Genomic DNA, 57,671 nt, shown 5'->3' on the forward strand with positions numbered 1-57,671 from the left:
TCAGATGCAGGGCTTGCTTCGCAAAATCGAAGTCTTGATGTCCGCTTATAAACAGCGTTTTGAGCTCAGGCTGCAATGCTATGGAGAGCCGGGCCAGTTCAATTCCCGACATGAGTGGCATTTTAATATCGGTTACTAGCAGATCAATCTTATGATTTTGGATATAGCGCAGTGCAGCCATTGATTTGTTTGTGCTAAATACGATTTCGATGCCCAGCGATGGCCACGGCACCAGTTGCTGCATACCGATCAGATCGTACGTTTCATCATCTACAAGAACGGCTTTATACATCCGCCAACACGCCCTTCCCGTTATTAGCTTGATATTCGATTAACTTAATAGGCATATATTCTAAGTGGTAACGATTCCGAAGCTGCTTGTGATAGCGCTTTCATTCCTTATGATCCTCCTTTCTTTATCCATCAGATGTACGGCAATTGACCGCTTTCAATGTATTGGTAAAATGCCTTTATTGTCGCTCACCATCTCCTTTTCCGCCCGACCTGAAATATGTTCAAGTCGTTTGCGTTTTGACGCTTCTATTCAAGAGGCCTCTTCTACTTTATCGAGGAAAGGGCGTTCGAAATGAATATGATTCACAAATAATTAATGCAGTTAATTTATAATAATTAACATGGCTAAGTATCTGATGTATGCTTGATGCAATTATGGTAGAACAACCCATATAACTGTTGTTAAACATAATATATATTATGTTGACTTAATTGAGAATAACCATCTTGGTAATCAGTGGAAAAGGGTTAGATTGATCCATTAATTACTAATCAGCGCTTGACAGCCAAGCTAACAATCGATGGTGCTTAAATGCTAAGAAAATGCAGCTTTATAGCGGTTGTCAGAGGGCAACAGGTGCCCTGATGGTCACCGTTGTCCGTAAGAAGCGAAAATGCAGCGAAATGAGATGGTAACGGTCGCGGATGTCCCTTACAGGTTGAAAAAGGGACGATTGAGAGGAAAAAGCCTTCTAGTGGTCGCGGATGACCATTAGAATCGGAAATTTGTAAAAATCAACCTCTAAAGGTCAGTGGTGACTGTTAGAGGCTAGTCCTTCCGTATTTGGAAGACATCAGCCTTGGCTTATATCGTCAAGCACTGATTTCTGTTTTGAACCTCTTTAATACTTGGCATAAAAACCACCGAGCAAGGAGGTGCCTTCCCATGAGCGACGACTTTGTCTAACTATGACCCTCAAGAGTTGCCCTGTTCTCCCCCATTCGCACAACAAAACAGCCTACCCGCAGGGGAAGGCTGAAAGAGAAAAGTGAACTAGGGATTTAATCCAATGATTCAATCCCTAGTTCAAAATTCGATTTCCTTATAGCTGCTCTTGCCAGCTCTTGCGAATTTCCTCGACGGCTGCCAGCGCGGCGTTATCCTGCAAAATGTCGCCCGGACGATTGGCTTTTCCTAAAATATAGCCTTCAAACGATGTGCCCGTATATTCGAAAATATACTGGAATTGCTGTACAAGCGGAATCCCTTTCAAATGCGGCACATCATCGCCAACCCCGATCACCCAAGCGGATTTGGCAGCTAATCGGGCTAGGAAATCTGTTTTATTTTCCCTAAGCGATTGGGACCATCGGTCAATAAATGTCTTGGTCAGTCCCGATGGCCCATACCAGTAGATTGGCGTAGCAAATATAAGTTTGTCTTGATCCAGCACCCGGCCAATCACGTGATGATAGTCGTCATCGGGATAGGGCTCCTTCTCGCTGTGCCGATAGTCTTGAATCGGATGGATAGCATATTCGGACAAATAGATATGATCGGCGTCGAAGCCGTCAACCAAGCGCTTGGCCAATTGCTCTGAATTGCCGTTGCGGCGCGAGCTCCCGTAGATTACCGCGATTCCCATTGCAAGCCACCCTTTCCTAAGGAGAACGTGTATTCAAAGTGATTCATTAATGACATTAACTATGCGATGCCTGCTTCCTGTTGCCGGTACACCACCTGCAAATTGCTCAACAGCTGCAAGGCAAGCTGCTTCGCTTCCTGTGGCGTCTCGGCTGTAGTAATGAAGTAACCAAGTCGATCGTCAGAGCTCTTGGCAACGGCTACAGCATCGCCGGGCTGTGCAATGAGATGTGTGCGAACGACTTGAGGATGTGCTTGAAGCGCAGCGAATCCATCAATGCTTTCGAACAAGCCCTCTTGATCAGCTGTTACGTATGCAATCGCTGCTGCTCGTTCATGCTTCTTCCCGATTTCGATTGGACGGTTCAGGTAGTAGTTGACCGTCGCTTCGAAGATGTCGATTCCGAACGCTTGGACGAGCAAGTCTGATGAAATATTGTCGCCGCCCGGTCTCCCATTTACCTCGATGATACGAGGGCCGCTCGGAGTGAGCTTCACTTCGACATGGCTAGGTCCGTTCACGATGCCGATCGCATGAAGCGCGTCGACGGCTGCGCGAATCAAGTCTTCCTCTTGCTCTGTATATGAGGGCGTCGGAAGCGTGTGCACAAGCTCTACGAAATAAGGCAGCGGCGAGGTAAGCTTCTCCGTGACCGTTTGGAACAATGGCACTCCTTCACTCAGAAATAACTCTACGCTGAATTCAGGTCCTTCCAAATATTCTTCGATCAAATATTCGTCACGCACCTTAAAGTCCATATATGTCACTTTGAACTCTACAATGATGTCGAACGCGGCTTTCAAATCCGTCTCACTATGAATGAAATAGACGTTTTGGCTGCTTGCCGCATTAGTGGGCTTCAGTACAACGGGAAAGCCAATCTCCTCGGAAGCGGCTAGCGCTTCTTCATAGGTTTTCACCTTTTTGAATTTAGCACCTGGTACGCCATGTTCTGCATAGGCTTGGCGAGCCAGATCCTTATTGCGCGCTTTAAGCGCTGCCTCGTAGGGAATGCCCCGCAAGCCCAGCCGCTCGGCCACTCTAGCCGTCAAGTGAGAGGCATAGTCGGTCGCCGGGATGAGCGCATCCAGTTTACCAGCATAGGGCGAAGCTTGAATCGCTTGATAAAGCGCTTCTTCGTCCCTGATGTCGGTTACGATTAGGTCATGGTAGATGCCCTCGTAACCGTATTTCTGCGGATTTTCCGTTGACGAGACGATAGAAATGACGTTATGCCCCTGCTCATAAGCAACTCTGGCGAAGCTGACCCCATAAAAGCTGGGTTCCACAAAAGCTACTGTTTTTATTGACATGTTATATCCTCCTAAAAGGTTTGCGGAGCAAACCAACTTCGTAAGCATGAGCTACAATTTCTGAAAAAAACCTGTATCGAAAGCATAGACTAAGCTTTGCATTGCAGACCTACATCGAATGCATAAACTCAGAATTCACAGCATCTGTATCCATAAGAAATTACTTCTCAAGCCAGAAAGAAGCGGCTTACACAGACATAAACTATACTGGACAAGCCGCTTCCCCCCGCTTTAGCTCAAATTCGCTTCTGCTTCCACCGGTTTCTTTTGCGTGGATCTGCTGTTCAGAACGTAGTAGATGACAAAGCCGAAAAACATCATGCCGCTCATGCACAGGAAGCCGATGCCTGGCGAATAGCGGTCGATAATAACGCCAAGGCCAGTCGCCGATACCGTCTGGAACAGCAGTGAGATCGCCATCCATACCGAAGTGGCTCGGCCCATATATGACTTCGATACAGTCTCCATCAGCGTTGTTGTTATCAAGATCCGAAGCGATGAGTTCGTCAGTCCGATCAAGACGCTGCCAGCGTACAGCAGCAGGATCGTGCTGTTCACCGCTACAGCAATCAGATTCAGCACAGCAACAAGGAAGAATAGCACTATGGCGCCATGCGAAGATAGTTTCTTCGCGAGCGGAGCTGCGAGGAATCCCGACAAGAGTCCCCCGATCCCGTAGAACATATCCGATAACCCGAATACGACAGAATCGCCTCGAACGACCTGGCTGACATAACCCGGCAGCACGACGTTGAACACCATTGTCGAGACCAGCGGGATGACCGATACGATGCCGAGCAGGAAGATAAACTTCCTGTCAGCCAGATAACGGATGCCGTTTTTGAACGCCTCGAGGAAACGCTCGCCCTCCTGCTCCGCTTGAATAGGGGTATAGCGGATTCGGCTCAGGAAGCCGCTGCTCACGATAAAAGCGGCGGCATTCAAGAGCAAGATGACCTCAAACCCGATATATTTGTACAAAATGCCCGAAAGAGCACCCGCCATAAACATGCCAACCTGCAAGCTGATCTCGATCAGCGAGTTGCCATGGATCAGATCCTTATCCGGCAGGATTTCCTGGACGAGACTTCGCGAAGCGGACATATAGAGCGCCCAACCCATCCCGTTAATGGCAGCGAAAGCATACAAATATTCAATGCGGAAACCTGTGGTGAAAAAAGCGGCAGCAATCAGCAGCAAAGCAGCGGCGCGGACGATATTAGCCCACTGAATAATCGACTTACGATTCCACTTGTCAATCAGCGTACCGGCGAAGGAGGATATCAGGAAGCCCGCAATGACGTTAAGCGACAGCATAAGGCCGACGGAAGTCAGTGACCCGGTCGCATCCATCAGATACCAGTTGGCACCAATCGTGCTCATACCCACTCCGAAACCCGACACAATATCTGCAATGAAGTAATGCCGAAAGTTCCTCGGCTTCAATACGCTAAAGATCATGCGCTACACCTGCTTCTTCCAATTGGCTGATTTGCTCTCGCAGCGGCTCAAGGCCAAAGCCCAAATCATCTAATACCTCTGAATGACTGCCGCCATAGATCGGCCACTGCTCGCCGCAAGAATGCGAATGGATTTCATGCTGCGGGAGAAGCAGCGCCAAGTAGGAAGCAGTGCCACCTGTAGCGCGATGCTCCTCTACGACGAGGAAACGGTCGGCTATGGAGGTCAGCATCGTACGGTATGACTTCAAGCTGTCAATATCGACATAGCAGAGATGGGCGTGCGCAATCGATGGATTCTCCTCCACGATAGTTTTGCAAAGCTCCGTTGCTTGCTCTCCCACCGAAATAAGACATAACCGCGAGCGTGTACCTCCTTCATCTGCTCTACTTTGCAGCAGAAGCTCACGACAGCTTGCTTCGGCCGGTCGGTAGAGACTGTCGAACGCATCGTTGCGGGATAGCCGGATATAGTAAGGCTCCGGCGATGCGGCCGCTTCTCTAATGACCCGTCTTGTTTCTTCCTCCCCATGGGGACAAGCGATTCGGATATTTTGGAAGGATTGGATGACGGCGATATCCTCCAGCGCATGATGGGTCGTACCGAACCAACCGCCCGATACGCCGCCGTAAGCGGCGACAACCTTCATGTTTTTGCCCATATAGCCCATCGCCAGCTTGATGCTTTCGGAAGCCCGCAGCGCGGCAAAGGCGGCGAAGGTCGAGAAAAACGGCACATACCCTGCCTCCGCCAAGCCGGCAGCAATATCGATGCCGGCCAATTCTGCGATGCCAACATTATAGAAGCGTTCAGGATGCTGCTTCTGGAACGGGTGATTTTTTCCGCCAAGATCGGCTTCCATGCATAGGATTCTCTCATCCCCATAAGCGAGCTTTGAAAGTTCGTCCTTGTAGGCGTCACGGCCTGATAGCGTCATGGCAGGCTCACCTTCCATCTTCGGGCCAGCTTCTCCGGTATTTTCACATAATGCGCTTCCGGATTGCCCTCAATGGCGGGCACGCCTTTTCCTTTAACAGTCTGGGCCAGAACCGCGACCGGACGGATGGGATCTGGCTCCAGCGCCGTCCATATGTCTTCGAAGTCATGGCCGTCAATCTCTCTGACGGTAAAGCCGAACGCTTCGAAGCGCTCCTTCAAGTTGCGGATAGGCGAGATATCCTGCACATACCCGTCATTTTGTCCGCCATTGCAATCCACGACATAGATGAAATTGGCGAGCGACTGAGCTTGCACGATTTGCGCCGTCTCCCAGCACAGTCCCTCCTGCAGCTCCCCGTCTCCGCCGATGACGATGCTGATGCCGTCCGTGCCCTTCAGCTTCTGGGCGATCGCCCATCCCGCTCCATAGGATATCCCGTGTCCAAGGCTTCCCGTGGCGAACGGGATGCCGGGCAGCTTGTGATTGGGATGCCCCGTGAACAGCGAGCCTGCTCGACCATATCCAGCTGCCGGATTATCCGTGATGGTTCCGTTCACATATAGCGCGGCATATAGCGCTGCCGCCGCATGACCCTTGCTTAACAGGACAAGTGACTCGGGATCATGGCCTCTCTTCGCAAAAGCTCCGATCAGCAGATCGATGACCGACAGACTTCCGCCGATATGGCAGCCAGTCGGTGTCGCTGCCATATCGATAATTAGCTCTCTGGCTTCCTTTGCTTTTCTCAGCAGCTCAGGAATAGCTTCCTTGCTTCGAACCGATATCGCTTGCTCCATTCCGTACCTCCGTTCGCAGCCGGAACCATTCGCTCACGGCTTCTCTCAAAATGGATCGCGCGCCCTGTGCCTCTGCATGATGCAAGTATTCCTCATTCGTATGGTCCAGACTGGAATCGCCAGGACCATAAGCAACCATCGGAACATGCTCCCAGGTGGTCGCGAGCGTGTTCATATCGCTTGTACCACGCTTCTTAAGATAGCGAATCGACTTGCCATGCTTGGCGAAGCCACGGACGAATGACTTCACGAGCGTATCCGAGCGCGGATTGGCAAAGCCCGGCGTCGCGCGCAGCACCTCTACAGTGATTCCTTCATCCAAGTTTAGGTCTATGCGATCCCTGTAGCTTTTTCCCGCCGCCGGAGAGATGCGAAAGTTCAGTGTTCCGGCAACGGTAGAGTAGCCTTGCTCCTGGCGATGCTCGATATCAATCAGCGAGGATAAACCTTCAGGATCGATCTCCCGGACTCGCTGGCGTATTTCGGATACTGCGCCATACAGCTCGTCGATGACGCTGATGCTGTCCTTGGCTGCGGTATGCTCTTGCGCTCTGCGTATGGTAATGAGCAGCTTGAACAGACCGTAATAGCCCAGCGTCAAGCTGTCTTCCCCGCTCGGCTCCCCGATAATAACCGCGTCAGCTGTATAATGGTCCCGAATGAAGAAAGCCCCCTTGGAGGAAGAAATCTCCTCCTCCACTGCTCCAATGACAAGCAGGGAGCCATGCTCCGGCACTTCTACATCCTCCAGCATGTGCAGGAAGTTGACGAAGCTGCCCTTTGCATCTACGACTCCCCTTCCGCTGACGCCTATCGCATCGGCATGCACCGGCCATACATGCGGCACCGTATCGATATGTCCCAGCAGGAGCAAGGTATTCGGACCAAGGCCTTTCCGAAAAACGATATTTCCCGCGCCATCAATCTCGCCGGACACGCCTCGTTGCGTTACTTCAGTCAGCAGAAAACGGGCAAGCTCATGCTCATCGCGTGAGACGGATGGAATAGCTATCGTCCAATGAAGCAAATTACGTTCCGCTGCATCGCGGTTGAACGGCCAAAACCAGGTGCGGCCGCCTTCCAGCGTATGTGGGCCCGCTATGCTCACATCACTGACACCGCCTACTACAGCAATTCGTGCGGCGCGTACTTTCTGCTTCATCCGGCCTTGAGCCGCATCGACCTCATCGTCAGCATAGATATGCCGGATGGTAGAACGCGGATCTTCCATATTACGCAGCAAGCCGGGCGTGCCGGTGACGAAGCGCAAATGGTGGGCGTCCAGCTCATTGGCTAGATGGGCAGCGAGCACATCCGCGTCGATATTAATATAAGAGGACAGCTCCGGGTCCCAGATCGGCGGTGTCAGCACGACCACATCGAAGGCCTCAAGTGAAGACAACAGGAACGGCTTCAAACTATCGGTGAATGTGCCGAACAAAGAGTCGCGGACAATAAGGGTTCGTCCGTCGCGAATGGCCTTGATCGGCTTCGCTTTTCGCCCGCGAACAAGTCCTTGCTCCCCGCCGAGCTGGGCATAGACGGTCAGCCCTAACGCCGCTAGCTGGTCCCGAATGACCGACAAGATGTTTTCATGATAGGCTTCACGGATATAAGGCATTTCCTCCGGCGAGCAATATCTGGCTTCATCGCCAGACGGCAGCGTCAAGAAAGGCATCGGACGGCCAATAGCCGCATATTTCTGCCGAATAGCTTCCGCGCCTCCAGCGACTAGCAGCAGCCGGTTGCCCCGCTTCACGATTTCATGGATTTCAGCAAAAATGTCTGGATGGTTTACAATTGTACTGCTGCCGAGCTTAATAACGTACAGGCTTTCTTTTCCCATTAAGGCCACGCTCCTTCTCCGTCGAACCGAAGCCCTGTCTCTTCAGGAAATCCGAAGTACAGATTAGCCGCTTGCACGGCTTGCCCTGCTGCGCCCTTCAGCAAATTGTCGATCGTAGCGATCGAGACGCAGCTGCGTCCATCGACGTAAGCGCCAACCTCGGCGATGTTCGTGCCGACGACGGTTTTGATCATAGGCGTACCGTTGCCGGAGCTGAAATAATGCAGGAATGGCTTGCTGGCGTACGCGCTGAAAAACGCTTTTTTCACATCGGCTGCCGATACTTCCTCCTTCAGATAAGAGTAAGACGTTGCCATAATGCCTCGCGGCAAATCCAGGCTAAAGACGGAAAACTGCAAGTCAACAGTCTGCTGTAGATGAAGGGACAGCGCATGCTCGATCTCCGGGCGATGCCGGTGGCCGTGCAGTTTGTGTACACGAAAGTTTTGGGAACGCTCCGCGTGATGCTCTGTCGTTGACTTCCCGCCGCCGCTGGAGCCGGTCTTGGCGTCGGTAATGACGCGCTGCTCGATCAGCCCTGCGGCAACGAGCGGATACAGGGTGTAGATGGTCGCTATCGCCATGCACCCCGGCAGATTGACGATCTTAGCGGAACGGTCAACTTCGCTGAATTCGGGAATAAAGTAATGAGCGCTTCCGTCCAACCCATGCTGAAGCGTCTCCGGGTAATACTTTTGCAGCAGATCGGAATCGGACAACCGGTAATCGCCGCTGACATTGAAAATGTAATCGGTATGCTGCGCTACGCGCTGAGCGATCTTCGGCAATTGTCCCGTGGGCAGGCAGGAGAAGATAGCGTCGTAATGCCCGTCCAGATCGGCTGCCTTACTGAATTTCAGGGAACTCGGCTTCTTCTTGTGAATGGAGCCGATAAAATATTTGTCCACGGGGAAGCCTGCCTTCGACTCCGATGAGACGAAGGCGACTTCGAATTCGGGATGTCTGCCGAGCAGCCGATACAGCTCAGCGCCAGTAAAACCGCTGCCGCCGAGGATGGCTACCCGTTTTTTGCTAGTAGTGGTATCCGTCATCCCAGCCGCGCGTCCCTTTCATAAAGCACGGTCAAATCGCTGCTTCGCGTGGCCAGTTCCCTGATGGCCTCCGGATTGGCGTCGATTTTTTTGAAAGCAAGCGCATAGGCCTGAATTCGTTCAAATTCAATCGGCGTACGCAGCTCGCGGCAAATCGTAAGCGTGTTGCGCAGCATCTTCAGCGTCTCGGGGAAATGGTGAAGCTCGTATCCGAAATCCTGGCGGTCCGATAACGAGAATGGATAGCCGTTGCCGAAGCCCTTGCGGTTCTTGAACGGCAGATGTCCCGGAATCGGTACGTTCTGCCACTCTCTAGCGTATACGCCCTCCTGATTAATGAGCTGCTGTACCGCATCCTTCACCCGATAATCCTCCAGATCATCCAGCCCGAGCCGCTCAGGAGACAGCTTCACTCGATACATATTGTAGCTGTGATTGTAGCCTTCGGGGACGAAGGGGCCGCTGAATAGCTTTGTTCCTTCCAGCTCCTTTGTCAAATACGCGGCGTTGCGCGCACGTATGGCGTCATAATAGGGGAGCCGATCCAACTGGCTAAGACCAAAAGCAGCGGCAATCCACGACATCCGGTAATCGATACCCGACGAGCGGAGGAAGCTTAACGCCCGATCATAATCAGCCCTTTCTCGGAAAAAGGCAATGCCGCCTTCTCCACCAACGGGGAAGTTTTTATCCGCCATCAGACTTTGGCCGGCTCCGTCTCCGATAGACCCTGCGATCTGACCGTTAATGGATGCCGAATGCGCATGTGAGGCATCCTCGAGGAGCCGGAGCGAATAACGATCGGCTATGGTGCGCAGCGCATGCAGGTCTGCCGGCAAGCCGTGTACATGCACGGGCATAATTGCTTTCGTCTTGCTCGTAATGGCGCGCTCGACCTTCGTTGGATCAAGGCAATACGTAACGGGATCGATATCGACGAATATCGGTATCGCTTTGGCTGCGACGACCGCCTGCGCAGTAGCAATGAACGTAAAGGCCGGGACGATGACTTCGTCGCCGGGCTGCACGCCAACGCCCACGAGCGCAAGATGCAGACTGGACGTACCGCTGGCTGTCGCTATGGCATAGTTGGCGCCGACGTACTTCCGATAAGCCTCCTGAAATTCCTCGACGACTTGCTCGCCGTCCTGCTGAATCGATATGAACATTTGGATCAGGTCTTCCTTCGCAATGATCGGGAAATTCGTCTTCCGGACATCCTCCGGTATAATAGACGGCCCGCCAAGAAAGGCGAGCGGATCGCTTACCCACTCTTCCTTCGGCAGAGCCAGCGGCTTACGTATGAAATCGGTCTTCATGAGGCGTTGTTCCTCCTTAGCAGCGTCAGCTTCACGCATGCGGCTACGAGTGGACTAAGCCGGTAATTGAACTGAACCGCCGGCTGCAGCTCAGGCTCGCTCTCTTCTTGGGTCCACATCGTTTGCAGATCGAAGGCGCCGAATATTTTGAGCCGTTCCGCCTTCTTCCATACCAGCTCGTCGGAAGCGGCGATTGCTGCGACTGGTCCGAAGCCTAGCGCCGTAAAGTCCAGCACCAGTACGGAGGCCGAAGCACGCGCTTGCTTGATTGCTGGCTCCAACTGGTCTAGATTGTCCCAGCTCACATGAACAGTTGCATAGGCGATCGGAACTTGCGAGTCTTGCACAAGGGTAATGCCGAGCCACTGCAGGAAATTCCTTTCTTGCTCGCTCGGTTGGCCCAGCCGAGCCACCGAGCCATGAACGATATCCTGGCCCCATAGCGCGCCGTGCAGCGCGCCAGTATACGTATTGAATAAGGAAACATAACGGGTCTGAGTCAGCTTGGCTATGCTTTTCTCCAGTCCTTTAAGCTCTTGATCATTCCTTTCTATACTCATAATGACGCCTGAATTGAGTACCCGCGATAACACAAACGATAATGAAAAGTAATGCTCCTTCTGAATGACCGTCTTTGGTTTGGTCAGCGTCTCTCCCATGAATCTAGCTCCTCTCTCTATCAGGTATGAATCGTAACGTTAGCGTGCTGCCCGCTATTGACTTGATGATCAATCGTTTCTTTCACGTATTGGGCGATATGATAAGCGACATCCACCCCATGCACCTTCCATGACTTGGCGAATTCCGGATTCTGATTCACTTCGCATACGACGTAACGCAGATTTTTGTAATCAAAAAACAGATCTGCGCCGTATATGCCCTCTCCGAGCACTTCGACTAGCTTGTTGCTGATGGAGGCAATCTCGTCGTTGATCTCAATCGGCTCAATCTCTGCGCCTAGATGGGTATTCGTCTTCCAATTCTCCGCAGAAACACGCCGGAACGCCGCAATCGGCTTGCGGCCGACGATCACGACTCGTATGTCATAATCCCCCTTCTCTACATACTCCTGTACCAGTACCGGGAACGATTGGTGGCTGGGATCCACCGATTCTCTCGCTGCAATCCAGCTGTCCAGACATTCTCTTCCCGTTATTCTTGCAATTCCCCTCCCCCATGACGACGTCGCCGGTTTAATCACATACAGGCCGTCGAACTCATTCAACGCGTCATACAGCTTGGGGGGTGTAAATAGCACTTTGAACCTTGGCTGCGGAACGCCGTGCTTCTCGAATACAATTGCCTGATGAATCTTGTTCGTGCAAATCGTAATGGCGTTGACCGAGTTTAAAGTTGGCAGACCCGATAACTCTAGCAGCCGCGACCGATGCAGTGCGCTCCTCTGTGACAGGCACCGTATCAGGGCGATGGCGAAGGAGGATTCTTCTCCCGTGCCAAGCGGCAGCTCCATGGAATCCAGATTGACATGAACACGCACACCCAGCTCGCCTAGATAGCCGGCGATGCGCTGTTCCTCTTCCCTGAGCTTCGTCACGCATAATAGCACCGCATGTGATGGCGTCATAGTCGTCTCTTACTCCCCCCAGGTTTCTTCAATTTCTGGTGCCAGGGCGATCGAGACTAAGAGGGATTCGACTTGCACTTCATGCTCTTGTCCGCAAGAAGCGCATTCCACAATCTCGCCTGTAGATGCTTGCTCTTCCACCTCAATATCCGACCTGCATACCAAACAATTCAAATTTGCCATGTTTCTTGCACCTCCTAAAGGATTGGTTAAAGCGATATATTATAAAGGAAAAGATCCTTTACAACCGTAAGTTGGTACGCATGCGCGAGCTAGATAAGCTTGCGCGCATGCGCAGGACTAGCTTATGAGTAAGTCTGGTCAAGCAGAAACCCAATTGCTGATGATGCTGGCCCTGTTATTTTGCGACGATATCCCACTGGTTCACGTTGTTGAACGTACCGAGGTTAAGCGGTTTGCCGACAAGCACATCCTTGGATACCACTTGAAGTCGTTTCTCCGAGTAAACGGCCAGTGTCGGTACATCTTCATGAAGCACTTCTTGCAATTGGTTGTAGATGTCATGACGCTTCGCCTCGTCGATCTCCTGCTCGCCCTTCTGGATCAGCTCGTCAACGAGCGGATTATTGTAGCGAATAACGCTGTCGGGTTTGTCGCCTTTGTATGTCGTGAAATACAAGCTAGGCTCAATATAGTAATCTCTGGTGAAGATCGTAATATGGTGCTCGCCCTTCTCAACCTTGTCTATAAGCGTTGGGAAATCGAACTTCTGTACATCGATTTTCAAACCGACGGCCTCCAGATTTTGCACCAGTATGTCAGCCGCTTGCTCCCTTACCTTATTGCCTACCGGGATGAGGAATGTAAGCTTCTGATTCGTATCCCAATTTGCTTCCTTCAGGAGCTGCTTGGATTTCTCAGGATCGTAATCATAGTTTTTGATAGTGGCGTTGAAGTAGGGATGTTTGCTCGGAATGCCGCCGTCTATAATTTCGGCTTGCCCCTTCAAGAGCTTCTCAACAATCTGAGGACGATTGAGCGCATGGGCGATTGCCTGTCTAACCTTCTTATCCGACAGCTTCTCGATATTGAAGAACAGCTCGGCTGGCTCGGAGGCAGGCGCCGAGGTGACGTTCACATTGTCGAAGCCGGTCACTTTATCGTAATCCGTAATCGGGACAAGACCGACTGGCAGGGAATTCATCTGGATCTCTCCGGTCTGCAGCTGCGCAACCAGGTTGGCCGCCGGCAGTACCTTAATGAAGATACTGTCAATCTTCGGCACATCGAGATAATAATTTTCGTTTTTGGTCACCTCGACATATTGGCCCTGTACATAATTGGCGAACTTGTAGGGTCCAATCGTAACGGTAGGTTTTTGGAAATAATCATGTGTAGCAACCTGCTCCGGATTGACATCTTTCAAAATATGTTGAGGCAAGAAGTTGACCTTGACGCCAAAGCGTTCATTGAATACGAGCGGGTCAATCGGCGTCTTGGTCTTGATCTCGAACGTTGTTGCGTCGATGATCGTAAGTCCCGAGATGTCAGCTACACCCTCATCGAGTTTGCCGCTGTCATTCAAACCTTCGATAAAGTTAAGCTGGAACGAAGTATCCACCTTAGGATGAAGCGCTAGCTTTAGGGTGAAAGCGACGTCAGCAGTTGTAAACGGCGTTCCGTCGTTCCACTTGGCGATTTCTTTCAGCTTGATGCGATAAGTTTGTTTGTCCTGCGTCTCAATCGATTCCGCCAGCTTCGGTATAAATTCCGCTTCATCAGTAACATCCAACAGCGCATCATTCAGGAGATTGATAGGCGCCAGCGATGCAGAGCTGCCTTGCGTGTTAATTTGATTAAGAGTGACTGGCGCGTTAACGATGCCGATAGTCAATACTTTACGGGCTGCATCCGGCGGCGCAGGGGTCTCAGAAGCTGGCACATCTGTTTTCTCGTTCGCTGCTTGCTTGACAGGTGTAGTGACATCGGTTTTAGTCGCTTTGCTGCAAGCCGACAGCAGCAGGGCTACTAGGACAAACAGGATAACGATCGATTTTCTTTTCAACATTGGTTCTCTCCCCTTATCTTTGTTTCATAAATTTGACCATTTCGATTATCTGCCGTCGAGTGCGTCTCTTAAGCCGTCACCGACAAAATTAAAGGCAAGTACGGTAAGCAGAATGATGAAGCCAGCCGGCAGCCAAAGCCATTGCTGTTCGGTCAATACGGTTAATGATTGTGCGTCATGCAGCATATTGCCGAGGCTGGCTTGCGGAGACTTCACCCCCATACCGAGAAAGCTAAGACCGGCTTCGCTGAGTATGGTGCTTGCTACCCCGAAGGTTGCGTTGACGATAATGGCGCCCGAAGCGCCCGGCAAGATATGGCGAAGCAGAATACGCGGCGTCCGATAACCCAAGGCGACTCCTGCGCGTACATAATCCGCTTTTTTGAGCGACAAGACCATTCCTCTGACCAGCATCGCAATGCCAGGCCATTTGAACAACGCCAGTACGATAATAATCGTCCATAGGCTCGCGCCCAGTACGCTGACGATAACGAGTGCGACCAGCATGTACGGAAAGCTTAAAAAAATGTCGGTAATGCGCATTAGGAGCATATCGATCCACTTGCCATAGTAGCCCGCGATCATGCCGACGAATGTGCCGAAGAGGACGTATAGAGCAACCGTCGTGAAGCCGATCAGCAACGACACTCTTGTTCCATAAAGCAAGCGGCTTAGCACATCGCGTCCGACCTGGTCCGTGCCGAGCCAATATTGTGCGGACGGACTGGCCGAGAAATCATCGGTAATTTCATTGGGATGATAGGGCGCAAGCCAAGGCGCCAACAATCCGATGGCAATTAGCAGCACAGTTGTTGCCAGTCCCCACACGGCCAGCTTGTGCCGCATGAACTTTCGTCTTACTTGGCGAGCATAGCTCTCGTAGTTCGTTGCCGGAACCTCGCTCACGGTTTCTCGCTCCGAGTCCAGCGCTTCTTGTCTCAAAGCAAGCTCTGTCGCGTTCATCGTCCTCCCTCCTCTCAGTTGAATTCGATTCTTGGGTCGGCCGTCGCATACAAGACATCTATGATCAGATTGGTCAACAGCACAACGCATGCGGCTACCAAATTAATCCCCATCAGCGTCGGGTAGTCCCGCGACAGAATAGCCTCCATAGTAAGCTGACCGAGGCCTGGCCACTGGAACACTTGCTCGATAATGATGCTTCCCCCAAGCAGCAACGGAATCTCAGCGCCGATAACGGCAATGATAGGAATGAGCGCGTTGCGCAGCGCATGCCTATTCGTAACCGACCATTCGGTCAGCCCCTTGGCACGGGCTGTGCGCAAATAATCCTGTTTCAGCACATCCAGCATGCTTGCGCGCACATAACGAACCTTTTTGCCGGCTATCGTAATGCCAAGCACCAACACAGGCAAAATGAGATGAATCGCCACATCGCCTATGCCTCCGTCGCCGCCAAGAGTGGTCATTCCGCCTGTAGGCAGCCATTTCAGCTCTATTCCAACGATATAGATAAGGCCGAGACCGAGAAAAAACGGCGGAATGGACGTTCCCAAAAACGATAACCCGGTCATGAGATAATCCAGTTTGGAATTTTGTTTAACGGCACTAACAATTCCAAGCGGAATCGCGATGAGCAATCCGACTGCCAATGAAGATGAGGCTAGCAGCAATGTCGGCCCTATGCGCTCGGCAATTAATTGAGTGACGGGCGCGTATGTGCTGAAGGAGTAGCCAAGCTCTCCTTTCAGCAATTCCCCAAGCCACTTTATGTATTGCACATAGATCGGATCGTTTAATCCAAGCAGCTCCTTCCTCAGTTCCCGCATCTCTGGCGGAATGTTCGGATTGATCAGCATGTCTACGGGATTGCCCGGAGCCAGGTTCATCATCAGAAAGCTGAGCACGGTAATGCCCCAGAAGACGGGTATGGCAATGAGCAGCCTTCGAACAAGATATGCTCCCACCGATAGCCTCCTTTCTGCTTTATCTCATTCAAGCGGGTAGTGACACGCTACGGCATGCCGGTTCTCTGTCAACAACGGCTCTTCGATCCGACAGCGCTGTTCGGCGTACGGACAGCGCGTATGGAAGCGGCAGCCCGAAGGCGGGTTGGCTGGGCTTGGCACATCGCCATGAAGAATGACGCGAGCCCGCTCACGTCTTAATGCTGGATCGGGTGGCGGATACGCATTCAGCAGCAATTGGGTATAGGGGTGTCTCGGCTTGCGGAATAGCTCCTCCGTATCGGCCAGCTCCACGATCTTCCCCAAATACATCACGGCGACGCGTGTGCTGATCTGCTTGACAGCTCCTATTCCGTGAGCGATGAACAGGTAAGTCAGTTTAAGCTCCTGCTGCAAATCTTGCAGCAGGTTCAAAATTTGCGCTTGTATCGACACATCCAGCGCAGAGACCGGCTCGTCGCATACGAGAAGCTTGGGCCGGAACGATAAGGCTCTGGCAATGCCGATCCGCTGCCGCTGACCACCCGAAAACTCATGCGGATATCGGTTCCCGGCCGAAGCTGGCAAACCTACCAAACCGAGCAGTCTATCTACTTCGCGGCGCACATCCTTGCGACTTGCCAATCGATGGACAAGCAGCGGCTCGGCTAGCATGTCACCGATGCGCATCCTTGGATTGAGTGACCCATACGGGTCCTGAAAGATCATCTGCATGCGCATCCGCGCAGGAATGAGCTGCTTGGGCGTATAATGCGTGATGTCATCGCCTTCGAACCGGATACGTCCGCTGTGCGCTGGCTCCAGTCGAATAATCGTTCGGCCTAGCGTAGATTTGCCGCAGCCGGACTCCCCCACCAGCCCGACAGTCTCACCTTCGTACAACGTCAGACTGACATCGTCTACTGCTTTGACCGATCCTGCCCGTCTGGAGAAGAGGGCGCTTCGCAGGGGATAATGTGTGCTTAACCGTTCAATCTGCATAAGCGGCTTGTGTTCAATTGCTGGTTCTCGATCCAGAAAGGAAACAGTCTCGTTCATAAAGCCACCTTTTGCCGAGTATCGCGATGAACGGCAATTTGATCCGCTTCGGAAGTTTCCGTCAGCCAGCATCTGACGCGATGTCTATCGCCCGTCTCCATTAATTCTGGTTGAAGCTCTCTGCAGCTCGCTTCCGCATAAGGACATCTCGGATGAAAGCGGCAGCCCGTCGGCATCTCGTGGAGTGAAGGAACCTGACCCGGAATAGCAGGGGCTCGCCCTCCGCTAATCGCATCCAGCCGTGGAATGGAGTTCATCAGGCCTTGCGTGTAAGGATGCCGAGGCGAGCGAAACAACGTGTATACATCTGCTGCTTCCACAATTTGTCCGGCGTACATCACGGCCACATGATCAGCCATTGCGGCGACGACTCCGAGATCATGCGTAACGAGCAGAATAGCGGTCCCATTCTCTGCCTGCAGCGTCTGCATGAGCTCAATGATCTGCGCTTGAATCGTTACATCAAGCGCCGTAGTTGGCTCGTCGGCGATAAGCAGCTTGGGCTGACAGATGAGCGCAATGGCAATCATAACCCGTTGGCGCATGCCGCCGGACAGCATATGCGGATAAGCCTTTGCGATCGTTTCAGGTCTAGGGATTCCGACCTTTCGCAGCATATCGATGGCTGATTGTCTCGCTTCCTTGCGTGAGCTCTTCAGATGCAGTCTGAGCGCTTCTTCAATCTGCCGACCGATAGGCATGACCGGATTGAGTGATGTCATCGGCTCCTGGAAGATCATTGAAACCTGACTTCCCCTCATCTTGCGGAGCTGCTGCTCCGATGCCGCTGTCAAGTTCGTATCCAGAAAGGAAATATAGCCTCGCTTGATCGAGCCGCTTGCTCCCAACAAACCCATTATGGCAAGTGAAGTCACACTTTTCCCGCAGCCTGATTCACCTACAATAGCCATAGTCTCACCGGGCTGAATCGCGAAGCTGACATCCTCTACGGAGATCGTCTCACCTTGATCGCCTCGGAACGCGATTTGCAGCCGCTCTACCTTCAACAGCTCCCCCATTTTGTCTCACCTGCTTTCTCAAGGGGAATGTCCTGTTTACTAATTCATATAATTCCTATGAGATTAATAAACTTTATCTTTACTCAGCATACCTTAGCCAATAAGGTTTGGATAATAGAATAAATCTATCTATGAATAGAAAAGTTTTCCTAATGCAATGGAAGCGCAACCTGCTAATTTACAGCAAAAAGCCGCTATTCACCGATCCCGTTCATGCGGACATCGAATCGGTGAATAACGGCTGACTTCGCCATTACGTATTGAATGAAAGGGCTGCTGTATACCGGTTGACCGGGACACGAAGCCCTAGATTGCCGCGCAGTGTGTCGGATTCGTATTCCGTGCGGAACAGGCCTCTAGCCTGCAGGATCGGAACGACAAGCTCGACGAAATCCTTTAAGAATCCCGGCAACGGCGGTGAAATAATAAATCCGTCGGCCGCCTCCTCTTCATACCACTGCTGGATCAGATCCGCTATCGCTTCCGGCGTACCGATAAACGGCGTGCGCGGCGTTGCGGAACGGAGTGCTGCCTGGCGTAGCGTCAGACCATGTTCTTGCGCATATCGTTTAATCTTGTCCGTACCGCTACGGAAGCTGTTGGCCCCGATTTCTCCCAACTCCGGGAACGGTTCGTCCAGCGGGTATTGTCTGAAGTCGTGATGATCGAAGAAACGCCCTAAGTAATCCAGCGCTTTGTCGATACTGACAAGACTGGCCAGCTCCTCGTATTTCCGATCTGCTTCCTCCTGGGTGCGCCCAATGATGGGGCCGATGCCCGGAAGGATGACGAGATCATCCTGCGATCGTCCCGCTTTGACCGTCCTGTCCTTCACATCCCTGTAGAAGGCTTTGGCTTCTTCAATGGTGTCATGTCCGGTGAAGACGGCATCGGCGCTTATGGCGGCGAGATGCTTGCCGCTTTCGGAGGAACCGGCCTGGAAGACGACGGGATGTCCCTGCCGGGAACGCGCGATGTTGAGCGGTCCTTCTACTGAAAAGTACGTTCCTTTATGATTCAGGCGATGCAGCTTCTCGGGATCGAAGAAGACGCCGCTTTCCTTGTCGCGGATGAATGCGTCATCCTCCCAGGAGTCCCATAAGCCGCGGACAACCTCCAAATATTCTTCGGCAATCTGGTAACGCTCATCATGGGACGGATGCTCCGCTTTGCTATAGTTGCGTGCGGAACCTTCCAACGGCGAAGTAACGACATTCCATCCGGCTCGGCCGCCGCTAATATGATCAATGGAGCCGAATTGCCTCGCAACCGTGAATGGCTCGCTATAGGAGCTGGACAACGTTCCAACCAATCCGATAGTTGACGTCGCAGCTGCGAGAGCGGATAAGATCGTAATGGGTTCGAAGCGATTGAGAAAGTGCGGGATCGATTGTTCATTAATGTACAATCCGTCGGCGATAAACAAAAGATCGAACTTGCCTGCCTCGGCGATCAGAGCCTGCTGCTTGTAGAACGGGAAGCTTACGCTGGCATCCACCGGCACATCGGGATGCCGCCATCCCGTAATATTGCCGCCAACGCCGTGAATAAGCGCGCCTAGCTTCAGTAACTTGCGGTTACCCATGAATACTCACTCCTTAAGAGAAGCCGGTAGCTCTTCACTACGGAATCCCCTTTAATGATGTCCTTGTCATACGCCCGTTCAAAGCCCAGCCGCTCATATAACTTAATAGCCGAGCCCATCATGTCATTGGTATGCAGATGCAGCGTCTCGGCGCCCCACTGCAGGGAACGGTTGACGCTGGCGCGTATTAATGCAGTTGCGATTCCGTGACCGCGGGCTTTCGTCGCTACGGCAAGCAAGCGCAAAATCGGCGAATGAATATGAAGCTCCGGCAGTCCATAGGCAGCCTCGGACGAATCGTATAGAAATACGCTGCCTACCAGCTCTCCGTCCAGTTCGGCCACGATTCTAGCTTTTACCTTCTCATTCACAACAGCATTTTTCATATCCTCCTGGTATTGCTCCCAGCGGTCTTGCGGCAGATGCTGCTCGTATTGGCTATAAGCATCCAATAATATGGTTCGAATGAATTCAGCATCGGTCTGCTCCGCCTCGCGTATGACGATTCGGGTCATGACGTTCACCTGCCTTTCCAAGTATGGAGGAGACGTTGGCTCCTAAGATGTTGAGTGTTTTGTAGAGTAATGGGTCGTTATTTCGCCGTTGCTGCTTCAAACGCGCTCTTGATTCTAGCAATCTGTCCCAGATGATTCTGAACATGAGCGGTAAAGGATTGAACAATAGCAGGCAAGGTGACGGTATCTCCCTTGGCATTCACCCCGGTCTTCTCCCAATCCTCAGGCGTTAATCGGCGGAATATCCCGCTGTTGTATTCCAGCAGCGACTGGAATAGCTTCAAGTAATCATCGAGGTTTCCGTTATTGGCCCGTTGTCCGGCCACCCAGGCGTCTTGGCTGAATGCGGGCAAGCGCACTTGTGAGCCGGATAATATTTCTCGCAATCGAAAAGAGATCACGACACTATGATCGACGAGATGGGCGATCACTTCCGTCACGCTCCATTGATTTTCTCCGGCCTTCCATGTTAATGCTGCATCCGTCCATTCCTCAACGGCTTGGCGAAGCTGCGTATGCGTATGAAGATAAGCTTCGATATCGACTATATCAACTGGCAATTGGCTCATCGCGTTTCCTCTACTTTCGTACTGGATTAGTTTGTTTCCCTATTCGGTTCAAAGCGTCCACGGCAAGCTCGGCAAAAAAAGCAGCGCCCAGCGGCAAAGCCCGTTCATCTACATCGAAAGCGGGATGATGCCACTCCTGCGGACCATCTGTGCCAAGAAAGACGAATAATCCCGGCACCTTTCTCAAATAAAACGCAAAATCCTCTCCGGCCGGGGACGGGAGCGGCGTAATCGGAGTCAGTCCGACCGCTGTTGCCGCTGCTCGCGCAGCTTCAGCCCATGCACCGTCATTCACTACGGCAGGCGGCCCTTCGAGCCAGTGAACGCTAGCCTTTCCGCCGAAGGCTTCGGCCACCCCCCTGGCAATCTGCTCGAAACGCTCACGAACGGCAAAGCGCACATGTTCGTCAAAGGTGCGCAGCGTGCCATCGAACACGGCTTTGTCGGGAATGATATTCCATGCCGTGCCGCTGTTCAAGCGAGTGACGCTGACAACGGCGCTCTCCAGCGCGCCCACATTGCGGCTGACGATGGTTTGCAAGGCCGTAATGATATGGGCAGAAATGACAATAGGATCTATTGATGCCTCCGGCACGGCTGCATGGCTTCCTCGCCCCTCCACCTCTACGACGAAGCCGTCGGCGGCAGCCATGATCGGACCTTCTTTAATGCCAATCGTGCCTACCGGCAAGTCAGGCTTGTTATGAAGGCCGAAGACGGCTTGAACCCCGTCAAGCGCTCCGCTTGCAATGACTTCAAGCGCGCCCCTAGCCTTCTCCTCCGCCGGCTGGAACAGAAAGCGAACCGTGCCCGGCAACGTCTGCTCCTGTTCCTTGAGCAAGAATGCAGTACCGATCACAGCTGCCGTATGGAAGTCATGACCGCACGCATGCATACGGCCGGCAACTTGGGAAGCGTAAGGCAACCCGGACTCCTCCTGAATAGGCAGTGCATCGATGTCCGCACGAATTGCGATCACGGGCCCCTCCTTATATCCGCCTACCTCCGCGACAACGCCCGTTCGCAGCGGATATGGAACAATACGTATATCCGCTTCCTCCAATTGCTGGCGAATAAAGGCGGTCGTCTCTACTTCCTCATGCGACAGCTCCGGATAGGCATGTAATTGTCGTCTGATGGCAATGAGTTGTTCTTGAATAGATTGTGCTGTAGATGTGCTCACGTTGTATGCCTCCTTGTGCGGCGTTCGGTCATCATTAGACAACTTGTTCCGCCAATGCTTCCTTCAGTAGCGTGAATGAATGGACACGTTGCTCGAACTCGCTGACTACGGATGTAATTATGAATTCATCGATGCCGTACGTTTGGCTGTATTCCAGTATTCGGCTCCGTACCGTGTCCTTGGTCCCTTTCGTAATATCGGCGTCGCGGACCTCCGTTGAATAGGACTCGCCCGCTTGACGCGCGAATTCCTGCGCCTGTTCCTCGGTACTGACGTTTACGGTCTTGCCGCTTGCCAGCGTAACACGGACACTCTTCAGCTCGCCCGCCAGCTCCGCAGCTGCTTCATCTGAATCCGCTGCAATGACTGACAACGCGAGAATGGGACGAGGCGTTGAACCTTCCGTACTAGCAAACTGGCTTCGATACGTATGGAAGGCCTCTTTGGCGGCAGCCGGATCATTATTGATGAACAAGGCGAATACGTATGGCAAGCCGCGCTCGGCGGCCAACTCTGCACTGGCGACACTGGTACCCAGAATGTAGACGTCCGCCGGTTGTTCCGGAATCGGGCTGGCTTGCAAGCCTTCAAGGGAATGAGATTCGGGTGCGGGCCCGCTAATATACGTCTGTACTTCAGCCAGCTTTTCGCTTAATGTTCTGGAATCTTCCGTCCATTGCAACGCTTTGGTCGAGCGCGGCAAGCCTCCCGGCGCACGCCCTATACCCAGCTCTACGCGCCCCGGGGCAAGCGAAGCCAGTACATTGAAGTTCTCAGCTACCTTATAGGGGCTGTAGTGCTGGAGCATGACGCCGCCCGATCCGATTCGGATTCGTTCTGTGCTAGCAAGCAGATACCCGATCAACACTTCTGGAGAGGAGCCGGCTAAGTGAGCCGAATCGTGATGCTCCGACACCCAGAAACGCTCATAACCAAGCTTCTCCGCCAATTGGGCTAGTTTCACAGTATGGGCGAGCGCCTCAGCCGGCGTCTGACCGGCATAGGTGATGCTTTGATCCAAGATGCCGAGCTTAAGTGTCATATCCATTCCCTCCTCTTAGATCGAATAGACCCCGTCAGGCGTGTACCGTTTCAGAAATTGCCTGGTCCGCTCTTCCTTCGGGGAATTGAATAGCTCTACCGGGCTTCCTTGCTCAACCACAACGCCATCATCCATAAAGATAATATGGCTGGCTACATCTTGAGCAAAGGCCATCTCGTGGGTGACGATGATCATCGTAATGCCTTCTTTGGCAATTTTGCGAATAACCGACAATACCTCGCCGACAAGCTCCGGATCCAGCGATGAAGTCGGCTCATCAAGCAGAATGACCTTCGGATTCAGGGCAAGCGCCCTTGCAATGCCAACCCGCTGCTGTTGTCCGCCGGACAGTTGGCTGGGATAAGCGTCAAGCTTATTCTCCAGACCTACCTTCTTGAGCAGGGCGATACTGCGTTCGCGCGCCTCCTCCTTGGGAATCTTTTGCACAACAACAAGCCCCTCCATCACATTCTCCAGAGCCGTCTTATGACGGAACAAGTTATATTGCTGGAACACCATAGCGGACTGCTTGCGAAGCGTATGAATGTCCGACTTGCTTGGCCGTTTGCACTGTACGGTGATGCCGCCAATCTCGATCTCTCCGTCGCTCGGCCGCTCCAAAAAGTTGATGCACCTCAGAAGTGTTGTTTTGCCCGATCCGCTGGGGCCTAATATGGCGACAACCTGCCCTTTCTCAACCTGTAGATCAATGCCCTTGAGCACTTGATGGCGACCGAACGACTTTTTGATTTGTTTCAGCTGGATCATGCTACTCCACCCCGATTATATAGATTGATTCGTTTTTCAATAATGGCAGTTAATCGCTCGATCAAAATCGTAAGCCCCCAATAGATAATCGCCGCTGCGATATAGGCCTCGAAGAACTTCCAGTTCGACGAAGCAATTATTTGCGACTTGGCGTTAATGTCGACCACCGATACGGTGAAAGCAAGCGTCGTACCGTGCAGCATACTGATCGTGCTGTTAGACAAGCTGGGCAACAGGATCGCGAAGGCTTGGGGGAACACGATTCGCTTCATCGCTTGCTTCGTCGTCATGCCGATGGAATAAGCAGCCTCCAGCTGTCCTTTGTTAACTGCAAGCAAGCCGGAGCGGATTACTTCCGACAAGTAAGCGCCGGCTGTTATCGAGAATGAGATATAGGCAAAGCCGATCAAGGGAATGGATACCGCTCGGAACGACCAACCCAGCTGAATGGCAAGGCTGTCGACCAGATACGGCAAACCAAAGTAAATGAGCAGCAGATGCGTCAGCATCGGCGTTCCACGAATGAACGTCACGTAGGCGGCAGCCAGTTGATGCAGAACAGGCACGCGATAGATGCGGATCAACGCAACGGTCGTGCCGATGAGGATTCCGCAGCCCATCGCTACCGCAGTAATGATCAGCGTCGTCGGAATGGCGGACAACAGCAGCGTGAACGCCGTCCAGATGAAGGAAGGATCGAGTCTCATAATCTGGCCTCCTTATTGCGAAGCTTGGCTGCGCTGGTTGCTCTGCCGAAAATAGATCCTTCCACGCGCCGCAGTCTCTGCTCCGCCTCTGCCGATTGCTCAAAGCGCAGAAGCCTTCGCTCCAGACGGAAGAACAGCCGCTCCAGCACAAAGCAAATGATAAAGTACAGAAGCGCGAGTGACAGATAGATTTCGATAAATCGTTGTGACAACGCGCCAATCGTCTGCGCTCTGCCGGTAATCTCCAGAATGCCCAGCGTAAAGGCCAGCGACGTATCCTTCAGATTGCCGAGCACGACATTAGCAAACACCGGTATTGAAATCGCCAGCGCTTGCGGCATGACAATGCGGATAAAGGCCTGGTATCCGTTCATCCCCATCGCATAGGCAGCCTCCACCTGTCCCCGATCGACCGCTGTAACAGCGCCCCGTATGACCTCAGAGATATAGGCCCCGCTATGAAGCGAATACGTGAGAATGACGAAAAATAAGGTCGGCGTCTTGCTGACATCGATATGAATCAGCTTCAGCAGCTCAGGCAAGCCGTAATAGAACAGAAAAAGCTGAATCAGTATCGGCGTTCCCCGGAAAAAAGAGATGTAGATTCGCGCTAAGCGTTGCAACACCGGTACTCGGTACAGCTGCGGCAGCGCGACGAGCAGTCCGACAATTAGGCCAAAAGCGATCGAGCTGCCTACAATATAAAGGGTAATGCGCAAGGACGGCAGTAATCTGATGAAATATTCGAATACATAGGAGATATCAAAGGGATGTTGCCCCATCTATCGTCCTCACCCCACTTTCGGCAGCCCGAATGGCGGACTGCAAGGCGCATTATTTCGAAAAGTCCTGACGAAGCCACTCCTCGCTCAGTTTTTTGAGCGTACCGTCCGCCTTGAGCTCTTTGATCGCTCCATCTACCGCATCGGAGAGCTTCTTGGAATCGGGGTCATCCTTGCGGAAGACGTACAGGATGTTGCCTTCATTCAACGAATCGCCTACCGTCTTCAGCTTGCCTTGCGGGTCCTTGAGCGGCAGCAGGAAGTCAGCGCCAAGCGTCGCATAGGCGCGGCCGGATGTAATCTGGGATACCTCGTCATTGGCATCGTTTTGCTGATACACGATCTCAATGCCATCCTTGTGCTCTTTATTGTAATTTTCCAAAATTTGAGCCTGGGCGCTGGTTGGTCCGACAAGCACTTTCTTTCCTACCAGATCGTCTAGTGTTTGAACCGGATCGTTATTGTCTGAGGCTACAATGATCTTGTTTCTCCAGTAAGCGTAAGGCTCTTCATTAAAGAGGTACTTTTCGAGACGCTCCGGATTTTTTTCGAAGAGATGAGCGGCCAGATCCACCTTCTTCGTCTCCAGGCTAAGCAAAATGTTGGAGAAATCCATCGTTTTGAATTCAAATTCGTAGTCGTCCAGCCGCTTGTCGATTTCGCGCAGAAGCTCGACGTCGAAGCCGGTCAAATTGTTTTTCTCATCCAGAAATGCGATTTGCACAAAATCGTTGCCCGTGCCAATTATAATCTTCTGTGCTCCATTCGAAGATTTAGAGCTGGTTGTAGATGAACACGCGGATATTGCAAGTGTGAAGACGAGCGCTAAAGTCAAAACGGAAATTTTTCTCATAACTGCTTCCCCCATCGCCTCTTTAAACTCATAATCCCTACAGGTTAAGTGCGGATTATGGCTGACCTAACTTTAGCACCCGCCTTTCCAGGCAGTCAATCCGTTCCATAATAGAGAAAATCTATACATGGATCTAATCATTCGATAAGAAGATTTCGGAAGAAGGGGTCATCATTGGCATTTATTAAATTAACCAATAGAAGCGACAAGCGTTTCCTTGCGTGCATTCAGCTCTTTGCCGAATTCGCTAATGGCTGTAAAGAATAAGGAATGTTTGCCATGGCATGAGATCAGATTGGTCTGCAGGGAAATCCCCTCCGTATCTGGCAGCCGAATAGGAATCAGCTTGCCCTCGCGGGTTTCTTCTTTGACGCTTTGGCTGGGGAGGAAGCTGATGCCGGCCTTCTGCATGACAAGCTTCTTCGCCGTCTCCGAATTATCAACCAGAAATTGAATATTGGGCGGCCTGTCCAGGTTGCCGAATATACGGTGAATTCGCAGCCAATCGAGCGCCCCGCATTCGAAGAAGACGAGCGGCTGAGCCGCGATTTCTTCGATGGTCAGTCTTGTTTCAGATAGAAACGGATGGCCTTCATAGACATACAAGCGAATCGGATCCTCAAAAAACTTCACGGATTGAAGATTGGGATGACTGACATTGCGGATGAAGCCGATGTCTGCTTCTTTATTTATGACTTTATGAATAATCTCGTCCGTTGTGCCAGTAATGAGTTTGAAGTGTGTATTGGGAAATCGGTCCTTGAGCCTCGGGAGCAGATCGGGAATGATATAGTTCGATACTGATAATGTACTGCCGATCCGCAGCTCTTCGGGCAATGATTTCTTTTGATTGGTGTGCAGCTTTCCCTTCTGGTAGGTCATGAGAATTTGCTGCGCATAAGGCAGGAATCTTCTGCCTTCTTCCGTAATTTGAATTTGTTTGCCCAATCTGTCGAATACCTTGCAATTCAACTCCCGCTCAAGGGATTGGATACGCGCAGTTACGGAAGGCTGCGACAAGTATAGAACTTCTGCAGCTTTATTGAAGCTTCCGTAATGATTGATGAATACGAACGCTTCGATATTTTCCAGATTCATGGCGGATACCTCCTGTTTTTTCATTTGTAGGGATAATCCCGTTGGCTTCCCTCTCAGAAATCAAAAAAAGAGACTTCTTATGGCGGCTGCATAAGAAGTCTCCGGTCATCCGGTAGACGCGAATATAAGTGGTATCGCATCTGTACGTGGCTCGTGAATGAGTGATCATTTCTTTTTCCTATAATTCCAATGCAATTACTAAGCTTTAATCGATTATAGTCCCGCTACCCATTTTCTGTCAACGGAATTATTAATGATTGGGCGGTACTACAAGGTTAGGAAATAATGAAGGAATTCTTCATCGCGCTTGTAGCCATTTTTCTCGTATAGGGCTTGTGCGCGCAAGTTATCGGGAGCTGTCGACAGCTCGATGCCTTTTGCCTTTGTGAGCCCTCCAAAACGTTTCACTTGATCCAGCAACAGCTGGGCTGCTCCGCGCCCGCGGAATGATTCATCGACATACAGATCATTTAATATCCAAGAACGTTTCATCGAGATGGATGAGAAGACGGGAAACAATTGAGTGTACCCGACAGCTTGACCGCTTACTTGATCGATAGCGAGGAAGATCACGGATTCGCTATGCTCAAACCGGTCGAACAGAAATGATCTGGCACCTTCTGGGTCGGAAGGCTGTCCATAAAACACTCGCCAGGCATCGAACAACTGAACGACCTCTTCTAATTGCTCCAAAGTAGCTTGTTTTACGATTATCGTTGAGGATTGTGACATAGGCATAAGCTCCCTGCTTTCTTTAAGTAATGCCTTAAGCATACCCTTCTCGCAGAGAGCTGCCTATGAAGTTCATGTCTATTTATTTGCATTCTTTCCTAATTGCCTCATCAGTGAGGAACATGTGCGTCCGGCGCTTTGTCTGCAATCAGATGGAGGAGGATACCATGCTCCAAATAAGCCTTCAAGCCGCATAATACCATCGTATAGCCGCCCATTGAATCAACCGCTTGTTGTAGGATTTCATCTCCTTTGCCGGAAAAGCCAGAATTCGCAATCGTAACGAACGTCCCGTCTTCATCTCTTGCATTAAATACCCACTCCGTAAGCGTGCCGTCCGATGATTCGATCAGTAGATATTCATTCTTGCGAATGTCTTTCACTTGGATGACATCGGAAACGCCGTACATCTCCCACTCCCAGCGGATATGACTGCCCGCTTCGAGTCTTCCGCTGCTCTTGGTAAACCAGAACTTTGTCGTGATCGCAGGGTTCACGAACGCCTCAAACACTTCGTAGGCAGGCCTGCGAATCAGCATTTCTGCCCTTACAACCGGAAATTCATGAGCAATCGTCATATCCCTCTTCCTTTCGGCAATGGATTGGTATGAGCGTGTTCAAGCGACATGAATGGAAATGAACTAATAATGATTAATAGTATTAATAATTAATGCCTCTAATGGCTTAGTGTTATGAGATAAGTATACCATTTACAGACATGTATGCACAAAAAAAGACGCTAATTGATAGACAAGCTGAGAAAAGATTGAAAAGAGATTGGTCCTTGCTTCTTAACCTGCTGTTAGCATCATGCGAAAAAGTGAATCCCCGCACCCAGCTCTCTCAGCCGGCTGAAGTAATCGGGACAAGTCTTCGATATGCAGCCAGGATCGAGAATCGTTATGCCTTCTGCTTTCAATCCGATTAGCGATAAAGCCATCGCCATCCGGTGATCGTCATACGTATCCAGCAGGGCCGGTTCGGGATGCCCGGGATAGACGGTTAATCCATCAGCATGTTCCTCCACCCTAATCGACAGCTTGCGCAGCTCTGTGCAGATGGCCGAGATGCGATCGCATTCATGATGACGGATATGGGCAGCATCCTTCATTGTAATTGGCGCATCAGCGAAAGGCGCCATCGCCGCTATTGTCAGCGTCTGATCAGACCAGCGTGCCATGCTCAGCTCGAAACCTCCGCGTAATTGACTCGTGCCATGAACCTCGACAGCTCCATCCTCCCCCCGCACAACGGTACAACCCATTCGCTCCAGAACCTCCAGCATCTCGATATCAGGCTGACGTGTCCGGTCAGCATAAATCCCTTCTGTTCTGATGTATCCTTCTGTTAAAGCCGCCATGGCCCAGAAGTAGCAGCAAGTTGAGATGTCCGGCTCTAGCTTGATCGTACATGCGGAGTACTTTCCCGACGGGATATGGTAAATATTTTGTTCAAGGTCTTCCGCTGCTTCAACCCCAAATGATCTCATCATGTCTATCGTCATATTCACATATTCCCTCTGAACGGTGACGCCCTGCATGTGAATCGTCATTGGTTGATTCGCATAAGGAGCAGCTACGAGCAAGCCGCTAACGAATTGACTGGACAGATTACCCGCTAATTGAACGTTCCCTCCGTTCAGACCATTGCCCTGAAGCACGAAAGGATAGGCATGCTCCTGATTCAAATATTGCAACCCGGCACCTTGATCGGTTAATGCCATTAACAATTGTTCGATCGGCCTCTCGCTCATTCGTTTGCTGCCCGTTAACGTCCACTCCCCTTGTCCTGCAGCAAGTGCTGCCGGCAAGAAACGCGCGACAGTTCCAGCCGCTCCAACATACAGCTGCCCTCTCGGGGCAGGCCACTTGCCCCCGCAACCCGTTACGATTGCCGTATCCCCTTCGATAGCCAGATCAATGCCCAGCTCCCGCAAGCTCTCGATACACCAATACGCATCATCGCTCCTCAGAATGCCCTCAATACGAGATATGCCTTCTGCCATAGCCGCAATGATTAATGCGCGATTCGTGAGGCTTTTACTCCCCGAGACGCGAATTACACTGTTCACCTTCAACCGCGGTGGACTGATTTTCACTTGATGGATGCCTTGATGCACTGACCATGGGGAACGAGCTTCCAGATCGGGCATGTTTAAGGGATGTGTCATATCCTCTCACCTCTACTCATTGATTGACTGTCATGAGTTGATTATAATGAGAGGTGTGAAATAGATAAAATACCGGTTTTCTATCCTTGTTATAAAGGTGGACTATATCATGATCAATCTGGAATGGTATCGTATTTTTCTGCAAACCGCCAAATATGGCAATCTGACCAAAGCTGCGCAGCAGCTTCATATTACACAGCCATCTGTTAGCTATGCGATCAAACAAATGGAACAAGCGCTGGGGCTCAAGCTGTTTCATCGCCAATCGAAAGGGGTATCGCTTACGGAGGAAGGCAAAGCGCTGCTTGCTTATGTAGAGCAATCCTTTTCTCTATTGGATGCCGGGCAGCATTATATCAGAGAGATGAAGCAACTGAATGAAGGCGAGCTTCGAATCGGAGCAAGCGATTCATTAATCAAGCATGTATTGCTTCCCTATTTAAACCAATACCATCAACAGTATCCTGGCATTCGTATCAGGCTGTCACATGGCAAATCGCCTGATATCGCGAGCCGGTTGAAGGACGGCCTGCTGGATTGCGGGATCGTGCATATGCCGCTCTCGGACCCCATGCTTCACATACAGGAGCTGGCCTCCTTCGAGCATTGCTTTGTCGTTGGAGATGCGTTGAAGGAGTGGTCGGATCGAATGTTGGCATCGAAAGAGCTGGTGAATTTGCCGTTATTGATGTTGTCGCCAGGAAGCAGTACGAGAAACTCAATTGATCAATGGCTCATGAGCAGAGGGCTGGAAATCAAGCCCGACTTTGAACTGGGAAGCGTTGATTTGTTAATGGAGTTTGCGATGCTGGGGTATGGTGCGGCTTTCATCAATCGATCCGTTATTCAGGAGGAAGTAAGGGCAGGCAAGCTCTTCGAACTTCGACTGGAAGAAGCTCTTCCTTCCCGAAGCATCGGACTTGCCGTGCGGCGTGACATGAATCCCTCGGTTGCGGCTGATCGCTTTATCCACATGCTTAGAGATCATCGCTAAGAAGCATTTTTGCTCAGATAGATAAGGATGAGATTATCGTTAATGATAATTTGCTTGAATGTTGCATAGCCGAGCCGTGCATACAGCGCAAGATTCTTCGCGCTCTTATGACCAGTGAACAATTCGAATCGGCGAGCTTCGGGAGACCAGCCTTCAATAGCCTCCATAAGCTTGGTTCCGATGCCTTGGTTCTGATGAGAGGGCGCCACAATCAGCTTGCCGATCGACAGGGTACCGTCTTGCAATCTCCCCCTCACTGAACCAACCAGTTGGCCTCCTGCTACTGCCTTTAACAGTATGCCCTCGGCATACTCCTGTTCCAGCTCCTCCTCAGTTTGTATGAGCGGCTGGATGTCGTAATCCTCATAAAGGATAGCTTCGCTTTGATAAGCTTCTCTTTGCAAAACCAGAATCGTCTTCAAATCCGTCCATTCAGCTCTGCCTATTATCAAACTGAACTCCCCCATAGCTTTTCTAGCAACACATGCGTGCCATATCCCAGCAAAAAGGATATCCCCATCACAATGAGATAAATCACTCTGCCGATAAGGGAAACCATTCCAAGCCAGCTAAGCTCTAGCAGTTTCTTTTCAGAGAGAAATGCTGCAAACTTGCGAAACAGATAAAAAGTATAGAGCTTAAAAGGCAAAGTGATCGTAATGATGAGTAAGATTTCATGAACGGCATCATCCATTTGATAACTAATAACGCGACACATAATGGCATTACCGGCAAAAAGGAGAAACAGCAGCAACCGATTGGCGCTTTCTTTCGGTTTGCCATCGATAAATCCATCGAGCCATAATACAAGTATCACGGTAATAATCAGATACATACTAATACCGCTTGTTCTCATAAAATCCGCCACTTGAGGACTTAGGTAGACACTAAGCCAAAAGAGTAAAAAGAATAAGAGCAAACCATTACTGATGAGTCGAATCAAGGTCTGAAAGGTGATCATTTTGTCATTCACGTAAAAACTTCTCTCCCTGTCTGTATGCTGTCAGCCTATCTCCATTGTACATGCTACAGGAAAATACATCCAGGAAAACTTGCGGGATACACCATTATAGCTCCTTCATAAACCATGCATCGCAAGCATAATGCTCAGATCCCGCCAGTGGTCCCTCCAATGAGTAGAAACCGTGCTTGGCATAAAAGCGATTAGCGGCTTCCATCGTCTGAAGCGTCTCTAAGTAACAGTGCTTATAATGCAATCGGGCAAACTCCAGCGCCGTCTGGATTAACGGACCAGCTACACCCGTTCCTCGGATCTGAGGAAGCAGATACATCTTCTGCAACTCGCAGATGGTATCCGATTGAGCGAAAGAAGCAATACCGCAGCCCCCGACAACTCGGCCCTCCTGCTCCGCTACCCAATACGCCTCTCCTTCATTTTGCTCATAAAAATGATACAGATTGGATAAACTGGCATCTTCCCAGGCCAGTCCGGAGCGATTGCCGCCAAATTCGATCAGGCAGCTGCGAATGACAAGCTCGATTGCTGTATTATCGTTTTCACATAATTTACGTATGATCATCATGATGTCTCCCTATCTGCTAATCGGCAGCTGGATAATGTATGAATTCAGGCATACAGCCGCATAATCTATTAATGGATACCCATCTATTCATAATAATAAGGAGGACATGACAATGTCAAAACTGAATATCGGTATTATTCTCGGAAGTACTCGCCAAGGGCGTGTAAGTCCTCAAGTAGGCGAATGGGTTAAAGAGGTTGCAGATAAGCGCGGCGATGCGAATTACGAAATCGTTGACATTGCGGACTATAAGCTGCCATTGCTCGGCGAAGCTGATGCGACTGAACAAGCGACGAAGTGGAATTCGAAGCTGGCTAGTCTGGATGGCTTTGTATTTATCGTACAAGAATATAACCACAGTATTACTGGCGCGCTTAAAAATGCGATTGATTACGCTCGTGATGCCTGGAACAACAAAGCTGCCGGCTTCGTCAGCTATGGCTCTGTCGGCGGTGCTCGCGCCGTTGAGCATTTGAGAGGCATTCTGGGCGAAGTATCCGTCGCAGACGTTCGCATCCATGCTGCATTGTCCCTGTATACCGATTTCGAGAACGGTAACGTATTCAAGCCTGCCGATCTGCATCTGACCAATGTGAATGGCATGCTGGATCAAGTCATAGCTTGGAGCGGTGCCTTGAAGACAATCCGTTCCTGATCTCCTCATTCGGCCAATATGGATATGCATGATCATTAAACTGAAATGGCGGTGCCCAGGATTTTAATCCTCGCACCGCCATTTCGTATTTTCGGCCAGACGCCGTCTTATTCAGATTAAACAGGCTAAAGGTGTCCATCCCAGTTCACGGATAGATGAACGAGTCTTATAGTCGCAATTCCTCCAACATCCTCTAATCAATAGCCGTGTAATCTGCCAACTTTCCTTCAGTTGAATCCCACACAACCACTTGCCCCTTCTTCGTCCACGAAATAACTGGACCTGAACCCAGATAACGAGACTGGCGCTCCTTCCGATCAATCAACCAGCTACCACTGCCAGATAAGGTGACCGCGACATATCGATTCTCTGGATCGTCCGGTTTGACCAACACTCGAAGTAAATTAAAATCGTCCCAGCCATCGATCGAAGCCCTCAATATGGAATCGTCATCTTCGGACAGAGTCTCATTCTCCTCTTTCTTTTGCAGTCCTTTCTTATAGTGAATGAATGCTTTGCCTCTGAGAAACTCTTCACCTGAACTTCCGATCATTGGAACTTTAATCGTCTCGTTATCGGACCAGGTTACGGAATAGATGAAATGCCAGCCGTCACTGTGGCCGCTGTAAGCTGCTCCCTTGAATTCCGATACGAGCTTGCCGTCAGCATCGATCACCAGGACATCTGCATCTGGACCAAGACTGCCGCTCGAATCCAGCAGAATAGCCACATGTTTCCCGTCGGGGGAAGCAGACATCCCATAGATAGGCCGATCCGATGAGTAGAGTGGCCCCGTGCTGACGCCATTAGATTCTACCCGATAGATATGCTCCAATCCTCTTGCTACAAATAGAAGATCCCTTTGCGGTACATATGAATAAATGAGATTTACGCCATTATCAGCCATATAACGTACAGGATCGTCCCCCCATTCCTTCAAGGTTATATCCTTAATCTCATCTGTCTCAATATTCAACCGGAAGGCAGTCCTATCCATGTTGTAGACGACAAACTCAGGATCGTGAGTTGTTGAGCTAGAAGGCATGACTAACACTGCAGAGTCGAAACCATGCTCGCTCACCCGTTTGCCTGTCGTGTCAATCCAGTACAGTCCGCTCCAAGCAATTCCTTGCCTGATCGTAATGAGCCTGCTGTCTAGCGGCGAATGGATGTTGAATGAATTCCCGTCCGCAGTTAACACTTCATCCAGGATGAATTCTGCCCTTGCGTTTTTCGGCAGATTAGGAAATCCGATCACAACCCGGCGATCATCCGTCCAATCCATCGTATATTCGGCAGAAGCGTCTCCATGAATAGATTTAACATATAGCGTTGATTGGAGCGCATTGGTGAGAGACAACCTGTCTATATTGCGGTTCGCCACTAAAGTGGCCGTGTCGCTATCCTCATCAAGGGATACGATCAGTCTAGGCTCCATCTTGTCGGTATCTGGTTGCAGCAACAATTGAATCCAGGCTGTAGGAAGCGACCATGCTTTTGCCCCCTCCTCGCCATGCTGCGTTGTGTACAGTTTCACACTCACATCAGGAGCATTGGACTCTGACAAGTCCTGGAGAGAGAATGAAGCCCTTTCATCACTGTTGGATAAAACAAGTGTATAAGCCTTGCCGGAATGCTCAGGATCATCGATGTGTGAGGAGTGTGCTTCCTTCATGCCTTGGAGCAACTGTTGAATGAGGGCCGGTTCTTGATGTTCAGTTACGATTGAATTAGAGCTGTCCAGCAACTGGATGGATTGTACATCTTGAAGGATCGGTATGCCCACAACTGTATCGTCTTGCGTTAATTTTGACTCGTTGCCGCTGCAAGCTTGCAGTATGCTTACTGTAATTAGGATGATGACAAGCCAGTACCGCAACTGTAATCGATTCTGCATCATTAAGTTTGCCTCCCTGAACGATATACAATATCTTCTTGTAATGCCTAATTATATAACGAGGAGGCTTGATTAAAAGTTGCTCGCAGCCCAAAAAGCAGCCAATCCCCCACAGAACAGTGAACCTCATACGGGTCACTATTCATCATTAGGATGGCTGCTTCTATTCCAAATGGATGTTTATCGCGATCCTTTGGCGGACCAGAACATAATGGGAATAAGCAACAGAGACAACAAACCGCCGGCAAGTGCAAGCGTCGCATAGTTGGACGCAGCAACAATCATCCCGGACAGCGCGCCGCCCGACGCTCCAGCGAGAGCGATGAGTACGTCTACCGTACCTTGTGTCTTCGCTCTTGTCGCTTGACTTGTAGAGTCGACTATAAGGGCCGTTCCGCTAATCAAGCCCATATTCCAGCCCAAGCCTAACAAGGCTAGTGCAGTAACTAGCGATAACATGGAATCGGCAGAGCCGAAGGCTGCCAGAAGTCCCGCAGATAACAGGACGACACCCGATGCGCATGCCATCTTGATTCTTCCGAACTTGTCGATCAGTAGTCCAGTGAATAGCGAGGGCAAGTACATGGCGCCTACGTGAATGCCAATAACAACGCCAACGTCGCTCAGACCATGTCCATGATGCATCATATGAATGGGCGTCATCGTCATAATGGATACCATCACAATCTGTGTCATGATCATAATGGCAGCACCCATCCGAATTCCCTTCTTCCGATTGGAGGCTGACATGCTGCTTTGTTGATTCTTTGCGGTCGATTGATTGGCTGTGATCGAAGCGACAAGGAATGGATCCGGTCGCATAAGTAGAAGAATAATGAGACCAGCCACAGTAAAGGCAGCAGCAGCTAACAGAAACGGGCCAGCCAGCCTTGGAATGCCCAGCGATTCGGCAATGTCCCCCATCACCTCAACCAGGTTCGGCCCTGCCACAGCTCCAAATGTCGTGGCGACCATTGCAATGCTGATCGCTGTTGCCCGTTGTTTTGGCTTAGCCAAGTCGGTGCCTGCATAACGAGCCTGCAAGTTGGTGGCCGTGCCTGCTCCATAGATAAATAGTGAAAAGTACAGCAACGGAATGCTGGAAGCCACTGCGGCTGTAATAATTCCGATCGCACCTGCACCGCCTGTTAGAAAACCGGCCGCAAGACCGGAGCGTCTTCCGAATCGTTGGGTGAGACGCCCCATAAGGAATGATGCAAGTGCGGAACCTAGCGTAATAAGTGCGACAGGAATACCGGCGTAGCGCTCGGTTCCGAGCATGTTTTGCGCGAGCAGAGCTCCAACGGTTACGCCTGCCGCAAGACCTGCCCCGCCGAACAGCTGGGACAACACGACAATAGCCAATGTACGCTTGTACAACTGCTTCTGCTTGCCTGACTCCGTCCATTCCTGAAGACGCGCAGTCTTCTGATCTTGATTGTCTTTTGTGTTAGCTTGAATACGCATGGACTCGAGTCCTCCTCCTATTCTATGGATGTATTATGGATGATCCCCTTCCATACATCAATAGAAAATTCTGACCTGGCTGAGCGCAAACCGCCCCCGTTCCTAGCAGCAGTGAATAAGCTGCTTATGGAACGGGGGCGGGATATGGTTTCTATAATCAGTGCTATTGCTGGTTAAGTCCGTATACCTCGTCATAAGCGTCGAAAATTTTCCGTGCGATAGGAGCGGCTCCCCGGCTTCCGAATCCGCCCTCCGGCACCACAACGGCAACGGCAAGTACGGGGTTCTCTGCTGGCGCAGACGCGATAAAGACTGAATTCTCAACTAATCCGCCAGCTACGCTTTGCTCCGATGTTCCGGTTTTTCGTAAAAACGTATGCCCGAAATCATCAAATCCGGTAACTCTGACTTGTCTCATGCCATCTTCAATCTCTTTCCAGTAGCTATCCGGAAAATCAATCGTATTAAGGACGACGGGATCAAACTTCTGGACGACGTTGCCGTCGGTATCCTTAATTTCGGTTACGAACAGAGGCTTCATTCGTTTCCCCCGGCTGGCGAGGGTTGCTGTATATTGCGCCAGCTGCAGTGTCGTATAGCGTCCTTGCTGTCCGAAGGAAGCATAGATCAGTGCGGATTGCGTACTAGCGGTCTTGGCTTCATTGAAATATTCGATCGTCCCTTGCAATTCATTCAACCCGCTGCCCGTCGAGATGCCAAGTCCGAACATCTTCATATATTCGTCCCATTTCTGTACGCCCTCTTCGCTTCCCCTATACTTGATGTTAAGCGCATTGCCTATCTTCTCGCTCATGAACGGATTGGACGATTTTTCAATGGCACGAGCCGGGTCCATCGCTCCATATCTGGCATTCTCCGCATTGCGAATGCTTTTCCGGTGAATGCCGACCTTGCCGAATTGGAAGATACCCGTGTCATTGTAGCTGGTATTCGGCGTAATCAACCCCTCATTCAATCCCACTAGAACGGTTAATGGCTTGATGGTTGAGCCTAGCGGGACAATCGAGGATGGATGCTTTCCCCGTTCCTTATCGTCATCAATCGGCTGATAAACCTCACGGATCGTACCGTTAACCATAAAAAATTTAACCTCATCCAATTCTTTTGTAGAAATGGAGCCGCCTTCCCATATGTTCGTATCATAATCCGGCATACTGGCCATAGCGATGATTCTGCCGGTCTTCACTTCCATGGCTACCGCATAGCCTGTTCGAGCATTTTTGCTTCGCGGGTCGCCGCCCTCTTTCAGCAGCGCAAGCTGGTCCATGATCGCTTCTTCTGTCTTCATCTGAATTTGTTTATTGATGCTCAGATGGAGATTATTCCCTCTTACTGGAGGCGTCACGTCCGGTTCTCCAATAACTCTGCCCATGGAATCGATGGGAATCATTTTCAGACCATTTTTTCCTCGAAGCTGCTCTTGAAACATATACTCCAGTCCGTCGAAGCCAACCTCTTCTTCCTCAATGTAATTAAGCAGCGGGTTATCCTGCACCAGATTTTTATAATAAGATAAGTCCTTGGAGCCTTTAAATCTTTTCAAATAACCCACAAGCTGGACGGCAACCGTATCCGAATCATAATGCCGGATGCTCTCCTCCATAATATCAATACCATCGTATTCGTCTAAGTTTTCGGAGAAATACGCAATTTCCTTCTTGGTGAGACCCGCTTTGATGCGCCGAGGCACGGATCTGGTGTTTTTGCGGAAGGTGAGGTCCATGCTCTCCTTTATTTGCTCAATTGTCAGACTTTTGGATGGATCACCGTATCGATCAAAGATGTCTTTCAACTTGGCAGCGAACTGGTCAGCTTCCGAAGTTTTGAAACCGGGTTCTATAGAGAAGTAGAGAGATTGGACGGAAGTGGAATAAGCAAGCTTCTCGCCGGATGCGTCATAAATATTGCCGCGGATCGGAGCTATTCGAACCGGTGTATTGCCGAGCCGGTCTTTTACTTGCTGCAAAATAGTGGGTCCCTCGACAAATTGCAAAATAGCTAACCTAATAATTAATATGGCGAATAATGCAAACACAAGAAGAAAAAACAGATTCAGTCGAAAATAATGTTGACGGCGCAAAGCAATTGCCTTTTTCTCTTGCTCTTCAGACACGAGGGCGCGCCTCCTTCACATAGTCAAACGAAATAAGGATCAAGTTTCCGTTTTATTCTAATGCTTCGTTTAATAGAACCATATGCACATGGTCTTCCCATTTTCCATTAATTCTCAGATATTTGCGAGCGAGTCCCTCATGCATGAATCCAAGCTTCTCGACTACGCGGAATGAAGCCACGTTATGCGGTATAATATTCGCTTCAATACGGTGCAGCTCCAGATCCTGAAAGGCATAATCGATGAGTGCCTGCAAGGCTTCTGTCATATAACCTTTGCCTTCTTCCTCTCCATCCAGTCGGTAACCAAGGTGACAAGAGAGGAAAGCGCCGCGCACAATATTGCTGAGAGCGACTGAACCGATAATCCGATCAGGTTCGTTTGCTTTGGCTATCCATAGCTTGACGAGTTGGCCGCTCGCTGAATGATTCATATCATTAAGGATCATTTCCTGTTGGACTTGAAGCGTATAGAAGGAATCCTCGCGAACCGTTTCCCATGGCGTAAGGAAGGTCTGATTTCTTGCAAAATAGTCGAGCACAAGAGGTGCGAGCGTAATATCGTCCAAAGTAAATAGTCGTAATCTTGTTGTCTGAATGTGCACGTAAATTCCCGCCTTTTCTTTTCATGTATAAGAGTCCATGATAGGGATGAGCTTATGGAGATTTCTCATTATAAGGTTGAAGCGGCGGAATTGCAATTCTGTCAAGTCCCACTAAAGGCCGAGCTCGCGAATGAGAGATTCCAACGGAAGCTTTTGGACAAGTTCGACCAGCTTTTCTTTATCTGTACGAGTAGAGCTTCTTTCCAAGCCCTGTCCATCCCTCCAGCGCATAAGCTCATGGATAGTCATATAATAACGATTCCCGTCTACCTCCAGGAACGTGATATAAGACAAGCTGTTATCGGATTCAGTATAATACTGCAAATAGTAGCTTGGAGCTTCGTTCGATAAATACTCCTCTACAGTTACACTCGGGGAAGAATAATTCATATCGACGATTTCATCTTTTCCCAAAGGATGGACATATAAAGAAATTCCGGTATCCCCATTCGTATACTGAAGGCCTAATGAAGTAATATCATCTGCTTGAAGATCCTCTATCGTATAGATTTCGTACAGTTCAGGAGCATTCATTTCCCGGAAATAAAGGTAGTCCATGCGGACATGCGCTTGCTCAAACGTGTAGCCAGCGAATTGCTGAGGCAGAGATACGCCTTGCACAAGCCCTTCCAAAACACCCGAGTCTCGAATGGTATCTTCATATTTATAAATAAGCGCGGCTTTGTACGTAATCGGATTGATGTATTGCTTATATTGTCCCAATTGCAGCTGCGCCAACTGGCGTTCTGCTTCCTGATTCATTACTTTAATCTCTGCCTCTGTATAGGCGTCATCATCATCATACATGTTCAGATGCGTGGTTGGACGATAAGAAGCGGGCTGATGCTGCTCATCAGCGAGAAATGCGGCTAATGCGTTGACGAGCTGCTCCAAATACTCGTATTCGATATGCTGGGCCGTATCTTGACGAGTATGAATAGACGTAAGCTCTTCATCCGAGATTGTAATGCTTTGATAGGCATGATTGGAGAAAGAAAGATGATCGTTTGAACCCGTGTCCTCGCTATATTGAATAGGAATACTGGTTTTCTTGAGCGCATTGCCGACCTCCAAAGCCAGATTCGTGCTATTGTTCGCTGAAGTAATCAAGGCAGCGCCTCTTGAAGCTCCGCCAATGGAGTCCAAATTAATATTGTAGAAGAAATCATAATATTGCGTAAGCTGCTTGACGAAGGCGTTGCTGCCTTGCAGATCGGATTCCCCCCCGTTGAAAGCCGCGAATACAATATCTGCCTCCCCTTGCTGCATCTCTTTCAAATTCGTTGCAAGCTCCAGCAAAGCGCTTACGCCGGATGCATTGTCCAGCGCACCGTTAAAGGGCGTTCCGTTCATCCAGCCAACACCGTCGAAGTGAGCGGATATGACAATCGCAGTCCGAATCGGAACTTCAGATTCTCTTCGACCGGGCAGCAGACCCACTACGTTGTTAGCTTCGATTTGTTCTTGCCGAAGTCCTATTTGCAGCTGCAATTGCTGGAGCTTATCTTGATCCTTTATTAACTTCTGATAGGTCATTGGGCTAATCTGGATGACAGGCATGTCTGTATGCGAACTTTGGCGCAACACGTTATTTTTAAATTCCGCCGTCTTCACCAAGACTGCTTTAGGCTTAACCGTTAATGTGCTTAGATCTATTTCGCGATCAAGGATAAGCATTTTGTTAGCAAGATCGGGATCATTTCTCTGCGTCGTGATGGATACGGACTCGTTGTAATCGTTGGAATAAGCTTGAACGAGAAAAGAAGCACCATGCTTGAACGTACGGCGACGGTCATGTTCATAGATGGCTTCCAGAGTGATCTGCTGTTTCTCCGGATCGAAGAATACATGATCGTAGGGAATGGCGAAGCTGTCGCCCTCTAGTGGACTTAATCCTATGCGACTGAATTGCTTCTCCATCCATGCTTGAGCTTTAGCATTTCCCTCCGTTCCGGTTAATCTACCCTCCATTTCAGAAGCAGTCAAAGCTGTGACGGACTGTTCGTAACCATTTTTAGGTGTGTCTGTACAACTGACCAAGGTTAGGCTAATACCAATTGTGATCATAATCGTGGCCATACGTTTCAAGCGCAATATGTTCTCCCCTGTCCTCTGTGTAAAAGCATGATTGTATATGAGTATATATAATTATCTCTATTAAGGGCATTCTTGGCAATCAAGAAAGAAGAGTGAACGTATGTATGATGAATCGGATGAGGGCATAAGCAGATGAAAAGCTTGACCAAGCACAATAATACGGCCCAGGCTGAACGGCCTGGGACGAATATTGGAGTTGGATACTATGACGAGGAAAAAGAGGAAAAGGTTGCTAATCTTTCACACGAGGTTAACTTGACTTGTCTTCCATCATTAACACCATTAATAAATACGAATATCGGCTATTTTTCCTCGCTCTTGATAACCCAAACTGCGATAGACGCCATTAGCGTGGGGATTGCTTAGATCCGCATACAGCATCGCTGTAAGTCCTTCTTTCAATATTTGGCTTGTGAGTTCACCCACAATCGCGCTCGCAAATCCCTTCTTCCGATGCTCCCCAGGCGTATAAACAGAATTGATCCGGGCATGTCTCGGCGAGCGATGGGCAATATTGGCCATAGAGACCGGAGTATCACCATGAAGCCACAATGAAAGATTTCCGGCAGCAATCAACCGTTCGGCAACGGGAAGCTGGCTCTCAGTAGTAACAGGATGACCGTAGGCATCCTCTGAGAATCCGGCTAAAAAAACGGCAATAATGGGCACATCTTGAGAGCCGGCTGGCCGTATCTGGCCTGGAACGCCAATCACGGGTCTGACTGAGGCGCAAGTATATGCCTCCATATTCATTTCAGCCCTATAGCTCACTCCGCACAAGGCGGCATACGTGCTGCAGAATTGTTCCGCAGTGTCAGGATCAGAGAGGATGCCAGGCAGACGATCCTTAACTAGTTTGTTGCATAAAGCTGCTATCCGCTCCGTGCGGTCCTTCGCATTCAGTTCCTTTGATAACCATAACCAGCCCTTGTAATCGACCGACTGGGCGAACATCATTCGTCCATCCTCAGACTTCCATCTATGCGCGCAATCGCCCTGCGTGATCACATGAAACAATTGATTAGCCGCTTCGTCCCGCAAAAAGCTGGGATGAGGGCGGACTAAATCTTCTGGCAGCAAATCGATGAACATCAGGCGCTTCCCCCAATTCTCCCCTGCCTGCTCGAAAAGCTCCATTCCCTGAGGGAAGGAGCACCGAATCGAACGGGCATTGATTTTTTTACAAGTGTACTGGCGCTGTTAGAAGTTGTCAATCCTCATTTGCTTGCCTCTCGTTCAAAGTGCCCGGCTCAAGCTGATGCCATAAGAATGATCTGCCTCCCATCCCAATCGTCTCGCCATCCTCTCCTGTTAGAATAACTCCGAATAAAGAATGGCTTAGAGCTTCATGCAGCTTCATCTACATTCTCCTTTTCTCGAGGGGGACACAGACTATTTAAGGTTTAAAATGAAGAGTTGCTGTGCTGCTATTCGTCTGCTATAGTAATGATCTACTTTTCTGAAAAAGGACGGTGCAGTCCGTGCGTTTCTACCGACCTATCGATATTGCTCGTGAGCTTGGCATCAGTACGAGCGCTTTGCGTCATTACGAATCATGGGGCGTAATTCCAAGTCCCGAGCGATCAGCGAACGGATATCGTCAATACACGGAAGTTCATGCCGCATACTTTCGCTGCTTGCGAGCGATGTTCCCCGGATTCGGCGTCAGCATCACGTGTCAGACGCTGAAGCATGTACAGCATGGAGAGATGGATGCTGCTTTCTGGCTAGTTAACAAAGAACAGGCTTCGTTGCATGAAGAGAAAACGATTGCGGACCAGACACTCGCATTACTGCAGCAGCCGGATCTGCCTCCGATTCGAGGCAAAAAACGGCTGGGACGCATGAGCATTGGCGAGGCAGCGACTTATACCAATGTACAAGCCTCTGCGATTCGACATTGGGAGAAAGAAGGATTAATCGTGCCTGACCGTGACCCGGAGAATGGCTACCGGGTATTCGGAGCGACACATATTCGGCAAATCCTGCTTATTCGGACGCTGCGCCGCACAGTCTATTTGCTGGACAGTATGCGTGATATTGTGAAGGCCGTTGAGCATCATGATGTGGAGAAGGCGAAGCAAGTGACGGAACAAGCGTTATTCGTCCTTCATGGCCGCAATCGGTTGCAGCTTAGCGGTGTTCATCAATTGGTGGAGCTATGCCGTATCGCTGGACTGCTGGCTCCTCCATTTGAATCGCACTAAACGAGGTTATCCCAAGCGTCTTAGATGATTAAAAGTGGTACTCTTCTTTCGTTTGCTTTTATGCTTGCTAAAGAGTCGACTGGCCTACACTCGCCCATCCTGTGCCGAAGAAAGCGACAACAGCCCAAAAGCCAAGAATGGCGATGCTTGGAATGAGATCCCATGCACCGCCATTACTCATGTTGCAACCATGTTTAGTCAAGCGAACGATCCTGCTTGTGAGACAGTCGCGTTCCAAATTGTACTGCAAATGATAAAGGCTTCAAGCGGAAGCCTTGCCCTTCCAATGCTTTCCTAAGCTCCCCCATCGCTTTGGGACCCATTCCATGAAGCTGCATAAGCTCAGCTTCACTCTTGCCGGACAACTGCGACAGCCGGTCATATCCGGCATTTGCAAGCGCGCGCTGCGCAGGCTTCGCCAGCTTCGGGAAAGCGGAAACAGATGAATAATCTGTTGCCATGTGAGGTCCCCCCTATGCTCAGAATAGAATCAAATCGACTCGCATTACCCTTCAGCACTAAGCGGTTTCGGACGAAACAGCAGGCCAAGCAGGGCGAACAACAGAAACGCCATTCCCAAAAATAGGAAAACACTATTTATTGAGACATATTGAATACCGAATCCGCCAAGCGTGGGCCCCATAATGCTTCCGATGCTGAAGTGGATGGACGCGATGACGTTTGCGGCAGGCAAGATAGACTTAGGCAGCAGATCAGCTGCGTATGCCAGCCCCAGAGAATAGAAGGATCCAACGACGCCCCCCGCTAAGGCAAAGAGAACGAACAGCAAGGCGATCTGATTGCCTGCAGCTGGAATAGCCAGGAAGACGGCCGCTCCAATGATGCCGCAAGCAATTAATATGGGCTTACGGCCAATCCGGTCGCTCCATATCCCGAGCGGCAACTGCAAAATCAAGCCCCCGATGCCGAATGATAGCAACAGCAGTGAAATCCAGTGCTGGCTAATGTCCATACGCAGGCCATATAACGGGAAGTTGCTGTTCATCGACGATTCCATCAAGCCATATAGGAAGCCTGGAATTAGAACAAACCACGCAACGCGATAAGTGGTCAAGAAGCGATTCTCCGATTTGGCGCTCTTGGCCGAACGTTCAGGCCATTCGTTCGACATGCGCAGCACGAGCAGCAGCACAATAATAAAGAATATGCTCGTAACTATGAATGGAACTGCCCTGCCAAGAGGCATCAAGTTAATGCCAAGCGGTCCGATACTGAAGCCGAGTCCGTATGACATGCCGTAGAGCGAGATATAACGGCCGCGGCGATCGGATGGTGCGGTGCTGACAATCCAGAGCTGCGAGGCATAATGCAGGGCACTATCCCCTACGCCGACGAGCAGACGCAACACAAACCATGCTGTCAATGAATGGGTTAACGGGAATAGCAACGTTGACATCGTGACAAGCGCAATGCCGGTTAGGATCACTTTTTTATAGCCGAACCGAAGAACAGGCTTTTCAATGAAAAACATCGTACAGAAGATGCCGATGTACATCGCAGCAGAATTGATGCCGTTCAGATCGGATGAGACACCCGCATCCTCCAGCATGATTGACAATAAAGGCAATAACATGCCTTGACTCATGCCCGCAACTACGACGACGAGCAGAAGGACTAACAATCGATAGGGAGACGATAGCGGTGCTGATGTTAATGAAGCTGATGACAAGACGATTGCACTCTCCTCGTGAATGATGCCCCAAAAGGCCCTCACACATTGTAACGTGGAGTGATACCGTTGGCAACCATCATGTACAGGAACAATTTAGGCGCGCTTTACCCCATTAGTACGCCAATGCAAGGGATTTCCTTACCACTTTCTCATTGTTTACGCAGCATTGTAGGAGTTAGATTTGAGTTGCTTTATGCTTCTTAAATGTTTCCATAAATACAGCCGGATCATCCGATACGGTGTAGGCGTATAAGCCATGGCCGGTGTGCACATACAGGATGCCGCCTTCCTCTCCCATCGGTCGATAAGAAAGATCATGCACTTCATTTAGAGGAAAGGTGCGCCTCTTGGTTTGAAGTTGCTTCTCATATAGCCGAATGAATCGCGGCTCCTTTATCGTCCGCATTTCCCCATCTGCCAATATTCGTTCAACTTTATAATAGGATTGTTCGGCAATCCATGACATAGACATAGCTCCTCCTTCTATTACATGCAAAGGAGCCTCCATAACAATGCCATGGAGGCTCCTCTCTCACTAGTTGGGGTTTAACGCATTAATTTGGCTCAGCAGTTCATTGATTTTGTTCATCGTCTCGGGAAGGCCTGTTGAAGCAAATGCGGCCCTGCCTTGCTCGATATTCGTCAAGGCCTGATCCAACCCCTGCTGCAGCTTGTCGTTATATCCAACGATTGTGGAATGAAGCTCTGCCGCATATTCGGGAACTTCCAGATTCTTATAGCTCAAAATTTGATTTTTCAACGCCAATAGCCGATTTTTCAAATCCGTTCGAGCATCCAGGTCCGTCAACGCCTGTTCTGCAAGACCGTTCATCTCTTGCCTGAAGCTATCAAGGTTATTCATATAGTCTGTCGTTTCGGTTGCAAAGTTTATCCCTTGATTGACGTTCTCCAATATGCCGCAGCCGGATACGATCAACATGGTTAATGCCATTAATAATGAAATGCGCCATTTTTTCATTCCTGCTCTCTCCTTCTCCTGAACGGGCCCAATCCCGTTGTTTCCTATGTCTATTTCATTGTGCCCCTACATAACCATACGGAAACAACGTCGTTACGTTCCGTTATTCACCTCGGATTCAATCGGATCTGCCAGCGGAGCCTAGCGATACCTTAAGGAGGTTGCTGCATGAGTCAGGAACGTCGAGGGCCGAGTTCGGATAATCCGGCCTCTCCTACGTCAATCCCCCAGCCGATCAGAAGCGACGGGGCTGGCGGCATAGACAGAGGACCGCGAGATATAATGCGAGACCGGCAAAATCCAGATTTGCTTGTCCCACCTGTCACGGACAACGGTTTGATTCCCAATGTAAGATTTTCGTTCTCCGATACGCATATGCAGCTGAACCATGGGGGCTGGTCGCGGGAGATTACGGTCAGAGAGCTGCCGATTGCCACTACATTAGCTGGCGTCAATATGAGCTTGACACCAGGGGGCGTACGCGAGCTGCATTGGCATCAGCAGGCCGAATGGTCTTACATGCTTATAGGACGCGCCCGGATTACCGCTGTTGATCAGAATGGCAGAAACTTTATCGCTGATGTGGGGCCTGGTGATCTATGGTACTTTCCTCCCGGAATTCCGCATTCTATTCAGGGACTGGAGGAAGGCTGCGAGTTTCTGCTCGTATTCGACGATGGCCATTTCTCCGACTTGAATACGTTATCGCTGTCCGATTGGTTCGCCCATACACCAAAAGAAGTGTTGTCTGCCAACTTCGGCATACCGGAGTCCGAGCTGGCATCCATTCCGAGCGATCAAGTCTATATTTATCAAGGAGCGATTCCTGGGCCATTATCGTCTCAGGCTGTACAATCGCCTTATGGGGAGGTGCCATTATCCTTCACTCATCAATTGCTTGCACAGCCGCCTGTGAAAACGCCAGGAGGCAGTGTGCGAATTGTGGATTCCAGCAACTTCCCCATATCCAAAACGATTGCGGCCGCATTGGTCGAAATTCAGCCCGGCGCGATGAGAGAACTGCATTGGCATCCCAATAATGATGAATGGCAATATTATTTGACGGGTCAAGGCCGAATGACCGTGTTCGGTGCCGAAGGCAATGCCCGTACCTATGACGTTCGAGCAGGCGACGTCGGATATGTACCGTTTGCTTTTGGACATTACATTCAGAATACCGGGACCGATACATTATGGTTTCTCGAAATCTTCAAGAGCGATCGATTTGCCGATGTCTCCCTTAACCAGTGGCTGGCCTTAACGCCGCAAGCGCTTGTACAAAGCAACTTGCATGTGGGCGAAGGCTTCCTCTCCCATCTCCGCAAAGAGAAATGGCCCGTTGTCAAAATGCCGGGGTTCACCTATGACAATCGATCAGATAGTAATTAGAAAGCCTAACAAGCCCCCTTCTTTGGATGGGGGCTTGTTAGGTGAATATGTAGTAAGAAAGAGGTTTCCTATTCATCCAAATATATGACTGATTGCAATTCACCAATGGCTCCATCGATTATGACCGCATAGGAAGGCTCGGTAAGTGGATGAGCCAGAGGAACAACACGGGCATCTGTCAGCTGATAATAGTCTGCCTGGAGATCAAAGATCAGCTTCTGACCATGAGCGGTAATCGAATATCGACCTAGTTGTTGTTGATTCAGCCATTTCTGTACCTGTTCCAACTTGACGAAAAGCTGACTTGCCGCGATGGATTGATCGAATTGCACCCATTGATGGCCCGTGCTTTTGCTGGTACGGATACCTTCCTGAGGAACGGCTTCCCGGTTAAAATGAGCATAGACCAGCGTAAATACTCCTTCCTGCTCTTGTGTGACAAGAGAGAAGGACATTTCTTCCAATTGATCGCTTGACACCGTTGCCCTGAAGTCATTCACGGTTGTAGGACCCGCAAGCTTATTACCGCTGCTAATCTCATCCAAGAGTGCTACAAGCTTTAGACTATTGAAGGATAATGGGACCTCGAATGATCTGAACTTGCTTGAAGGCAACAGTACGGCTAATGCAATACCAACTATCGCCATCAACAGGCATAACCCGATCAATATTTTTCGTTTGGACGCATGTACTGCGCTGCCCTCTACGACATCTGAAACATGTTTCTGCAAAATCCCTTTCTCCCCTATCATGTGGATAGTCTCTGCAACCAATTACGAAGGCTTTGACCCCATTATAACCCAAAGTTTAAGTTAGTCGAATGTTCAGATGACAAAAAAAGCCCGCTGACATCGACAGCGCGGGCTAGTTATGGTGGAAACATCAGCACCACACGGAAAATGCATGATCGAATTATTTCAGGCTCGACCAAATGATTTGCTTCGTGCCTAGTACCGATTCCGGTATCCATGAGTAGTTGGACGGTACAAAAAAGGTAACGATCAGATTTTCGACAGGGTCCACGAACATGGCCGATCTTCCGGCGCCTTCCATTTGGTACGTGCCAATGGATTCATAAGACATATGATCAATGGCCAGGTCGATTCCGAGCGCGTGGCCTTTGTCCTTTACTTTGCCGCCCCAGTGATAGGCGGGAACCTGGAACAAATGACGTTTTGTCAGCATCTCGACAGATTTTCGCCCCAAAATGCGTATTCCCTCGAATGTACCGCCGTTCAGCAGCATCTGGCTGAACTTCCATAAATCGTACAAGGTGGAATACAGCCCGCTGGCCGATCTTGGCGGATATCTCGGATCTTCGTCCTCCTGGTCATTCAAAGCGTCCAGGTCATATTGCGAGATCGTCAATACTTCACTATGCAAATGCGCCGGCACCTGGAAGAAGGTACGACGCAACTGCAGCGGCTCGATCAAATTCTCGATCACATAGCTCTCATAGCTTTGCCCGGATACGCGGCGAATCACTTCACCAAGCAGACTAAAGCCGGCGCCTGAATAATTATAAGCGGTGCCCGGCTCGCAAGCGAGCGTACCTTGCAATTGCTTGGCAATCCAGTCATCCATGCCATTCTGTCCCCACCATGGGCGCGGATATGGCTCGTTGTAATAGCCGCTAACTGGCATGATTCCCGAGGTGTGCGTCAATAAGTGAAACAAGGTGATGTCTCTGTGCGTAGGGTTATCGAATTCCTTCAGAATTGTCGCAACCGGTTGATCCAGATACAGCTTGCCGTCTTCAATCAGCTTGACGATCGACACGGCAGTAAAGGCTTTCGTTATGGATGAAATTTTCATAATAGCATCCGGCAGCAATTCCCCGGTGCCTGTCGTGCCAGTCAATGCGCCCATAGAACGCCAAGCCACAATCTTGCCGTGCCTTGCGACCAAATAGCTTCCGCCTTGAAGCTTCTCGGCTTCAATTAATCTCTGGATATGAGCGTCCAGCTTAATTAACTGACTCTCATCCATATCTACCGAGCCGGGACTTGCGTCGAGCGCGCCTTCAATGACTCTGGATTCCAACTCCAACTCCAACTCTACTTCACTCATGTCTTTCACCCACCCTTTTATATACTAGAAATTTATTCTAATAGATAGGGTGTAACCAGTCTAGCGGTGTATCGACAATTCATTGAAAATTATAAAAAATCATGAAATTCTATCATGTTTTTCATGCTGCTTCAACGATTTGATATGAGCCAAATGATGTCGTCCGTGCCAGGCGTACATGCCCAGATTCAGGTCTAGTCGCATAGACTTCTGTTGCTCTGGGTGGAAGAACGTACGTTGATAGTCTTCCTCCGACATCCCCTGCAACAAAGTGCCCCACCTACGATGCAGCGCATCCAACAAAGCGAGCGACGTCTCAACAGGTTCTGCTTCCGTATCATGCAGCTCTGCCCAACGATCCTCGTAATAGGGCTTGATAGAAGGATTGTCTTCTGTCAGCGCAAGCTTGAAGCGAATATAGGCGTTCATATGGCTGTCCGCCACATGATGAATGACTTGACGAACACTCCATCCTCCGTCCCGATAAGGCGTGCTTAATTGTTCCTGCGTCAAGCCTGTAACGGCATCTCTAAGCTGGGAGGGCAATGAGGCGATGTCGCCGATCCATGCCTCTCTTTGAGCAGCATCTATTTCACTATTGTGTTGAAACGTACCTATCGGATACCGGATATCTTCCATACGACTCATCTCCAATTCAAAGTATGTCTTCGTTATGTCAAAATCAAAGTTTACCAAATGCTCGCAGTGTCTTCAGACGATCAACGGTAAGGGACCCGCGCCATTCCAGTTCCCCAAGCGGGCTTGCAGCAGGGAAGCTGATGGGCCAGCCGCCGTCTGCCAGCTGTTGCTTGATCATCGCGTCCAGATGAAGATCAAGCTCTTCCGTCGTGACGAACTTAGCGGCATAGCTGTCAGGAGAGGCCACCCAGTCCAGTATCTTCTGCACATAGCCTTCCGCATAGGGATCACGCTCGATGACGCCCTTCTTCGCGAGCCAGCCATCCAGCTTCTCCACAGCTTGCGAGGTTTGTGGCGTTACTGGCGCATGCTCCAGAATTGAAACCCATTGCACGCCTTCATGGTATTCCTCTGGCTCAGGCTTCTCCATGGCTTGCCAGACGAATCGGAGATTACGCTGAATCCATTCCTCCTGACTCCATTCCGCCCAGCGCGGTTGCTTCATTAGCAGCCCCAGAATATGACCAGTCGGGTTCAAGTTAGGCATGTCGTCGCGCTCTGTTATCCACCATGGTGCATGCGGGTAGGCCATGAGGCTGCGGAAGGCAAGCGGCAGTCCACCCTCTGACAGCGTAATGCTCTTCAAATACCGGATTATGCCGCTCATTAGCTCTGTATCATAAGCTTCAAGCTCGTCAATGATGATGAGCGCCTGCTCCGTCGGAACGGGCTGGCTCTGCGGACAGCGGATATCCGGCTCCAGTGCATGACCGAATCCGCCATCCTCATTTTGATAAGCAGCCAGCGCTTCCAGCACGCTTCCCTTGCTTCCTCCCTCGAACCAATAAGCGAATCTCTGCCGGTCCAGTAATCTCGCATTGCTGTATATGAACCCTCTTGCGTTTTCGAACAGCTCTGTTGATGACATCGTTGTCTACCTCCCTTTAGTCTAAAAGGATTTCAAGATTGTGCATACCGATCGGCCATCTTGCAGCCCAGCTCATACAAATCGCGCCGCAGCTCATCCGGTTCCAGTACTGTGGCATCCATTCCCATGCCGTAAAAGAATTTTACCGCCCAATCCCATTCATCAGCTGGACACTCAAATCGCAGCTCCCACTCATCGTCATCAATCTGCCTGACATCATGACCGACATGGACATCCTGCTCTGCGAGAAGCGCCCCGCGATAGGTAAGCTTGGCATGAATGGCGATTGACGCCATAGTGGACTTGCTGCTGTCACTTATTGACTCGGAAACTTCAGATTCAGGGGGTGTCGCTATCTTCAGCTCCAGGAAACGATCTACCCGGAAGCTTCTCTTCTCCCCGTGCTCATGAGAATAGGCCTCGCAATACCAGAAGCCGTGGGCCATATACACACGTTTCGGCTGCATATGAAGCCATCGCTGATGCTTCTCCGAGCGGTAATGCGCGAGAATCCATGCAGATTCTGCGACATACGCCAGCAGGCGGTCCAGCAGCGGTGTGCGCTGCGGTCTATCCGGAATCTCGATCTCCAGTCGATTAAGCAGGGGCTCTACCTGCTCCAGTATGCTTGGTGGAAGCGTGGAGCGAATCTTGTCCATGACAGTCCAGCGAGCTTGATGAAACGGCGTATCGGACAACCTTGTGACGGCATTCAGCGCGAACAGAATAACAAGCGCCTCCTCCGAGCTGAAGTGCAGCGGCGGCAGTGAATAGCCCTCCATTAAGCGATAACCGCCAGCAGGGCCGGACACCGCATAGAGCGGAATGCCAATCTCGGCGAGCGCCTGCATATCGCGCAGAATGGTGCGTTTCGACACCTCCAGCTTATCGGCCAGCGACTGTGCGGTTGCCGGCTTCTGCTGCAAGGCAATAAGAATGGCCATAAGCCTGTCCGATCGTTTCAATCCTGAATTCCTCCTATGTGCCATCAGTATATCGAATTATTGGTGACAGGATGGGTGTCATCAATTTTTCAGCGAATTATGATACCGTCAAAATAATTTTACCGATATTGCGATTGCTCTCCATATAGGCATGGGCTTCCTCCGCCCTGCTCCAATCCCATTCCGAGTCTATAACGGGATAGATGACTCCGCTCGCAAGCTGCGGCAAGAACCGCTCCGCAAACTCGGCAGACAGAGCTTCCTTGCGTTCAGGCGACAATCTTCTGAGCGAGGTTCCAATAATCTGCAAACGTCGCGCGATCAACTGTGAAAGGTTTAACTCCTTCACTTTGGCACCGCCTAACAAGCCAATAAGGATAAGCTTGCCGTCGAGGGCAAGCGCAGATACATTCTGATCCCAATATGACGCGCCGACAAAGTCCATTATGACATCTACGCCTCTGCCGGCAGTATAATCCAGCACCGCCGGCAGAAACGGACCCTCTTTGTAATCGATGGCTTCATCTGCTCCAAGCCTCAAGCAGGCATCCAGCTTCTCAGCAGAGCCCGCTGTCGCGATCACATAACATCCTACCGACTTTGCCAGTTGGATAGCTGCCGTCCCTACTCCGCTTGCGCCCGCATGAACCAGTACGGACTGACCCGCCTGAAGGCCGCCTAACCGGAACAGGTTCAGGTAAGCGGTCAGGAATACTTCCGGGATGCCCGCCCCCTGAGCATAAGAAAGACTATGCGGAATCGCCATCGCCATAGCCGCAGGAATGCGTACACGCTCCGAGTAACCCCCGCCCGGCAACAAAGCCATGACGCGATCGCCGGGCTGCCATGGACCTGCCCCCTCCAGTACGGTGCCCGCCATCTCTAATCCCAGAATCGGGGACGCGCCTGGCGGAGGCGGATACAGCCCTCGCTTCTGCAGCAGATCGGCGCGATTGAGCGCAGTAGCCTTTACTTCAATCAACAGCTCGCCGTAAGCTGGATCCGGCTCTTCCGCTTCCCCTATAGTCAGGCGGTTCGATTCCGAATCTTGCATAATCGCTCTCATAATGGATACCTCCAGCTCTTTTGAAATGAGTGCAATCCTTAATGATCTTGTTTGCTTTAAGCTTAATCGTAACGTTATTTTCCCAAGAAAGCGATGCCGTCACGCAAAATACTCTATCTATTGCTATATGAGAATAAGGCAATTCTGTACTTGAATCATAGCGATGAAAACCGTTGGACGTACGATTAGAGCGATTACAGGGAGCAATTCGAGTCTGAACCTTGGAGCAACTATCATGATATGCCAACAAAGCCGCGACAACCGTCGCGGCTTTGTTCATGGGAGGGGATATATTAATCTTCGTCTTCCAGCTCCACGTTATGATAGACCTGCTGAACATCCTCCAGATCCTCAAGCGCATCGATTAGCTTGTCGAATTGCGCTTGACTCTCGGCGGACGGCAATGCTACGTAATTCTGTGCCAGCATCGTCAGCTCGGCAATGTCGAATTCTGTAATGCCAACTTGCTTGAATGCTTCTTGTACCGCGTGGAATTGATCCGGCTCTGCATAGACGATCACCGACTCTTCTTCCTCCACGATATCCCGTACGTCAACGTCGGATTCCAGCATCAGCTCCATCACGTCATCCAGTGACTTGCCTGATACGCCGATGACAGCAGTAGCATCGAACATATAGGCTACGGAACCGCTCACGCCCATGCTTCCCCCGGCTTTATTGAAGGCCGAGCGTACTTCTGGCGCTGTACGATTCACATTATTGGTCAACGTGTCCACGATAACCATCGAGCCGTTCGGACCGAAGCCTTCATAACGCAGCTCTTGATAGTTCTCGTCTCCGGAGCCTTTCGCCTTATCAATTGCACGGTCAATGATCGCTTTGGGTACGTTATACGTTTTGGCACGCTCCAGAACGACTTTAAGCGCACGATTGGACTCAGGATCCGGCTCGCCTTTTTTGGCGGCTACATAAATTTCAACGCCGAACTTGGCGTATACCCGGCTTGTGTTTGCGTCTTTGGACGCTTTCTTGTCTTTAATATTGTTCCATTTACGACCCATGCTGCTCCCACTTTCTTCTTTATGGATTCTTCATCATTATAACCGATTTTAGACGAATGTGGACAGGCTATCGCGCAAACTGGCCGAAAACCTGCTATGGGCAATTCTTTGTCGCTTAGACAGGAATGGGTTGAGCTAGTACATCATCAATCCTCATGCTTGTGGGACAACAGCCACTCTATCCATTCCTCCTGGTCATAAGCATGGTGCATGATCCGGTGGCCTTCACCAGAGATGGGAGTGAATCGTACTTGCGGATTATGTTCCTTCAACGCTTCGATCATCTCGTGAGTTCTTTCGAACGGTACGACATCATCCGAATCACCATGGAACGCCCAAATCGGAACATCCTTTAACAATTCCGCCTGGTCGGGATTGAACCAACCCGAGATAGGAGACACTGCGGCAAATAAGCCGGGCTTATGCGCCGCATAATACCAGGCAGCGTGGCCGCCCATGCTGAATCCGGTCAGATAGACGCGCTTCCGGTCTACGTTATATCGTTCGAGGATGTCGTGCAACAGCAGCATAATAGGCTCGAGTTCATCCGTCCAGGATGAATGGCCAGGACATTGAGGCGCCAATAAGAGAAAAGGCAGTTCGTTCTCTTGTTGCAGCCTTGTGCACAAGCCGTAGTCTCGAATAAGCGAGATATCGTCTCCACGGCGATTGATTCCATGCAGGAACAGAATGAGCGGCCACTCTTCTACACTATCCTGATTATGTGCATCGGGCAATGCCAGCAAATAATTGAAGCTTCTCGAAGGCAGGGCAAACTTCTCTTCCATTACGATCATTTTGAATGTTCCCTTCCTCTGCTCATGATCAAGTCTAACAGCTCACTCGGCGAGTTGAGCCGGTGCTTTGCATCGATGGCATCCGGATTGCTGCAACCCCATAAGGCAAGCGCAAAATCTACTCCGGCATCACGCGCACAATGGGCATCATAGATGGTATCTCCGATATAAATCGATGTAGCTGGAGCCGCTCCTGTCAACTCCAAAAACTTAAGCAGCGGCTCAGGATGAGGCTTATGCCGTTTGGTGTCGTCTGCACACACCACATGATGCAATTCATTCATCAGTCCATGAGGTACAAAGTCCGCTAGCAGCTCGTCCGTTGTTTTCGATGTAACAATGCCTGTAGTTATACCCTCATTATTTAATGCCATTAACATCTCCTTAATGCCATTAAATATCGTAATCGTATGAGCAAAATCGATCATATATTCATTCCAGCGCTCATTCGCGAGATCAATATCCTCAATCCCGAGACGAGGCAATGCGTCTGCGCCAGGTATGCCAAGCACAAAGGTTAATTGCTCTGTTTCCAGATGTTGTCCGTAATCGAGCTTCAGCATTTTCTGCAACGAACCCAGCACCGCCTTTTCGGTATCGATCAACGTGCCGTCTACATCGAAAATGAAGGTTTGATACATGCGCTCTCTCCTTTTGGCCTGTAATCTATAGGTACGGCTTTCTGACCACATACGTTATACAATCCGATGTCAGCCTGACTGGCTCATTTCCTCGTTGAATTTTGAATGTCAGCGGTTTGACGAGATGCTTCATCGTCTCCCACCCCCGGTATGTATGATGAAGAAGTTCATTCATTGCTTCTGTCGACATATTGATCTCGAACATAGGGTCAAGCGATTCATTCGTTTGAATGGCCGTTTCTTGTATGTTCAAACCTATAATGATGCAGTTGATGCCGCCTCGCTTTGTACCTTGCGCCATCTCAGTGAGCTTACGCTTTAATTCATCCTCTGAACTCAGATGCTCCAGAGTAGATACCGCAATAATCGCATCGAAGCCCTCCGCGTCGATTGGGTAGCTTTCTATATCAGTCTGGACTGCTTCGATATATGAGTCTACCTGATGCTCACGGCTGTAGCGTATAAGGCCCTCAATGGCGGAGCTTAGCAAATCCACAGCGACTACTCTTCCATTAAACGGTTTCAGGTAAACGGCGATCGGAATAGTATTGCGGCCCACACCGCTCCCTAGATCAAGTACCCGCATCGAATGAGATTGAATCAGCTCCGGCAGCACTTCCATGACCGTCTGGACCGGCTTATGCAGCCATGATCCCGACTCGAATAATTTATGCTGCTCATAGCATTGATAGTGATACAGCTTCTCCTCTGCACGGATACGAACGATTCTATCAGATTGCACATGCATCCTCTACTTCTCAGAAGTTTCTTGCAGCTTGAATTGATTGTTCTCCCATGTATAGCGATTGGTGAATGTCTTCCCTATGGAATTGTCATAGTAATCTAGTTCAAAGCCATGATCGCCCCAGGCTTGCAATTCAATAGAATTGCGGCTCCCGCCACTAGCGAACAGCTCTTGACGCCCTGCGATCTCCAATTTGTCTATGGAGTGATCCTCTCTTATCGTATACAGATGATAGATATTGCCGTTGCTCGTCCCATATTGTCCAAGGGCGAAGTCAATGTCGCCATCACCGTTGTAGTCAGCAAATGACAGATCAAAGAACTGATTTACCTGCTGGAAAAAGGTATTCTCAATATCGGATCGATGCAGTATATGATCGTCAGCATCACGAATAAGGAATTGAAAGCTACCTTGCCAATTCCGCCCCATGAAAGGACTCGGATTCCAATCTTCATAATAACGGCCATCCACCAACACCACATCCAAATAAATGTATTCTCCAACATAAGCAAAGAGTGGATTTTGAGAAACCGTCATGGGTCCCTGAATCTCGATAGCAGGCTTATTCGAACCATCAGGCTCCTTGTCTGAAAGCTTGGTTTTTGACAGATTAGACGGTTGGCATGCTGTAAGGACCAAGATGACAAGGAAGACCAAAAGTATCGTTCCCAGTTGACGCATCATTCTCACACTGCCTCTCAATGTTTGATCGTAATGCCTCTGTTTTCAGCCCAAGCGCTCAGCTCTTTTTTTATAGCCGGGTAACGATCTTTGTCACATTGAAAATGAAGAATTCCTTTTAACCAACCGGCATCATTCCGATAGACATAAAAAGATAAAGGCGAATAAAACCATATTTTCTCGATGTGCTCGGTATGGATACTCGTTTCGCCAAAGCGCAGGTTCTCTTCATCCCAATGCAGGGTATAGCTTTTTTTCATGTCTTTA

General features: G+C 50.2%; 61 protein-coding genes (2 of these 61 only partly in view). 4 read left to right on the plus strand and 57 right to left on the minus strand.

Annotation, left to right across the window (positions count from 1 at the left end; all coding sequences use genetic code 11):
- The 30 genes from DX130_RS08055 to aroA form a co-directional block, all read right to left on the minus strand.
- On the minus strand, positions 1-292 hold the beginning of the coding sequence (locus DX130_RS08055) for a helix-turn-helix domain-containing protein (RefSeq protein WP_116044224.1). It extends 1,253 nt beyond the left edge of the window; only the first 292 of its 1,545 coding nucleotides appear in the window; the start codon lies at positions 290-292; its stop codon lies beyond the left edge, outside the window.
- A gap of 1,045 nt (positions 293-1,337) precedes the next feature.
- A complete protein-coding gene (locus tag DX130_RS08060) occupies positions 1,338-1,880 on the minus strand; it encodes a flavodoxin family protein (RefSeq protein ID WP_116044226.1) in 543 nt (180 codons plus the stop codon).
- A gap of 59 nt (positions 1,881-1,939) precedes the next feature.
- On the minus strand, positions 1,940-3,193 hold the full coding sequence (locus DX130_RS08065; RefSeq protein WP_116044228.1) for an ATP-grasp domain-containing protein: 1,254 nt from the start codon (positions 3,191-3,193) through the stop codon (positions 1,940-1,942).
- A 231-nt stretch (positions 3,194-3,424) separates the two neighbouring features.
- Positions 3,425-4,654, minus strand: coding sequence for an MFS transporter (locus DX130_RS08070; RefSeq protein ID WP_116044230.1), 1,230 nt, complete (start codon positions 4,652-4,654; stop codon positions 3,425-3,427).
- A complete protein-coding gene (locus tag DX130_RS08075; protein WP_116044232.1) occupies positions 4,644-5,591 on the minus strand; it encodes a transketolase family protein in 948 nt (315 codons plus the stop codon). The genes DX130_RS08070 and DX130_RS08075 overlap by 11 nt, the downstream gene beginning before the upstream one ends.
- A complete protein-coding gene (locus tag DX130_RS08080) occupies positions 5,588-6,391 on the minus strand; it encodes a 1-deoxy-D-xylulose-5-phosphate synthase N-terminal domain-containing protein (RefSeq protein ID WP_116044233.1) in 804 nt (267 codons plus the stop codon). Before DX130_RS08080 ends, DX130_RS08075 begins: the two co-directional genes overlap by 4 nt.
- A complete protein-coding gene (locus tag DX130_RS08085; protein WP_116044235.1) occupies positions 6,348-8,237 on the minus strand; it encodes a M20/M25/M40 family metallo-hydrolase in 1,890 nt (629 codons plus the stop codon). Before DX130_RS08085 ends, DX130_RS08080 begins: the two co-directional genes overlap by 44 nt.
- Positions 8,237-9,289: an N-acetyl-gamma-glutamyl-phosphate reductase gene (gene argC, locus DX130_RS08090; RefSeq protein WP_116044236.1), complete on the minus strand. Its 1,053-nt coding sequence runs from the start codon at positions 9,287-9,289 to the stop codon at positions 8,237-8,239. Before argC ends, DX130_RS08085 begins: the two co-directional genes overlap by 1 nt.
- Positions 9,286-10,608, minus strand: a complete 1,323-nt coding sequence (locus DX130_RS08095; RefSeq protein WP_116044238.1) for a DegT/DnrJ/EryC1/StrS aminotransferase family protein — start codon at positions 10,606-10,608, stop codon at positions 9,286-9,288. The genes argC and DX130_RS08095 overlap by 4 nt, the downstream gene beginning before the upstream one ends.
- The gene (locus tag DX130_RS08100; protein ID WP_116044240.1) at positions 10,605-11,267 is read right to left on the minus strand and encodes a degT/DnrJ/EryC1/StrS aminotransferase; all 663 of its coding nucleotides are present in this window, start codon (positions 11,265-11,267) and stop codon (positions 10,605-10,607) included. Before DX130_RS08100 ends, DX130_RS08095 begins: the two co-directional genes overlap by 4 nt.
- A 20-nt stretch (positions 11,268-11,287) precedes the next feature.
- Positions 11,288-12,193, minus strand: a complete 906-nt coding sequence (locus tag DX130_RS08105) for a RimK family alpha-L-glutamate ligase (RefSeq protein WP_116044241.1) — start codon at positions 12,191-12,193, stop codon at positions 11,288-11,290.
- 9 nt (positions 12,194-12,202) lie between these two features.
- The gene (locus DX130_RS08110; protein ID WP_116044243.1) at positions 12,203-12,376 is read right to left on the minus strand and encodes a lysine biosynthesis protein LysW; all 174 of its coding nucleotides are present in this window, start codon (positions 12,374-12,376) and stop codon (positions 12,203-12,205) included.
- Positions 12,377-12,551: 175 nt separating this feature from the next.
- The gene (locus DX130_RS08115; protein WP_116044245.1) at positions 12,552-14,222 is read right to left on the minus strand and encodes an ABC transporter substrate-binding protein; all 1,671 of its coding nucleotides are present in this window, start codon (positions 14,220-14,222) and stop codon (positions 12,552-12,554) included.
- 45 nt (positions 14,223-14,267) lie between these two features.
- Positions 14,268-15,185, minus strand: a complete 918-nt coding sequence (gene opp4C / locus DX130_RS08120) for an oligopeptide ABC transporter permease (protein ID WP_116044247.1) — start codon at positions 15,183-15,185, stop codon at positions 14,268-14,270.
- A gap of 14 nt (positions 15,186-15,199) precedes the next feature.
- Complete coding sequence (locus tag DX130_RS08125; protein WP_206098777.1) at positions 15,200-16,150, minus strand: ABC transporter permease; 951 nt, start codon at positions 16,148-16,150, stop codon at positions 15,200-15,202.
- A 24-nt stretch (positions 16,151-16,174) separates the two neighbouring features.
- Positions 16,175-17,188 (minus strand): ABC transporter ATP-binding protein, encoded by a 1,014-nt coding sequence (locus tag DX130_RS08130; RefSeq protein ID WP_116044249.1) that lies wholly within the window; start codon positions 17,186-17,188, stop codon positions 16,175-16,177.
- Complete coding sequence (locus DX130_RS08135) at positions 17,185-18,207, minus strand: ABC transporter ATP-binding protein (RefSeq protein ID WP_116044251.1); 1,023 nt, start codon at positions 18,205-18,207, stop codon at positions 17,185-17,187. Before DX130_RS08135 ends, DX130_RS08130 begins: the two co-directional genes overlap by 4 nt.
- Before the next feature lie 253 nt (positions 18,208-18,460).
- Positions 18,461-19,792 carry an LLM class flavin-dependent oxidoreductase gene (locus DX130_RS08140; protein ID WP_116044253.1) on the minus strand — a complete coding sequence of 444 codons (1,332 nt, stop codon included), beginning with the start codon at positions 19,790-19,792 and terminating at the stop codon, positions 18,461-18,463.
- A complete protein-coding gene (locus DX130_RS08145; protein WP_116044255.1) occupies positions 19,771-20,307 on the minus strand; it encodes a GNAT family N-acetyltransferase in 537 nt (178 codons plus the stop codon). Before DX130_RS08145 ends, DX130_RS08140 begins: the two co-directional genes overlap by 22 nt.
- 77 nt (positions 20,308-20,384) lie before the next feature.
- The gene (locus DX130_RS08150; RefSeq protein WP_116044257.1) at positions 20,385-20,876 is read right to left on the minus strand and encodes a DinB family protein; all 492 of its coding nucleotides are present in this window, start codon (positions 20,874-20,876) and stop codon (positions 20,385-20,387) included.
- A gap of 10 nt (positions 20,877-20,886) precedes the next feature.
- Complete coding sequence (locus DX130_RS08155; protein WP_116044258.1) at positions 20,887-22,059, minus strand: amidohydrolase; 1,173 nt, start codon at positions 22,057-22,059, stop codon at positions 20,887-20,889.
- 34 nt (positions 22,060-22,093) lie between these two features.
- Entirely contained in the window at positions 22,094-23,101 is a 1,008-nt protein-coding gene (locus DX130_RS08160) for an LLM class flavin-dependent oxidoreductase (RefSeq protein ID WP_116044259.1), read from the minus strand.
- Between the two features lie 15 nt (positions 23,102-23,116).
- On the minus strand, positions 23,117-23,869 hold the full coding sequence (locus DX130_RS08165) for an amino acid ABC transporter ATP-binding protein (protein ID WP_116044261.1): 753 nt from the start codon (positions 23,867-23,869) through the stop codon (positions 23,117-23,119).
- A complete protein-coding gene (locus tag DX130_RS08170; protein WP_116044263.1) occupies positions 23,866-24,576 on the minus strand; it encodes an amino acid ABC transporter permease in 711 nt (236 codons plus the stop codon). The genes DX130_RS08165 and DX130_RS08170 overlap by 4 nt, the downstream gene beginning before the upstream one ends.
- Complete coding sequence (locus tag DX130_RS08175) at positions 24,573-25,358, minus strand: amino acid ABC transporter permease (protein ID WP_116044265.1); 786 nt, start codon at positions 25,356-25,358, stop codon at positions 24,573-24,575. The genes DX130_RS08170 and DX130_RS08175 overlap by 4 nt, the downstream gene beginning before the upstream one ends.
- A gap of 52 nt (positions 25,359-25,410) precedes the next feature.
- Positions 25,411-26,211 carry a transporter substrate-binding domain-containing protein gene (locus tag DX130_RS08180; protein ID WP_116044267.1) on the minus strand — a complete coding sequence of 267 codons (801 nt, stop codon included), beginning with the start codon at positions 26,209-26,211 and terminating at the stop codon, positions 25,411-25,413.
- A gap of 189 nt (positions 26,212-26,400) precedes the next feature.
- Entirely contained in the window at positions 26,401-27,309 is a 909-nt protein-coding gene (locus DX130_RS08185; protein ID WP_116044269.1) for a LysR family transcriptional regulator, read from the minus strand.
- 267 nt (positions 27,310-27,576) lie between these two features.
- Positions 27,577-28,041: a GNAT family N-acetyltransferase gene (locus tag DX130_RS08190; RefSeq protein ID WP_338068617.1), complete on the minus strand. Its 465-nt coding sequence runs from the start codon at positions 28,039-28,041 to the stop codon at positions 27,577-27,579.
- Between the two features lie 110 nt (positions 28,042-28,151).
- Complete coding sequence (locus DX130_RS08195; RefSeq protein WP_116044271.1) at positions 28,152-28,619, minus strand: SRPBCC family protein; 468 nt, start codon at positions 28,617-28,619, stop codon at positions 28,152-28,154.
- Positions 28,620-28,849: 230 nt separating this feature from the next.
- Positions 28,850-30,211, minus strand: coding sequence for a 3-phosphoshikimate 1-carboxyvinyltransferase (gene aroA, locus DX130_RS08200; RefSeq protein ID WP_206098778.1), 1,362 nt, complete (start codon positions 30,209-30,211; stop codon positions 28,850-28,852).
- A 109-nt stretch (positions 30,212-30,320) separates the two neighbouring features.
- Between aroA and DX130_RS08205 the strand changes: the two genes are divergently transcribed.
- The gene (locus tag DX130_RS08205) at positions 30,321-31,205 is read left to right on the plus strand and encodes a LysR family transcriptional regulator (protein ID WP_116044272.1); all 885 of its coding nucleotides are present in this window, start codon (positions 30,321-30,323) and stop codon (positions 31,203-31,205) included.
- Here the strand turns inward: DX130_RS08205 and DX130_RS08210 are convergent.
- The 3 genes from DX130_RS08210 to DX130_RS08220 all read right to left on the minus strand — a co-directional run bounded on the left by DX130_RS08210 (position 31,202) and on the right by DX130_RS08220 (position 32,749).
- Positions 31,202-31,657 (minus strand): GNAT family N-acetyltransferase, encoded by a 456-nt coding sequence (locus DX130_RS08210; protein WP_240644355.1) that lies wholly within the window; start codon positions 31,655-31,657, stop codon positions 31,202-31,204. The two genes, DX130_RS08205 and DX130_RS08210, sit on opposite strands and share 4 nt — an antisense overlap.
- Entirely contained in the window at positions 31,654-32,178 is a 525-nt protein-coding gene (locus DX130_RS08215) for a hypothetical protein (protein WP_133297905.1), read from the minus strand. Before DX130_RS08215 ends, DX130_RS08210 begins: the two co-directional genes overlap by 4 nt.
- Before the next feature lie 94 nt (positions 32,179-32,272).
- Positions 32,273-32,749, minus strand: coding sequence for a GNAT family N-acetyltransferase (locus tag DX130_RS08220; RefSeq protein WP_240644356.1), 477 nt, complete (start codon positions 32,747-32,749; stop codon positions 32,273-32,275).
- 112 nt (positions 32,750-32,861) lie between these two features.
- Here DX130_RS08220 and DX130_RS08225 point away from each other — a divergent pair, with 112 nt between their 5' ends.
- Positions 32,862-33,404 carry an NADPH-dependent FMN reductase gene (locus tag DX130_RS08225; RefSeq protein ID WP_116044279.1) on the plus strand — a complete coding sequence of 181 codons (543 nt, stop codon included), beginning with the start codon at positions 32,862-32,864 and terminating at the stop codon, positions 33,402-33,404.
- Between the two features lie 193 nt (positions 33,405-33,597).
- On the opposite strand, the gene DX130_RS08230 is transcribed toward DX130_RS08225, so the two are convergent.
- The 7 genes from DX130_RS08230 to DX130_RS26390 all read right to left on the minus strand — a co-directional run bounded on the left by DX130_RS08230 (position 33,598) and on the right by DX130_RS26390 (position 42,963).
- Positions 33,598-35,304 carry a TolB-like translocation protein gene (locus DX130_RS08230; protein ID WP_116044281.1) on the minus strand — a complete coding sequence of 569 codons (1,707 nt, stop codon included), beginning with the start codon at positions 35,302-35,304 and terminating at the stop codon, positions 33,598-33,600.
- A 177-nt stretch (positions 35,305-35,481) separates the two neighbouring features.
- Positions 35,482-36,768 (minus strand): MFS transporter, encoded by a 1,287-nt coding sequence (locus tag DX130_RS08235; RefSeq protein WP_116044283.1) that lies wholly within the window; start codon positions 36,766-36,768, stop codon positions 35,482-35,484.
- 163 nt (positions 36,769-36,931) lie between these two features.
- On the minus strand, positions 36,932-38,902 hold the full coding sequence (locus tag DX130_RS08240) for a peptidoglycan D,D-transpeptidase FtsI family protein (RefSeq protein ID WP_116044284.1): 1,971 nt from the start codon (positions 38,900-38,902) through the stop codon (positions 36,932-36,934).
- Between the two features lie 52 nt (positions 38,903-38,954).
- Positions 38,955-39,506, minus strand: a complete 552-nt coding sequence (locus DX130_RS08245) for a GNAT family N-acetyltransferase (RefSeq protein WP_240644357.1) — start codon at positions 39,504-39,506, stop codon at positions 38,955-38,957.
- Between the two features lie 111 nt (positions 39,507-39,617).
- Positions 39,618-41,585, minus strand: coding sequence for a M28 family metallopeptidase (locus tag DX130_RS08250; protein ID WP_240644472.1), 1,968 nt, complete (start codon positions 41,583-41,585; stop codon positions 39,618-39,620).
- Between the two features lie 300 nt (positions 41,586-41,885).
- Entirely contained in the window at positions 41,886-42,695 is an 810-nt protein-coding gene (locus DX130_RS08255; RefSeq protein WP_165861196.1) for a GNAT family N-acetyltransferase, read from the minus strand.
- Positions 42,696-42,813: 118 nt separating this feature from the next.
- Entirely contained in the window at positions 42,814-42,963 is a 150-nt protein-coding gene (locus DX130_RS26390; RefSeq protein WP_165861197.1) for a hypothetical protein, read from the minus strand.
- 121 nt (positions 42,964-43,084) lie between these two features.
- On the opposite strand from DX130_RS26390, the gene DX130_RS08260 reads away from it, so the two are divergent.
- Positions 43,085-43,810: a MerR family transcriptional regulator gene (locus DX130_RS08260; protein WP_116044292.1), complete on the plus strand. Its 726-nt coding sequence runs from the start codon at positions 43,085-43,087 to the stop codon at positions 43,808-43,810.
- Between the two features lie 67 nt (positions 43,811-43,877).
- Here DX130_RS08260 and DX130_RS27200 read toward each other — a convergent pair whose 3' ends face one another.
- From DX130_RS27200 to DX130_RS08280, 5 genes are all read right to left on the minus strand, one after another.
- Complete coding sequence (locus DX130_RS27200; RefSeq protein WP_276310883.1) at positions 43,878-44,012, minus strand: hypothetical protein; 135 nt, start codon at positions 44,010-44,012, stop codon at positions 43,878-43,880.
- Positions 44,005-44,271, minus strand: a complete 267-nt coding sequence (locus DX130_RS08265) for a helix-hairpin-helix domain-containing protein (protein ID WP_240644358.1) — start codon at positions 44,269-44,271, stop codon at positions 44,005-44,007. The genes DX130_RS27200 and DX130_RS08265 overlap by 8 nt, the downstream gene beginning before the upstream one ends.
- A gap of 44 nt (positions 44,272-44,315) precedes the next feature.
- Positions 44,316-45,500, minus strand: a complete 1,185-nt coding sequence (locus DX130_RS08270) for an MFS transporter (protein ID WP_240644359.1) — start codon at positions 45,498-45,500, stop codon at positions 44,316-44,318.
- 178 nt (positions 45,501-45,678) lie between these two features.
- Positions 45,679-45,975 carry a hypothetical protein gene (locus tag DX130_RS08275; protein ID WP_240644360.1) on the minus strand — a complete coding sequence of 99 codons (297 nt, stop codon included), beginning with the start codon at positions 45,973-45,975 and terminating at the stop codon, positions 45,679-45,681.
- Between the two features lie 63 nt (positions 45,976-46,038).
- Complete coding sequence (locus DX130_RS08280) at positions 46,039-46,482, minus strand: DUF6376 family protein (RefSeq protein WP_116044296.1); 444 nt, start codon at positions 46,480-46,482, stop codon at positions 46,039-46,041.
- A gap of 168 nt (positions 46,483-46,650) precedes the next feature.
- Between DX130_RS08280 and DX130_RS08285 the strand changes: the two genes are divergently transcribed.
- Positions 46,651-47,871 (plus strand): oxalate decarboxylase family bicupin, encoded by a 1,221-nt coding sequence (locus tag DX130_RS08285; protein ID WP_116044298.1) that lies wholly within the window; start codon positions 46,651-46,653, stop codon positions 47,869-47,871.
- A gap of 68 nt (positions 47,872-47,939) precedes the next feature.
- On the opposite strand, the gene DX130_RS08290 is transcribed toward DX130_RS08285, so the two are convergent.
- From DX130_RS08290 to DX130_RS08345, 12 genes are all read right to left on the minus strand, one after another.
- Positions 47,940-48,602 carry a hypothetical protein gene (locus DX130_RS08290; RefSeq protein WP_133297907.1) on the minus strand — a complete coding sequence of 221 codons (663 nt, stop codon included), beginning with the start codon at positions 48,600-48,602 and terminating at the stop codon, positions 47,940-47,942.
- A 181-nt stretch (positions 48,603-48,783) separates the two neighbouring features.
- The gene (locus DX130_RS08295) at positions 48,784-49,941 is read right to left on the minus strand and encodes a serine hydrolase domain-containing protein (protein ID WP_116044301.1); all 1,158 of its coding nucleotides are present in this window, start codon (positions 49,939-49,941) and stop codon (positions 48,784-48,786) included.
- A 99-nt stretch (positions 49,942-50,040) separates the two neighbouring features.
- Positions 50,041-50,580 carry a YfiT family bacillithiol transferase gene (locus tag DX130_RS08300; RefSeq protein WP_116044303.1) on the minus strand — a complete coding sequence of 180 codons (540 nt, stop codon included), beginning with the start codon at positions 50,578-50,580 and terminating at the stop codon, positions 50,041-50,043.
- Positions 50,581-50,623: 43 nt separating this feature from the next.
- Positions 50,624-51,508 (minus strand): hypothetical protein, encoded by an 885-nt coding sequence (locus DX130_RS08305; protein ID WP_116044304.1) that lies wholly within the window; start codon positions 51,506-51,508, stop codon positions 50,624-50,626.
- A 32-nt stretch (positions 51,509-51,540) separates the two neighbouring features.
- Positions 51,541-52,473, minus strand: a complete 933-nt coding sequence (locus tag DX130_RS08310; protein ID WP_116044306.1) for a helix-turn-helix transcriptional regulator — start codon at positions 52,471-52,473, stop codon at positions 51,541-51,543.
- A 76-nt stretch (positions 52,474-52,549) separates the two neighbouring features.
- Complete coding sequence (locus DX130_RS08315; RefSeq protein ID WP_116044308.1) at positions 52,550-53,518, minus strand: NAD(P)H-quinone oxidoreductase; 969 nt, start codon at positions 53,516-53,518, stop codon at positions 52,550-52,552.
- Between the two features lie 293 nt (positions 53,519-53,811).
- A complete protein-coding gene (locus DX130_RS08320) occupies positions 53,812-54,540 on the minus strand; it encodes a YebC/PmpR family DNA-binding transcriptional regulator (protein ID WP_116044310.1) in 729 nt (242 codons plus the stop codon).
- A gap of 146 nt (positions 54,541-54,686) precedes the next feature.
- Entirely contained in the window at positions 54,687-55,337 is a 651-nt protein-coding gene (locus tag DX130_RS08325; protein ID WP_116044312.1) for a carboxylesterase family protein, read from the minus strand.
- Positions 55,334-55,978 (minus strand): HAD family hydrolase, encoded by a 645-nt coding sequence (locus DX130_RS08330; protein WP_116044314.1) that lies wholly within the window; start codon positions 55,976-55,978, stop codon positions 55,334-55,336. The genes DX130_RS08325 and DX130_RS08330 overlap by 4 nt, the downstream gene beginning before the upstream one ends.
- A 25-nt stretch (positions 55,979-56,003) precedes the next feature.
- Positions 56,004-56,720 carry a class I SAM-dependent methyltransferase gene (locus tag DX130_RS08335; protein ID WP_240644361.1) on the minus strand — a complete coding sequence of 239 codons (717 nt, stop codon included), beginning with the start codon at positions 56,718-56,720 and terminating at the stop codon, positions 56,004-56,006.
- 9 nt (positions 56,721-56,729) lie between these two features.
- Complete coding sequence (locus DX130_RS08340) at positions 56,730-57,407, minus strand: hypothetical protein (protein ID WP_116044317.1); 678 nt, start codon at positions 57,405-57,407, stop codon at positions 56,730-56,732.
- Positions 57,408-57,421: 14 nt separating this feature from the next.
- Positions 57,422-57,671, minus strand: the 3' portion of a protein-coding gene (locus tag DX130_RS08345) for a hypothetical protein (RefSeq protein WP_116044319.1). Its footprint extends 164 nt past the window's final position; the window shows 250 of its 414 coding nt (coding positions 165-414); its start codon lies off the right edge, out of view; it ends in the stop codon at positions 57,422-57,424.

Origin of the sequence: Paenibacillus paeoniae (assembly GCF_003388735.1) — a bacterium.
Taxonomy (GTDB): Bacteria; Bacillota; Bacilli; order Paenibacillales; family Paenibacillaceae; genus Pristimantibacillus; species Pristimantibacillus paeoniae.

What these genes read in the sequence shown, in the direction of transcription:
- DX130_RS08060 (WP_116044226.1), bottom strand. Translation starts at nt 1,880, where the DNA reads ATGGGAATCGCGGTAATCTACGGGAGCTCGCGCCGCAACGGCAATTCA.
- DX130_RS08065 (WP_116044228.1), bottom strand. Translation starts at nt 3,193, where the DNA reads ATGTCAATAAAAACAGTAGCTTTTGTGGAACCCAGCTTTTATGGGGTC.
- DX130_RS08070 (WP_116044230.1), bottom strand. Translation starts at nt 4,654, where the DNA reads ATGATCTTTAGCGTATTGAAGCCGAGGAACTTTCGGCATTACTTCATT.
- DX130_RS08075 (WP_116044232.1), bottom strand. Translation starts at nt 5,591, where the DNA reads ATGACGCTATCAGGCCGTGACGCCTACAAGGACGAACTTTCAAAGCTC.
- DX130_RS08080 (WP_116044233.1), bottom strand. Translation starts at nt 6,391, where the DNA reads ATGGAGCAAGCGATATCGGTTCGAAGCAAGGAAGCTATTCCTGAGCTG.
- DX130_RS08085 (WP_116044235.1), bottom strand. Translation starts at nt 8,237, where the DNA reads ATGGGAAAAGAAAGCCTGTACGTTATTAAGCTCGGCAGCAGTACAATT.
- argC (WP_116044236.1), bottom strand. Translation starts at nt 9,289, where the DNA reads ATGACGGATACCACTACTAGCAAAAAACGGGTAGCCATCCTCGGCGGC.
- DX130_RS08095 (WP_116044238.1), bottom strand. Translation starts at nt 10,608, where the DNA reads ATGAAGACCGATTTCATACGTAAGCCGCTGGCTCTGCCGAAGGAAGAG.
- DX130_RS08100 (WP_116044240.1), bottom strand. Translation starts at nt 11,267, where the DNA reads ATGGGAGAGACGCTGACCAAACCAAAGACGGTCATTCAGAAGGAGCAT.
- DX130_RS08105 (WP_116044241.1), bottom strand. Translation starts at nt 12,193, where the DNA reads ATGACGCCATCACATGCGGTGCTATTATGCGTGACGAAGCTCAGGGAA.
- DX130_RS08110 (WP_116044243.1), bottom strand. Translation starts at nt 12,376, where the DNA reads ATGGCAAATTTGAATTGTTTGGTATGCAGGTCGGATATTGAGGTGGAA.
- DX130_RS08115 (WP_116044245.1), bottom strand. Translation starts at nt 14,222, where the DNA reads ATGTTGAAAAGAAAATCGATCGTTATCCTGTTTGTCCTAGTAGCCCTG.
- opp4C (WP_116044247.1), bottom strand. Translation starts at nt 15,185, where the DNA reads ATGAACGCGACAGAGCTTGCTTTGAGACAAGAAGCGCTGGACTCGGAG.
- DX130_RS08130 (WP_116044249.1), bottom strand. Translation starts at nt 17,188, where the DNA reads ATGAACGAGACTGTTTCCTTTCTGGATCGAGAACCAGCAATTGAACAC.
- DX130_RS08135 (WP_116044251.1), bottom strand. Translation starts at nt 18,207, where the DNA reads ATGGGGGAGCTGTTGAAGGTAGAGCGGCTGCAAATCGCGTTCCGAGGC.
- DX130_RS08140 (WP_116044253.1), bottom strand. Translation starts at nt 19,792, where the DNA reads ATGGGTAACCGCAAGTTACTGAAGCTAGGCGCGCTTATTCACGGCGTT.
- DX130_RS08145 (WP_116044255.1), bottom strand. Translation starts at nt 20,307, where the DNA reads ATGACCCGAATCGTCATACGCGAGGCGGAGCAGACCGATGCTGAATTC.
- DX130_RS08150 (WP_116044257.1), bottom strand. Translation starts at nt 20,876, where the DNA reads ATGAGCCAATTGCCAGTTGATATAGTCGATATCGAAGCTTATCTTCAT.
- DX130_RS08160 (WP_116044259.1), bottom strand. Translation starts at nt 23,101, where the DNA reads ATGACACTTAAGCTCGGCATCTTGGATCAAAGCATCACCTATGCCGGT.
- DX130_RS08165 (WP_116044261.1), bottom strand. Translation starts at nt 23,869, where the DNA reads ATGATCCAGCTGAAACAAATCAAAAAGTCGTTCGGTCGCCATCAAGTG.
- DX130_RS08170 (WP_116044263.1), bottom strand. Translation starts at nt 24,576, where the DNA reads ATGAGACTCGATCCTTCCTTCATCTGGACGGCGTTCACGCTGCTGTTG.
- DX130_RS08175 (WP_116044265.1), bottom strand. Translation starts at nt 25,358, where the DNA reads ATGGGGCAACATCCCTTTGATATCTCCTATGTATTCGAATATTTCATC.
- DX130_RS08180 (WP_116044267.1), bottom strand. Translation starts at nt 26,211, where the DNA reads ATGAGAAAAATTTCCGTTTTGACTTTAGCGCTCGTCTTCACACTTGCA.
- DX130_RS08185 (WP_116044269.1), bottom strand. Translation starts at nt 27,309, where the DNA reads ATGAATCTGGAAAATATCGAAGCGTTCGTATTCATCAATCATTACGGA.
- DX130_RS08190 (WP_338068617.1), bottom strand. Translation starts at nt 28,041, where the DNA reads ATGTCACAATCCTCAACGATAATCGTAAAACAAGCTACTTTGGAGCAA.
- DX130_RS08195 (WP_116044271.1), bottom strand. Translation starts at nt 28,619, where the DNA reads ATGACGATTGCTCATGAATTTCCGGTTGTAAGGGCAGAAATGCTGATT.
- aroA (WP_206098778.1), bottom strand. Translation starts at nt 30,211, where the DNA reads ATGACACATCCCTTAAACATGCCCGATCTGGAAGCTCGTTCCCCATGG.
- DX130_RS08205 (WP_116044272.1), top strand. Translation starts at nt 30,321, where the DNA reads ATGATCAATCTGGAATGGTATCGTATTTTTCTGCAAACCGCCAAATAT.
- DX130_RS08220 (WP_240644356.1), bottom strand. Translation starts at nt 32,749, where the DNA reads ATGATGATCATACGTAAATTATGTGAAAACGATAATACAGCAATCGAG.
- DX130_RS08225 (WP_116044279.1), top strand. Translation starts at nt 32,862, where the DNA reads ATGTCAAAACTGAATATCGGTATTATTCTCGGAAGTACTCGCCAAGGG.
- DX130_RS08230 (WP_116044281.1), bottom strand. Translation starts at nt 35,304, where the DNA reads ATGATGCAGAATCGATTACAGTTGCGGTACTGGCTTGTCATCATCCTA.
- DX130_RS08235 (WP_116044283.1), bottom strand. Translation starts at nt 36,768, where the DNA reads ATGCGTATTCAAGCTAACACAAAAGACAATCAAGATCAGAAGACTGCG.
- DX130_RS08250 (WP_240644472.1), bottom strand. Translation starts at nt 41,585, where the DNA reads ATGGCCACGATTATGATCACAATTGGTATTAGCCTAACCTTGGTCAGT.
- DX130_RS08255 (WP_165861196.1), bottom strand. Translation starts at nt 42,695, where the DNA reads ATGTTCATCGATTTGCTGCCAGAAGATTTAGTCCGCCCTCATCCCAGC.
- DX130_RS26390 (WP_165861197.1), bottom strand. Translation starts at nt 42,963, where the DNA reads ATGAAGCTGCATGAAGCTCTAAGCCATTCTTTATTCGGAGTTATTCTA.
- DX130_RS08265 (WP_240644358.1), bottom strand. Translation starts at nt 44,271, where the DNA reads ATGGCAACAGATTATTCATCTGTTTCCGCTTTCCCGAAGCTGGCGAAG.
- DX130_RS08275 (WP_240644360.1), bottom strand. Translation starts at nt 45,975, where the DNA reads ATGTCTATGTCATGGATTGCCGAACAATCCTATTATAAAGTTGAACGA.
- DX130_RS08280 (WP_116044296.1), bottom strand. Translation starts at nt 46,482, where the DNA reads ATGAAAAAATGGCGCATTTCATTATTAATGGCATTAACCATGTTGATC.
- DX130_RS08285 (WP_116044298.1), top strand. Translation starts at nt 46,651, where the DNA reads ATGAGTCAGGAACGTCGAGGGCCGAGTTCGGATAATCCGGCCTCTCCT.
- DX130_RS08295 (WP_116044301.1), bottom strand. Translation starts at nt 49,941, where the DNA reads ATGAGTGAAGTAGAGTTGGAGTTGGAGTTGGAATCCAGAGTCATTGAA.
- DX130_RS08300 (WP_116044303.1), bottom strand. Translation starts at nt 50,580, where the DNA reads ATGGAAGATATCCGGTATCCGATAGGTACGTTTCAACACAATAGTGAA.
- DX130_RS08305 (WP_116044304.1), bottom strand. Translation starts at nt 51,508, where the DNA reads ATGTCATCAACAGAGCTGTTCGAAAACGCAAGAGGGTTCATATACAGC.
- DX130_RS08315 (WP_116044308.1), bottom strand. Translation starts at nt 53,518, where the DNA reads ATGAGAGCGATTATGCAAGATTCGGAATCGAACCGCCTGACTATAGGG.
- DX130_RS08320 (WP_116044310.1), bottom strand. Translation starts at nt 54,540, where the DNA reads ATGGGTCGTAAATGGAACAATATTAAAGACAAGAAAGCGTCCAAAGAC.
- DX130_RS08325 (WP_116044312.1), bottom strand. Translation starts at nt 55,337, where the DNA reads ATGATCGTAATGGAAGAGAAGTTTGCCCTGCCTTCGAGAAGCTTCAAT.
- DX130_RS08330 (WP_116044314.1), bottom strand. Translation starts at nt 55,978, where the DNA reads ATGTATCAAACCTTCATTTTCGATGTAGACGGCACGTTGATCGATACC.
- DX130_RS08340 (WP_116044317.1), bottom strand. Translation starts at nt 57,407, where the DNA reads ATGATGCGTCAACTGGGAACGATACTTTTGGTCTTCCTTGTCATCTTG.